The organism is Mesorhizobium sp. WSM4813 (assembly GCF_055811555.1).
Genome location: NZ_JBVVQU010000041.1, coordinates 10,669 through 61,548, shown reverse-complemented (window position 1 = coordinate 61,548; position 50,880 = coordinate 10,669). Strand labels below are relative to the sequence as shown.

Sequence of the window (50,880 nt, the reverse complement as noted above, 5' to 3'; positions counted from 1 at the left end):
ACTATCCTCTTCGTCGGCAGCGTAATATTTTTATAATAGGGGAGTAGGGCAGTAGGGGAGTAGGGGAGTAGGTACGCTAGTCGGCGGCTGAAAGTTTGCGGATTAGAAGTCGAAGAAGCTTTCCCACACTTTCGGTGCTCGCTAATAATGGAGCCGCTGTCGCGTTCGGCGCGATGCCGGTACGCTCAGCGATCAGAAGCTGCGTTTCCAGCTCCTTCAGTGATCCTTGAGCGATACGAAGAAATTGCTGATAGGAACCCCGGACCTCTCTGCCATAGCCTTCCGCTATGTTCGCCGGGACCGAGCTTGCGGCGCGCTGCACTTGGCTGGTCAGTCGTAAAGTTCCTCCTTCAGGATTTCGTCGCGCCGTAAACGCCACCGCAAGGTCCATTGCCTGCTGCCAAACTATTAAATCCTTGTAGGAACCCGTTTTTTCAGCCATTCGCCCTACTCCCCTACTCCCCTACACATTCAACAACAGATACTCCCGCTCCCACGGGCTGATCACTTCCATAAAGGTCTCGAATTCCGCCCGCTTGATCGCTGCATAGGTCGCGGCAAACGACTTGCCGAGCAGCGCGCAGAGTTCCTCGTCGGCTTCGAACAGGTCGACCGCCTCGAGCAGGCTCCGCGGCAGGTCGATCTCTGCCTCGTTGGCGGTGGTGAGGACCGGCGGTTCGGCCTTGATCTTGTTGGTCATGCCGATCAGCCCGCAGGCGAGCGATGCGGCCAGCGCCAGATAGGGATTGGCGTCGGAGGAGGGGATGCGGTTCTCGACGCGCCTGGCTGCCGGATCGGAGCGCGGGACGCGGAAGGCGGTGGTGCGGTTGTCATAGCCCCATTTGTTGTTGACCGGCGCCGAAGCCGACTGCGTCAGCCGGCGATAGGAATTGACGTACGGCGCGAACATCACCAGCGCGTTCGGCACATGTTTCTGCATGCCGCCGAGGAAATGGAAGAAGGCTTCGGTTTCCGAGCCGTCCTCGGCAGAAAAGACGTTCTTGCCGGTCTTCTTGTCGATGATCGACTGGTGGATATGCATGGCCGACCCGGGCTGGCCCTGGATCGGCTTGGCCATGAAGGTGGCGTAGATCTCATGCTTCAGCGCCGCCTCGCGGATGGTGCGCTTGAACATGAACACCTGGTCGGCGAGCTCGATCGGATCGCCATGGCGCAGATTGATCTCGAGCTGGCCGGCGCCTTCCTCGTGGATCAACGTATCGATCTCCAGGCCCTGGCTTTCGGAGAAATGGTAGATGTCGTCGATCAGTTCGTCGAACTCGTTGACGCCGGCGATCGAATAGCCGGCGCCACCGCCGATCGCCCGTCCCGAACGCCCGACCGGCGGCGTCAGCGGGTAGTCCGGATCGGGATTCTTGCGCACGAGGTAGAACTCGATCTCGGGCGCCACCACCGGCTTCAGCCCGCGCTTGTCGTAGGCGGCAAGCACACGCTTCAGCACGTTGCGCGGCGTGAACTCGACCGAGCGGCCGTCCTGGTGGACGAGGTCGCAGATGACCGCCGCCGTCGGGTCCTCTTCCCAGGGCACCACGGTCAGTGTCGACAGGTCCGGCATCAGCTTGAGGTCGCCGTCGTCCTCCGGATAGTGGAAGCCGTTGCCGTCTTCCGGGTAGCCGCCGGAGATCGTCGTCATGAACACCGCCGAAGGCAGCGCCAGGGAGGTGTTGGAAGTGAATTTCTTCGACGGCATCATTTTGCCGCGCGCTACACCCGCCTGGTCGGGCGTGATGCATTCGATATCCTCGATGCCGCGCCACGCCAGCCATGCGCCGACTTCCTTCCAGTTTTTCACACCACGTTGATTTTTCACGAAGGCAGGCGTGCGGATACGTCCTCCGCGGCTCGACGGACGGACTTCCTTTTTTGCAGGCGGCATCATTCACCAGATTGGGTTGCGGATTTGGGAGTATAGCCGGGGCCGGCGATGGAAGGGAAGGGGAGCGCGGTTGCGTTCGCCTGCGCAGTTGAAAACTGCTCCGAGCGGCTTAGGTTCGACGCAAGTTCAATGATCTCGGTTGAAGACCGAATGCAGAACAGTCATGAATTGACCACGATCGGCTTCGATGCCGACGACACGCTCTGGCAGAACGAGCAGTTCTTCCGCATCACCGAAAAGCGCTTTGCCGCGCTGCTCGCCGATCATGCCGAGGAGGAGCACATCTCGGCAAGATTGCTGGAGGCGGAGAAGCGCAATCTCGCCGTCTACGGCTTCGGCATCAAGGGATTTACCCTATCGATGATCGAAACGGCGATCGAGATTACCGAGGGCCGCGCGCCCGCCTCCGTCATCGCCGAGATTCTTGCCGCGGGCCGCGAGATGCTTGGCCATCCGATCGAGGCGCTGCCTCATGCGCGCGAAACCGTGGAAAAGCTGGCAGATGCCTATCGCCTGGTGCTGATCACCAAGGGCGACCTCTTCGATCAGGAACGCAAGCTGGCGCAATCGGGCCTCGGCGACCTGTTCGATGCCGTCGAGATCGTCAGCGACAAGAGCCCCGCCACTTATGTCAGCATCTTCAGCCGCCACGGCGATGGCGCCGAAAGAAGCATGATGGTCGGCAATTCGCTCAAGTCGGACGTGGTGCCGGCCATCGAGGCCGGCAGTTGGGGCATCCACGTGCCGCATGAGTTGACCTGGGTGCTGGAACATGTCGAGCCGCCGGTCACCGCGCCTCGCTTCCGCCAGATAGCCGATCTCTCGGAATTGCCCCGGCTGGTCGAAAGCATCGGGAAAGCCGGCTGATCGCGGGTCTCGGCGTCGAACCGGACGTGCGCCGCAGCGCATCGATGCCGGACATTGCGCATCGCAATCCTTCCTGTCCGCTTCGCCAAGAGCCGCGCTATCGCTGACCTCCATCGCGCGGCCGCATACAATCCACGATGCAAAACCGTTTTCTACTTGCAAATCAGTCGCAATTGCAGAATATGCGAAAAGCGCGCGTCGCAATCGCATAATGGCGGCCACCAGCGAGACATAAGAATCGCGACAGGAGAAATTTGATGATCGAGAGATACGGACGACGGGTTGTCGTCGGGTTGATAGCTGCGGTTTTCGCCGCGGCGGTGGCTTCAAGCCCAGCGAAAGCGCAGGAAAAATTCAAGGCCGTGACGACCTTCACCGTCATCGCCGACATGGCGAAGAACGTGGCGGGCGACGCAGCAATCGTGGAATCGATCACCAAGCCGGGAGCGGAGATCCACAATTACGCGCCGACGCCGGGCGACATTCAGCGGGCGCAGGGCGCAAAGCTCATTCTGTGGAACGGGCTCAACCTTGAACTCTGGTTCGAAAAATTCTTCCAGAACCTCAGCGACGTGCCCGGCGCTATCGTCTCCGAGGGCGTCCAGCCGATGAGCATCGCCGAGGGACCCTATACGGGCAAACCGAACCCGCATGCCTGGATGTCGCCGACAAACGCACTGATCTACGTCGACAACATCCGCGATGCCTTCGTCGAGCACGATCCGGCAAATGCCGAGACCTACAAGGCCAATGCAGAAGCCTACAAGGCAAAGATAGGGGCGGCCGTCGCGCCGATCCGCGATAAGCTCGCCTCGATCCCTCAGGACAGGCGCTGGCTGGTATCGAGCGAAGGCGCTTTCTCCTACCTCGCACGCGATTTCGAGCTAAAGGAGCTTTATTTGTGGCCGATCAACGCTGACCAGCAAGGCACCCCGCAGCAAGTTCGCAAGGTGATCGACGCCGTCAGGGAAAACAAAATCGTCGCCGTCTTCAGCGAAAGCACCGTGTCGGACAAGCCGGCCCGGCAGGTCGCGCGCGAGACAGGGGTGCATTACGGCGGCGTGCTCTACGTCGATTCTCTCAGCGAGGCGGACGGCCCGGTGCCGACCTATATCGACCTGCTGCGGGTGACATCGGATACGGTTCAAAAAGGCCTCGCCGCAGGGCTGTCGCAATGAACGAAGCCGTTCCGCCTCTTGCCCCCGCGTCCGAGGATGCGGGAGGTCTCGCCGTCCGCGGCGCTACCGTCACCTACCGCAACGGCCACACGGCGCTGCGGGGTGCGAGTTTTGAAATTCCGATAGGCACGATCACTGCACTTGTCGGTGTCAACGGCTCGGGCAAGTCGACGCTGTTCAAAGCCATCATGGGCTTCGTCCGGCTGGCAAAGGGAGAGATTTTTGTTCTCGGACAGCCGGCCGCGGCCGCGCTGAGGAAGAACGTCGTCGCCTATGTGCCGCAGGCCGAGGAGGTCGACTGGAACTTTCCAGTACTGGTCGAGGACGTCGTCATGATGGGTCGCTACGGCCATATGGGCATGATGCGCCTTCCGAAGGCGGCTGATCGCGAGGCGGTTACATCAGCGCTTGCGCGTGTCGGCATGAGCGATTTCCGCAAGCGCCAGATCGGCGAGCTTTCGGGCGGGCAGAAGAAGCGCGTCTTTCTCGCTCGGGCGCTGGCGCAGGACGGGCGCGTCATCCTGCTCGACGAGCCCTTCACCGGCGTCGACGTCAGAACCGAGGACGCTATCGTCGAACTGCTGCGCGCGCTCCGGCGCGAAGGCCGGGTGATGCTGGTCTCGACGCATAATCTGGGTAGCGTGCCGGAGTTCTGCGACCGTGCCGTGCTGCTCCGGAACACGGTCCTTGCCTACGGGCCGACAGGCGAGACCTTCACGCAGGCGAACCTGGAAAAGGCTTTCGGCGGCGTCTTGCGTCATTTCGTGCTGGGCGGCGCCGGGCTGCACGAGGACGACGACAAGCGCCGCCTTGCCGTCATCACCGACGACGAACGGCCGCTGGTCTTCTACGGAGAGAACGGAGCCATGCAGCACAAGATGCGGGAACCGGACGAATGAGTGTCCTGCTCGAGCCGTTCGGCTACGAATATATGCTCAATGCCATGTGGGTGTCCGCCTTGGTCGGCGGTGTCTGCGCCTTCCTGTCCTGCTATCTGATGCTGAAAGGCTGGTCGCTGATCGGAGACGCGCTCTCGCATTCGATCGTGCCGGGCGTCGCTGGCGCCTATATGCTGGGCCTTCCCTTCTCGATCGGCGCCTTCTTCTCCGGCGGGCTAGCCGCTGCGGCGATGCTCTTCCTCAACCAGCGCACCAAGCTGAAGGAAGACGCCATCATCGGCCTGATCTTCTCCTCCTTCTTCGGCCTCGGCTTATTCATGGTGTCGCTGTCACCGACCTCCGTGAATATCCAGACGATCGTGCTCGGAAACATCTTGGCCATCACCCCGGAAGACACGCTTCAGCTCGCCATCATAGGCTTTGTCTCGCTCGCCATCCTGCTGGTGAAATGGAAGGATCTGATGGTGGTCTTCTTCGACGAGAGCCATGCCCGCTCGATCGGCCTCAACCCGAGCGCGCTCAAGATCATGTTCTTCATGCTGCTATCGGCCTCCACGGTCGCCGCGCTTCAGACCGTCGGCGCCTTTCTCGTCATCTGCATGGTGGTGACGCCCGGCGCGACCGCCTATCTTCTGACGGACCGCTTTCCGCGCCTGCTCGTCATCGCGGTTGTCATCGGCGCGGCCACGAGTTTCAGCGGCGCCTATGCCAGCTATTTCCTCGACGGCGCCACCGGCGGCATCATCGTCGTCCTGCAGACGCTGATCTTTCTCGCTGCCTTCTTCTTCGCTCCCAAGCATGGAATGCTGGCAGCCCGCCGCCGCGCGGCGAGGGTCTTGGAGGCCAGCCCATGAGCATCCTCGATACGCTGCTTGCCCCCTTCCAGTTCGGCTTCATGGTCAACGCCCTGATTGTTTCGGTTCTGGTCGCTGTGCCGACGGCGCTGCTCTCCTGCTTCCTCGTTCTCAAGGGCTGGTCGCTGATGGGCGACGCCATCAGCCACGCCGTCTTTCCCGGCGTGGTCATTGCCTACATCGTTGGATTTCCTTATTCGGTCGGTGCCTTCGCCGCCGGGATGGTCTGCGCTCTCGCCACCGGCTTCCTCAAGGATAACAGCCGCATCAAGCAGGACACGATAATGGGCATCGTCTTCTCCGGCATGTTTGGCCTAGGCCTGGTGCTCTATGTAAAGATCCAGTCCGACGTGCATCTCGACCACATATTGTTCGGCGACGTGCTGGGCATCGGCTTGCGCGACATCGTCGAAACGGGGCTCATTGCTGCGATCACGGCCGGCATCATCGGGATCAAGTGGCGCGACTTCCTGCTGCACGCCTTCGACCCGGCTCAGGCTCGCGCGGTTGGCCTTCGGGTCAACCTGCTCCACTACGGCCTGCTTTGCCTGATCTCGCTCACCATCGTCGGCGCGCTGAAGGCGGTCGGCATCATCATGGCCATCGCCATGCTGATCGCGCCTGGCGCCATCGCCTTCCTGCTGACAAGGAAGTTCAGCGCCATGCTGATCCTGTCGGTGGCGATCGCGGTCGCTGCGTCGTTTCTCGGCGTCTATCTGTCCTTCTTCATCGATAGCGCACCGGCGCCGACCATCGTTCTCATGCTGTCCGCCGCCTTCATCGCGGCCTTCGCCGTCACCACACTTAAAGTGGGCCGAATGGAGATTGGCGAGGAAGGCTAATGCATGTCGCCCAAAAGCATGCCCTCGGGCCTGACCCGGGGGTGCGCAGCGGTTTTGGGATAACGGCATGCATAAAACAAGAAGTTAAAAGGCGTCGCATGAATCCCTTCAGACGCGACGCGCTTTAGAAACGGGCAGTCATTCTTCGGATTGACGAGAGCGTCGCGTTTTCTGGATCGGTTTCACGTAGATCTCCAGTCTGTGGCTGATGATCGTGAACCCGTGCTGTCGAGCGATTTCCTCTTGGAGCCGCTCGATCTCCGCCGACTGGAATTCGACGACGTCTCCCGTCTCGATGTTGATGAGATGATCGTGATGCTCACGGGGGACGGTTTCGTATCTGGCGCGCCCATCGCCAAAGGTGTGCCGCTCCAGAATGCCCTTTTCGCGCAGAAGGCTGAGGGTGCGATAGACAGTGGCGAGCGCGATCGTCGGCTCGATGGCGACAACACGGCGATGGAGTTCCACCGCATCCGGATGGTCGCTGGATTCGGATAGAACGCGCATGATGACGCGGCGCGGACCGGTGATACGCAGTCCGAGTTTCCTGCAAAGCGCGGCGATGGTCTGTTCTGAGGACATGTCATGATCCGCCAATATCGACAGCCATGTCGCGAAGTCGGAACATGCCTGCGGATTTGTTCGAAGGTGCTATCCCAGATGCGTCGCAATTGCAAAAGGAGACGTAGCGGGGCTCATTGTCAGGCGCTACCGAGCGGTCGCGTACTGACATAGATATCCAGATTCGATCGCAAGAAGCGAGCAACGGCGTGTAAGCCGGATCGGACGCCGGTTAGCTGCGTGCGAGCCCGATCAAATGGTCGATCACTGGCTGCAGCCGTTCGGTCGTGATCGGTTTGACGACAACCGCATCGACAACCCTCGACAGGCCGAGGCTCTCCGGTGTGCCGGTCCTGGTCGAAAGCAGGATCACCGAGGGAAGCGACCTGCCCGAGGTGCGTCGCAGCGCGTCGATACCGGACATCAGCGCGTCGCAGTCCTTGTTGTCCGCTCCGCCATCGAGGACGACAGCTCCGGGAATAAGCGATCGCAACGTCGTTGCTGCCGTCTCGGGCGATTCCGAGATCGGTTTGAGCCCGGATCGTTCGACGATTTTCGAAACCACAACCCTGTTGACCGGCGATTTCCCGACGACGAGCACGCGGGTGAAGTCCGTGAGTATCTCGGGGTCCACATTCCGGCTCCCCAAAGTCAGGTGGCTTACGGTCCTGGGATCGCGGTTCATGGGGCGCATGAGCGTGGGGGCACTCGTCTGGTTTCAATGCAGGGTTGAAACTTTAGAAACAATTGCGGTGAGATCGCTGCCTGTGTCAAGCTGAAATGGCGGATAGCCAGAATATCGCAAGAAACATTAAAATTTGAAGCAAGTTCTGTTCTTGCCTATATGAAACTGGTCCTGCAAACGCAAATCACCTGCGCAGAGACTGCGCAGGTGACGCCGGAACCACCGACAGCCCCGGCCGGATTTCAGTCAGCCGAGGCTCCGCTGGGTGACGATCACGGGGATCAGCAGATCGCCCCAGTTGCCGTCGCCGCCATGGTGCCGTGCCGAGCGCACGAGCTCCACCGACACACCGGCTTCGACCGCCTTCATCACCGACTGGTTGAGCCTGTGCAGGTCATTCGCCAGCATGCGGATGGTCGCCTGCTGGTCGACACTCATGGTGGTGGCCTGTTCTTCGGCCCGTTCCTTGACGCGACTGATCGATGCCATTGGTCTTCTCCCTGAGCCCTTTAGGGGCGTTTCCTCTGTTTGTTGCGTTCCTGCTATTCTGCGGCCGGCTTGAACTGGGCGTGCTCGGTCGATTCATGCATGGCCGTGGTCGAGGACCGGCCACCGGTGATCGCCATCGACACGGCATCGAAATAGCCGGTGCCGACTTCGCGCTGGTGCTTGGTCGCGGTGTAGCCATGGGCTTCCGCCGCGAATTCAGCCTCCTGCAGCTCGGAATAAGCCGCCATCTGCCGCGCCTTGTAGCCGCGGGCGAGTTCGAACATGCCGAAATTGAGCTGGTGAAAACCGGCCAGCGTGATGAACTGGAACTTGTAGCCCATGGCGCCGAGTTCCTTCTGGAACCTGGCGATCGTGGCGTCGTCGAGGTTCTTCTTCCAGTTGAACGACGGCGAGCAATTATAGGCGAGAAGCTTGCCGGGATGCTGCCTGTGCACGCCCTCGGCGAACTTCTTGGCCTGCGCCAGATCGGGCTTGGAGGTTTCGCACCAGATCAGGTCGGCGTAGGGCGCGTAGGCGACAGCCCGCGCGATGCACGGCTCGATGCCGTTCCTGACGTGATAGAAGCCCTCCACCGTGCGGCCGGCGCCGTAGTCGACGAAGGGCTGGTCGCGCTCGTCGATGTCGGAGGTGAGCAGCTTTGCCGCTTCCGCGTCGGTGCGCGCGACGACCAGCGTCGGCGTGCCCATGACGTCGGCGGCAAGCCGCGCCGCGTTGAGGTTACGGATGTGTGCGGCGGTCGGGATCAGCACCTTGCCGCCGAGATGGCCGCATTTCTTCTCCGACGCCAGCTGGTCCTCGTAGTGGACGCCGGCGGCACCCGCCTCGATGAAGGCCTTCATGATCTCGAAGGCATTGAGCGGTCCGCCGAAGCCGGCTTCCGCATCGGCGACAACAGGCGCGAACCAGGTTTCGACGGAAAGCCCCTTGCCTTCTGAGGTCTCGATCTGGTCGGCGCGCTGCAGGGTGCGGTTGATGCGCTTGACCAGTTCGGGCGCCGCATTGGCGGGATAAAGCGACTGGTCCGGATACATGGCGGATGCGGTGTTGGCGTCGGCGGCGACCTGCCATCCAGACAGGTAGATCGCCTTCAGCCCGGCCCGGACCTGCTGCATCGCCTGGTTGCCCGACATGGCGCCGAGCGCGTTGACGAAGTCCTCTTCGTGGATGAGCTTCCAGAGCCGGTTGGCGCCCACTTCGGCGAGGCTCTGCCGGATCTGGACCGAACCGCGCAGCCGCTTCACGTCGTCCGGCGAATAGGGCCGCTCAATGCCGTCGAAGCGGCCTTCCGGCGCCGAGGGGACGAGGTTGTAAAAATCGGTCATTGGTCACTCCGGATAAATCGCTGCTGGGATGGAAACGCGGCCTCATGGAAGATTCCGCGCCGTTTTGGTATGACAGCATTTACATTTCGGCGCGAAACAGGCGAGGAAAACCAGAGGATTGCTGAGGAAATAAGGGAAAACCTGTGTTGCGTTTGACAGCCAAGCGCTGTAAATTTGTCACGATTGTAAAACGACGGCATGGCATCGCCGCGCAGAAGTTATGTAAATTCCTGTCAAGGACAGTCGAGTGGCCGATCAGAAGATCTTCGCCGGGCCGCGCATTCGCCGCATCCGCAGCGCCAAGGGCCTGACCCAGACTGCGATGGCCGAAGGGCTCGGCATCTCGCCGTCCTACCTCAATCTCATCGAGCGCAACCAGCGGCCGCTGACGGTCCAGCTGATCCTGAAGCTGGCCTCCGTCTACAAGGTCGACCCGCATGAATTGCAGGGCGAGGCGAGGGGGTCGGTCGGCGCCTTGAAGGAAGTGTTTTCAGACCCGCTGCTGGTCGGCGAATTGCCTGGGGACCAGGAGCTGATCGAGCTTGCCGAGGCGGCGCCCAACGCTTCCGCCGCGGTGATAAAACTGTTTCGCGCCTATCGCGAGCAGGCCGAGCGCCTTTCCGACCTCAACGAGCTTCTCGCGCGTGAGGGCAAAGCGACGGCACTCTCCGGCGCCCGCTTGCCGATCGACGAGGTGCACGAGATTTTCGAGCGCCGGCCGAACCATTTTGCCGCGCTCGAAGAGGAAGCCGAGGCATTCACGTCGGTGCTCGATCCCGGCGACGATCTGCTCGGTGCGCTGAAGGCCTGGCTGAAGCGCGAATACGGCATCGTCGTCAAGGTGCTGCCGGTCGCCACCATGCCGAACTGGCGCCGCCGCTACGACCGCCACTCGCAACGCCTGTTTCTGTCCGAGCGCCTGTCGCCGTTCGATCAGTTGCGCGAGGTGGCGATGGAGGCCTGCCTGATCCGTATGACCGTCGCGGTGGCAGGCGAGATCCAGGCGCTGAAGCTGACCACGGATGAGGCCCGCCGGCTCGCCCGCTTCGAGCTTGGCCGCTACGCCGCCCATGCGCTGATGATGCCCTATCAGTCCTTTCACGCGGCAGCGATACGCGCACGTTACGATATCGACGTGCTGCGCTCGCGCTTCGGCGTCTCCTTCGAGCAGGCGGCGAACCGCCTGACCATGCTGCAGCGGCCGGGCACGCCGGGCGTGCCGTTCTTCATGCTCGAGGTCGATAATGCCGGCAACCGCTTCCGCAAGGCGGGCAGCCAGGGTTTTCCGCAAAGCCGCTTCGGCGGCGGCTGTCCAAAACTTCCCGTGCATGCCGCCTTTACCCAGCCCGGCCAGATCTTCGTCGAGGCGGTGGAAATGCCCGACGGCGCCGAATTCCTCTGCATCGCCCGCACGCTCGAAGGGCCGCAAGGCTCGTTTTCGGAGCGGCCGCGCCGTACGGCCCTTCTGCTGGGCTGCGACGTCGGCTTTCGTGACGAGATCGTCTACGGCGCGGCACTGCCGGGGGCGGCCGCCGCGAGCGGAAAAGCCGGACAGGGCATCAATCCGGCCACGCCGATAGGCCCCGCCTGCCGGCTGTGCGAGCGCATCGGCTGCCTCGCCCGCGCCGAACCGCCGGTGACGCGTCCGCTCGGCCTCGACGAAATGGTGACTGGATTAAGCGCATTCGATTTCCAGTGAGACCGTGACCTGCCGTCTTTGCCACAACCGTCGCTGTTTCTTGGATCACGCCTTTCCATCGTCTTTGCGCTAGGCGAATAAGGCACGTTTCTGTCGTCCGCTGTGTATCGTGCTGCCCCGAAATCGCCGACAGTCGCACTCATGACCGATACATTATCATCACCGACAGCCTTTTCGCCTGCCGTCTCGCCGCGTGAGGAGCGTGTCGGCCTCCTGTTGATATTCCTGTCGGCGCTGATGTGGAGTTTCGGCGGCGCCATCGCCCGCTTCATCGACGCCGGCGACAGCTGGACGGTGGTGTTCTGGCGCTCGGTCTGGGCCGCCGCCTTCCTGATCTGCTTCATGGTCTGGCGCGACGGCTGGCATGGCACGGTGAGGTTGTTCCGCGGCATGGGCCTGCCCGGCCTTGCCGTGGCGTTCTGCTTCGCCACCGCATCGACCTCATTCGTCGTGGCGCTTGCCTACACCACCGTCGCCAACATCCTTTTGATGCAGGCCGGCGTGCCGCTCCTGGCGGCGCTGTTTGCCTGGGTGCTGTTTCGCGAACGGGTCGCCTTGGCGACCTGGGTGGCGATTGCCGCCGTCATTGCCGGCGTCGCCATCATGGTGTCCGAATCGCTCGATGGCGCCGTGTCGCCCATCGGCGACGGCTTGGCGCTGCTCATCGCCGTGATGTTTTCGATCGCCACCGTCATCACGCGGCGCTTTGCCCATGTGCGCATGACGCCGGCGACCTGCCTCGGCACGATGATTGCCGGCGCGTTCGCGGCGTCGCAGGCATCGCAATTCGGCGTCTCCAGCAGCGACATAGGCTTCCTCTTTGCATTCGGCGTGATCAACCTGGGTCTCGGCCTTGCCTTTTTCGCCACCGGCGCTCGGCTTGTTCCGGCGGCGGTCGCAGCGCTACTCGGCACTTTCGAGCCGATCCTCGGCCCGATCTGGGTCTGGCTCATCCATTCCGAGGTGCCGTCGGGACGCACCATCCTTGGCGGCGCGGTCGTGGTCACGGCGCTGCTCGTCCATATCGGGCTCGAATTCAAGCGTCAGGCGCGGCCCGTGCGGCCGGGTGTCACCGGTATGCCGTCGCCCAATTGATGCAGCGCACGCGCCAAAGCGAGATGAACCATTGACAACGCTGCGGCCGCGCGGGCAGGCTGCCAATACGGCAACAACAAGACAGGCTCATCTTGCCAAGTCTCCCCTCCGGCCCGACCGAGACCGGACAACATCGTCGTATCCCTGCCCGCGCCGTGGCGAGAGCCTTTGACGGCGCCGGAATGCCACCTGGATCACGACATGGGAACGGGAGGCTCGGCCGCTGCACATCGAACCGCGAAGGTGTCGGCGGTTCGCGCTTGTCGCTTGTCGGAAAGCCCAATAATCTGAAGCAAACGCCCAGCCGCGCGACGAGCTGGCGATGGAACACTCATCAAAGGAGACACGCATGACCCGCAAAGCGTTCTGGCTTTCGGCGACCTCGGCATTTCTGACGCTTTTCACCCTCGGCGCTCATGCCCAGGATCGCGTCGTCAACGTCTATAACTGGTCGGATTACATCGACAGCTCGATCATCGAGGATTTCACCAAGGAAACGGGCATCAAGGTCACCTATGATACCTTCGATTCCAACGAACTCCTGGAGACGAAACTGCTTGCCGGCGGCAGCGGCTACGACGTCGTCGTGCCGACTGCCAATTTCCTCGCACGCCAGATCCAGGCAGGTGTGTTCCAGAAGCTCGACAAGTCGAAGCTGCCCAACATTTCCAACATGTGGGACATCGTTTCGGAGCGCACAGCCAAGTACGATCCCGGCAACGAATATTCGATCAACTACATGTGGGGCACGGTCGGCCTCGGCTATAACGTCAAGAAAGTGCAGGAAGCGCTCGGCACCGACAAGATCGATAGCTGGGACGTGTTCTTCAACCCGGAAAAGTTGGCCAAGCTGAAGGATTGCGGCGTCTATGTCCTCGATTCTCCGAGCGACATCCTCCCGAACGCCTTCAAATATCTGGGCATCGATCCCGAGACCACGTCGCCGGACGATTTCGCCAAGGCGGAAGAACTGATGCTGAAGATCAGGCCTTACATCCGCAAGTTCCACTCGTCGGAATATATCAACGCCCTGGCCAATGGCGACATCTGCCTGGCGGTCGGCTGGTCGGGCGACGTGTTCCAGGCGCGCGACCGTGCGTCGGAGGCCAACCGTGGCGTTGAGATCAGCTATTCCGTGCCGAAGGAAGGTGCCGAAATGTGGTTCGACCAGATGGCGATCCCGGCCGACGCGCCGCATGTCGCCGAGGCGCATGAATTCCTGAATTACATGATGAAGCCGGAAGTGATCGCCAAGTCGAGCAACTACGTCTTCTACGCCAACGGCAACAAGGCGTCGCAGCAGTTCATCGACAAGGAGATACTCGAGGATCCGGCGATCTACCCGGACGAGGCAACGCTGGCGAAGCTGTTTACCATCGCCCCCTACGATTCCAAGACCCAACGTGTCGTCACCCGGACCTGGACCAAGATCGTCACCGGGCAGTAAGCGACAGTCGACGACCCCGGCAGGTGCTGCCGGGGTCAGGTCTTCTGGGGATAGAACGCAGGACGGAGTGGGATATGAAATCGCTTGGCAGCATCCGCAGGGATTTCGCACCGTGGAACGATCCTAACGCCAAGCCATACATCCAGTTCGACAAGGTCACCAAGAAGTTCGGTGACTTCACCGCCGTTAACAATTTGTCGCTGACCATATTCGAGCGCGAGTTTTTTGCCCTGCTCGGGGCGTCGGGCTGTGGAAAATCGACGCTTCTGCGGATGCTCGCCGGCTTCGAGGAGCCGACCGCCGGCCGCATCCTGCTCGATGGCCAGGATCTGCACGGCATCCCGCCATACCGGCGGCCGGTCAACATGATGTTCCAGTCCTATGCGCTGTTCCCGCATATGACGGTCGAAAACAACATCGCCTTCGGCCTCAAGCAGGACGGCATGCCGAAGCCCGAGATCGCGGCGCGCGTTGGAGAGATGCTGAAGCTGGTCAAGCTCGAGCAGTTCGCCAAGCGCAAGCCGCACCAATTGTCCGGTGGCCAGCGCCAGCGCGTCGCGCTCGCCCGCTCGGTCGCCAAGCGGCCGAAGGTCCTGCTGCTCGACGAGCCGCTTGGCGCGCTGGACAAGAAGCTGCGCGAGGAAACGCAGTTCGAGCTGATGGATCTGCAGCAGTCACTCGGCCTTACCTTCGTCGTCGTCACCCACGACCAGGAAGAGGCGATGACCATGGCCGACCGTATCGCAATCATCGACAGGGGCGAGGTGATGCAGGTGGCGACGCCGGCGGAAGTCTACGAGGCGCCAGGCTCCCGTTTCGTCGCCGGCTTTGTCGGCAACGTCAACATGTTCGAAGGCAAAATTGCGCATGGCGAGGCCGGCGCTGCAAGCATCGACGCGGGCAACGGCATCACCATCCGGACCGAGAATGCCGGCGATGCGGCCACCGGCGCGGCCGTCGCCTTCGCCATCAGGCCGGAGAAGATCAAAGTATCGTCGACGAGACCGGCCGGTGCCGTCAACGCCATCGAGGGCGAGGTCTACGATATCGCCTATCTGGGCGACATGACCGTCTACCACGTCAGGCTTGATGACGGCCACGTGGTGCGGGCGAGCACGATGAACGCGGCCCGCATCACCGAGGATCCGCTGAGCTGGAACGACCGTGCCTGGGTGTCGTTCAGGCCGGACGCTGGCGTCGTGCTGACGCGATAGGGGCGGTCATGTCGAATGCCGCTGTCACCGCTGCAACAAGCGCTCGGGCCGCCGATGCGGGCAAATCCGCCCTGGCCAGACTGGGAGAGGCCTTCGTTGGCCGCCTTGTCATCATCATCCCCTATCTCTGGCTGGTTTTCTTCTTCCTGGTTCCGTTCGTCATCGTCTTCAAGATTTCGCTGTCGCAGACGGCGATCGCCATACCGCCCTACACGCCGGTGCTTGACTTTGGCGACGGGCTTTCCGGTTCATTCGCTCAGCTGAAACAGCTCAGCATCGATAACTACGTGTGGCTGACGCAGGACGCGCTCTACATCAACGCCTATGTGACGAGCGTCATCGTCGCCGCCATTTCGACGGTGCTGACATTGCTTGTCGGCTACCCCATCGCCTACGGCATGGCCCGCGCGCCGGCGATGCTGCGCCCGACTTTGCTGATGCTGGTGATCCTGCCGTTCTGGACCTCGTTCCTGATCCGCGTCTACGCCTGGATCGGCATCCTCAAGCCCGAGGGGCTGCTCAACCAGCTGCTGCTCGCCACCGGCGTCATCAGCCAGCCGCTGATCATCCTCAACACCTACACGGCGATCTTCATCGGCATCGTCTATTCCTATCTGCCGTTCATGGTGCTGCCGCTTTATTCCGCCCTCGAGAAAATGGATTATTCGCTGATCGAGGCGGCCAAGGACCTCGGCTGCCCGCCGACCAGCGCCTTCTGGAAGATCACCTTTCCGCTATCGCTGCCCGGCGTCATCGCCGGCTGCCTTCTGGTGTTTATTCCCGCCGTCGGCGAGTTCGTCATTCCCGACCTGCTCGGCGGGTCGCAGACCCTGATGATCGGCAAGACGCTGTGGAACGAGTTCTTCGCCAATCGCGACTGGCCGGTGTCGTCGGCCGTCGCCGTCATCCTGCTGTTGCTGCTGATCGTGCCGATCATGCTCTTCCAGCGGGCCCAAGCCCGCGCCCAGGAACAGGATCGGTAACCCATGAGCGCCACCTGGAGCCGCTTCAACATCACTTCGATCGTGCTGGGCTTTGCGTTTCTTTACCTGCCGATCGTCCTGCTCGTCGTCTTTTCCTTCAACGAGTCGAAATTGGTCACCGTCTGGGGCGGCTTCTCGACCAAATGGTACGTCTCGCTGTTCCACAACCAGGGCCTCATGGACGCCACCTGGGTAACGGCCCGCGTCGCCGTCATCTCGGCCACCGTGGCGACCGTGCTCGGCACGTTGGCGGCTCTTACCTTGACGCGCTACACGCGCTTCAAGGGCCGGATGCTGTTTTCCGGCATGGTCTTTGCGCCGCTAGTCATGCCGGAAGTCATCACCGGCCTGTCGCTGCTGCTGCTCTTCGTCGCCGTCGGGCTCGACCGCGGCTTTCTCACCGTCACGCTTGCCCACATCACCCTGACCATGTGCTTCGTCGCCGTCGTCGTGCAGTCGCGCCTGATCACGTTCGACCGCTCGCTGGAAGAGGCCGCGATGGATCTTGGCGCGCCGCCGGTGAAGACCTTCTTCCAGATCACGCTGCCGGTCATCATGCCGGCGATTGTGTCTGGCTGGATGCTGGCGTTCACATTGTCGCTCGACGATCTGGTCATCGCCAGCTTCACCTCAGGGCCCGGCGCCACCACGCTGCCGATGAAGATCTACAGCCAGGTTCGTCTCGGTGTGACGCCGGAGATCAACGCCGCCTGCACCATCCTGATCGCGGTCGTGGCGGTCGGGGTCATCATCGCGTCGCTCGCCAACAAGCGTCGCGAGGTGCAGCGCCAGCGCGACGAGCAGGCCGCGCAGCGGGGGTGACGAAAGGGGGCGGCAATACCCCCGTTGCCTACTCTCCGGAAACCCCGCGGCTTATCGGCGAAATGAACGGCGTGCTCCACGTTCCGCCGACGAAGAACGAAGATTGGTTGGGACCCTGGTTATTTGGCTGCGTGGCTGGCTGGTCCGCCTGAATGATGCCGCCGGACAGCGCCAGCCCGCGCCCGGCATAGGAGGCGATGCCGGAAAGCCAGATCTTGTACTTCGCTGAATTCGCTTCGGCCTTGTCGATCTTCGCCACACCGTTCGAAATGCTCGCCTTGAGTTCGGCCCCGTCGATCGGCAGCGTTCCGTCGGAGACATCGTCGAGCGCGAAGAACCCGCCCTGTTCGTTGTGTTTGAGAAACGCCTCCAGGTTGAACCGGCTCAACGCGCCCTGGCCGAATTTCGCCGAAACCGAGCCGTCGGCGTTCTCGAATATGGAATCCCAGGTTCTGCCCGGCCCCTTGAGGATGACCGAAACGGTTCCCGTGCCGATCGGCACCAGTCGCGTCATTCCGGCTGCGGTGCCAAAAGCCCCGCCATCGATGTCGGAGGCGAGCAGCCTAATTTCGACCTGCGTGCCTCCCGGCTTGCGGTCGAAACGAAGACTGCTCTGGATGTTGCCGCCAAAGGCCGATGCATCGGAAATATCAAAGACGGCAAGACCGTTCTTGACCTGGGCGGCGGCGGCGACGTCGGCAAGCTGGATGGCGCCTGCGGTGGCCTGCGCTGCCGACAGTCTGAGATCGAGATCGATCCGGTCGGCGACGCTTATGTCGATTTCGCCGGGCCCAGCGCCGTCCGTAGGCGCCAGGGGTGTGAAGGCGGAGAGAAACGACCGCAAGTCGAGCGTCTCGAAGGCGAGCGTACCGGCGATCACCGGCCGCGCCTCGCCAAAGGAGAAGTCCAGCGCACCCATTCCCGGATTGTCGTCCAGAGCGATCTCGGTGTTTTCGAATTTAATGCGGCCGGAAGTCGCCGTGACCTTGCTGGAAACGGAAACCGAGCCGATTGCCGCGCCCGGCGCGATGCCGGCCCGCGACCATTCGAGCACGCGCCTGAGTGAGGGTGCGGCAAATTTCGCCTGGCCGTCGAAATAGGCGTTCTCGGACATGCTGGCCACGCCGTCGAAGGAAAAACTGGCAGGGGCCGCCTTGAAGGAAAGCGTCATCGGCGCCGCACCGCCCCCAAACAGCACCAGCGGGTTCGACGATGCGGCATCCACGGCGACGCTTTCGCCACGCCAGATCCCGGTCGCCGACAGCGTCGCATTGCTGTTCATTGCGGCCCAGGTCGCCTGTCCACTCAGGCTGCTCAGTATCTCAGCGTCCTTACCATCGACCGAGGTCACCACGCGGCCGTTCCTGAACTCTACGGTGCCGAACGGATCTGCCGGCAGCTTGCTCAGGTCCGGCTTGGCTGGATTGGCGCTGACCACGGCGCGGGCGATGTCGATGGAACGCGTGATGCGCCCGCCTGAAGGCAGGGCGGGCAGGAAAAGCCCATGTGCTGCGCGTTGAACTCTGATCGTCGGCCGGATCAGCCGTGCCGTCGAGAACACCACGTCGCCACGCAATGCCGCCATGGCCGAGAGATTGACCTCGACCCGTTCGGCCTCGATCACCGGCGGGGCATCGGTTTCTGTCCATTGCGAAAGCGTCACGTCGGTCAAGATGGCTCGGAAATTTGGCCAGACCTCGATCCGCGGAGCGCCGTCGATGGTGACCCTGAAACCGCTCCACGCACTCATTTCCCAAGCGATGCGGTCGCGCACGATGCGGGTCGAGGCGACGAGCGGCAGGGCGGCAACGGCCAGCGCGATAACGAGCACGGCAACGCCGATCGCCCATATTCCGCGCCGGATCAAAGGTGATGACATGTCGCCCGTATGCTTCCGTTCCGACCAAATCGCCCGATGGGTGTAACCCCAGTCGTCACTACGACTTAGGGCTGAGGCATTTCAAGTCTTTATGGCCCAGCGATGGCATTTGCGCACATCCACGTCGCTCAGCCGAACAAAATCTTGCTCTGCTGCGCCGCAATATGCATAAGCGATGCCAATGCATGTCGCCAAAATGCGCAACCTTTTGGGATAACGACATGCATAAAAACAACAGTCTGAAGCGCGTCGTGTGAATTCTTCGAACGTGACGTGCTTCAAGGAGGAACGGTCATGGCCGGCGACGCACCGCTCTGGGCACCGACGAAAGACCAGGTCGACGCCGCGCCGATGACTGCCTTCATGCAGGCCGCCGCGGCCGCAACCGGCAAGGTTTTCTCCTGCTACGCGGATCTACATCGTTGGTCGATCGACGATCGCGAGGCATTTTGGAGCCTGGTCTGGGACTTTTGCGGGATCGTGGGCTACAAGGGGACCAATGGCGGCGAGCGCGTGCTTGTCGATGGCGAAAAAATGCCGGGCGCCACTTTTTTTCCCGACGCGAAGCTGAACTTCGCGGAAAACCTGTTGAAGAAAACCGGCCTCGGTGACGCCATCGTCTTTCGCGGCGAGGACAAGGTCGAGCGCCGGCTCTCCTGGAATGAGCTGCATGCGCTGACCTCGCGGCTGCAGCAGCTTTTCCTGTCGCTCGGGGTGAAAAAGGGCGACCGCATCGCCGCTATGATGCCCAACATGCCGGAGACGGTCGCGGCGATGCTGGCGACAGCCTCGATCGGCGCCGTCTGGTCGTCCTGCTCTCCTGATTTCGGCGAACAGGGCGTGCTGGACCGGTTCGGCCAGATCGAGCCTGTCGTCTTCATCGCGCCCGACGGTTACTGGTACAATGGCAAGGCCATCGAGGTTGCCGACAAGATCGCGGCGGTTGCGGCAAAGCTACCCACCGTCGGCAAAGTGCTGATCGTCGATTATCTTGGCACGTCGACCGATGTGGCGGCGACCATCGAGAAGGCGATTGCGCTGGACGAGGCGCTCTCATCCTTGGTCGCCAAGCCTGTCAACTTCGAACGGTTGCCGTTCGCGCATCCGCTCTACATCCTGTTTTCTTCCGGAACGACCGGCATCCCCAAATGCATCGTTCATTCGGCCGGCGGAACGCTGATCCAGCATGTCAAGGAAGAACGGCTCCACGCCGGCCTGCTCGACGGAGACCGCTTCTTTTATTTCACCACTTGCGGCTGGATGATGTGGAACTGGCTGGTGTCCGGCCTGGCGTCGGGCGCAACCCTTCTGCTCTATGACGGGTCGCCCTTTTATCCCGACGGCAACGTGCTGTTCGACTTCGCCGACGCCGAGAAAATGACCTATTTCGGGACCTCGGCCAAATTCATCGATTCCGTGCGCAAGGCCGGCCTCAGACCGATCAAAACGCATGATCTTTCCAGCGTGCGCACGATCTCCTCCACCGGCTCGCCACTGTCGCCCGAGGACTTCCGCTTCGTCTATGACGGCATCAAGAAGGACGTGCATCTCGCCTCGATCTCCGGCGGCACCGACATCGTCTCCTGTTTCGTGCTCGGCGTGCCGACCGAACCGGTATGGACCGGAGAGATACAGGGGCCTGGCCTCGGCCTCGCCGTCGATGTCTGGGACGACGACGGCCACCCGTTCAGGCAGGAGAAGGGTGAACTCGTCTGCACCAAGGCGTTTCCGGCAATGCCGATCGGCTTCTGGAACGATCCCGAAGGCAAGAAATACCACGCCGCCTATTTCGAGCGCTTCGACAATGTCTGGTGCCACGGCGACTTCGCCGAATGGACCGCCCATGGCGGCCTGATCATCCATGGCCGCTCCGACGCGACGCTCAACCCGGGCGGAGTGCGGATCGGCACTGCGGAGATCTACAATCAGGTCGAGCAGATGCCGGAAATCCTGGAAGCACTGTGCATCGGCCAGGATTTCGACAACGACGTGCGGGTTGTGCTGTTCGTGCGGCTGGCAGCGGGGGTGCAACTCGACGCGGAGCTGGAAAAACGCATCCGCGCGAAAATCCGCAGCGGCGCGAGCCCCCGCCACGTGCCGGCTAAAATCGTCGCCGTCGCCGATATTCCGCGCACCAAATCGGGCAAGATCACCGAACTTGCGGTGCGCGACATGGTGCATGGCCGCGCTGTCAAGAACAAGGAGGCGCTGGCCAATCCCGAAGCGCTCGAGCTGTTCCGCGACCTGCCGGAACTGGCCGACTGAGCCAACAGGCCGGCAACGCTATTCGACTGGATAGGCCCGGCCGAGCATGGTTAACGAAATATCTCGCTCGAATTTACCTAGATTTCATGAGTGGTACACATTGGTAAATTTTTCGCGGCGCCGGTAAGGTTTTGTTAAGGGCCGGCATCGATAGTCGTGCGTAACTTGAGGGAGAAATCCCGTTCCTCGAAATCCCCAGAGGATCTGAATTCGCTCAAGCCCCGTTGTAACAGCAATCCAATCATTCAAGGCGTCCTGTTGGACGCCTTTTCTTTTGGAGCATCGGACCCAAAAGTGGGCACCGGTTTTGGGAAAATCCGATGCTCAAACGAAAAGATAGAGCATCGGACCCAAAAGTGGGCACCGGTTTTGGGAAAATCCGATGCTCAAACGAAAAGATAGAGCGGCGACACGGGCGACTGAAAGTCCGCCGCTCTAATCGGCGAGCACGCGGGTCGACGGGAAAGCGACTTCGACCAGAGTGCCCTCGCCGGGCGTCGAGTTGATGGTGAACCGGGCCCGGTTCGCCTCGACCATGGCCTTGGTCAGCGGCAGCCCGAGGCCGGTGCCGTCGCCGCGCCCGCGCTTCAGCGCGTTGATCTGCTTGAACGGCTTGAGCGCCTGCTCGATCTCGGACTGGCTCATGCCGATGCCGGTGTCGCGCACGCGCATCACGACGTCGCCGGAGATCTCGTAAGCTGTCGATACGATCACCTGGCCGCCGGCCTGCGTGTAGCGGATGGCATTCGACAGGATGTTCAGCGCGATCTGGCGCACGCTGCGCAGATCGGCCACCACTTCCGGCAGCCGTGAGGCGAAGCTGGAGCGGATGATGACGCGTTCGCGGTTGGCTTGCGGCTGCATCATCGCCACCGTCTCGGCCAGCGTGTCGTTGAGCGACACCGCCTCATAAGCCATCTCCTGCTGGCCGGCCTCGATCTTCGAAATGTCGAGCAGGTCGTTGACCAGGTCGAGCACATGGTTGCCCGACCGGTTGATGTCGCGCAGATAGTCGCGGTAGCGGTCATTGGCGACCGGCCCGAATTTCTCGTCGACCATCAGCTCGGAAAACCCGATGATGGCGTTGAGCGGGGTGCGGATCTCGTGGCTGATGCGGGCGAGGAAGTCGGTCTTCTGCGAGGAGGCGCGCTCGGCCACGGCGCGCGCCTGGGTCAGGTCCTCTTCGGCCCGCTTCCACTGGGTGATGTCGCGCACAACCGCGCAGAAGCCGCTGTCGTTGGGCAAGCTGCCGATGGTCATGAACAGCGGAATGAAACGCCCCTGCGCCTCGCGTCCGATCACCTCGCGGCCGTCGTTGAGCACGCTCGCCACGCCGGGCTCGGACAATCCGTCGAGATAGTCTCGCGCGGCGCGCTGGCTTTCGATCGCGAACAGCGAGACGAAGGGCTTGCCGGTCACCTCGTCGCTGTCGAAACCGAACAGCGCTTCCGCTGGGCGGCTGATCGAGCGGATCGTTCCGTCTCGGCCGATCAGCACGACGCCATCGGTCGCGGTGTCGATGATGGTGCGCATCTCGGCGATGCGTGCCTTGAGCTCGGAAGTGTCCGGGTGCGTCTGGTCGTCGGCGCCATGCAGAATAGCTGCTGCCTCGTCGTCGCCGGAACGGCGCACGACCAGCATCAGCGCCTTGCCGCCACGCCACGGCACCGAGCGGAGAATGGCCTCGATCGGGAACTCCTGACCGTCACGAGTCTTCAGCCGCAATGCGTGATCGGTTCCGTCGGAGGCGCTGTCGTCGTAAGGATCGGCAAACAGCGCGCCGAGGCCACCGGCATCCTCCAGATCGTCGAGCGTGTCATAGCCGGTCAGGCTGAGGAATTCCTCATTCGCATAGTGAAGGTCGTCGCCGGAATGGATGAGCAGGGGCACCGGCAGCTTGCCGAGGATCGAGGTGTCTGGAGCCTTGCTGCCATCTGCGGTCGAAAAAGCCGATGGCACGAAGCCTTCGAGCTTGAGCGGCGGCGCCTGCAGGCGCCGCCGCTCGACCGGCGCCGGCTCCACGTTGCCGGCATCGCCGATGTGATCGGCTGACGAACGGGCTTCGTCGTCATCGGACGGCGCCCAATCCTCGTTGTCTTCTGCGTCACGGAAATCGGCAGCCGTCATGCTGTCGTCGTCTTCGGCGGCGGTCGATCGATCGCCCGTGTCGGTGGGTTCGACTACCTCTTGCGCCGCCTTGTCCGGCTCCGAAGCCGGCGCACCGTCGCTATTGTCGGCGACATAGTCCCGGTCGGCGTAGTCGAGCAGCGAGCCTGAGATGCCGGACACGGTTGTTTCCGGCTGCTCGCCGTCGAGCCTAGCGACATCCTTCTCGTCTTCGACATCGGTTTCGGACGATTCCGCCATAGCCGGTTCCGCCGACATTGCAGCATCGGGCTGTTCGCTCGGGGGATTGTCCTTCTTGAGCCGCTCGCCGATCTCACGGAATGCACTGCGTTCCAGCGTCGACAGGCCTTTGTCGTTGGCCGGCTGCCTGTGCTCGGCCAACCGGATCACCTTGTCGGCAAAGCGCCGCTCCGGCTTCGGCACGATGGTCAGTGCCGGCACCTCGCCCTGGAACGGGTCGGTTTCGTCAGGCGCTTCGGCGACTTCCGGCTCGACGGCTGCGGTGGCCTCGGCATTGGGGACAAGCGCCATGCCGATCGCTTCGGGATCGACCACTGCATCGCTGGTGCGTGCAACGCCGAAGCCGCGAAAACCCTCGAAGGCACGGCTGCGGCCGTAGACAGGCAGCGCCGCCAGGTCGACGGGTATCTTGAAATCGGTGCCGGCAACCGGCCACAGCACCGAGCGGCCGGACCAGGTGTCGCGTCGATCGAGCAGGCCGGCGATCTCGCCGGACGCATCGAGGTCGAAGGTCGCCGCGACGTCCCTGAAGCGCCGGCCGATCACATCGGCGGCAGGCTTGCCGACGAGTTCCGCGAATTCCGGCGACAGCGCACTGAACCTGCCTTCGGCGTCGGTGCGCCAGACGAAACGCAGGGGCGCCGCCGCGCGGTCGATCGAGGGGATGGCACGCGCAGTCGGGGCCCTGATGGCATCCTGTGCGGGACTTTCCGCCGAAGCATCCGCCTCGACACGTCCGGACGCATCCGGTTCCCGCTTTTGCGCCTCATCCTCGCTGGCGCTGAAATACCAATGGTCATGCTGTGGAGGCATTCCGCCGCCCGCTTCCGGACCCTGCTCGGTTGAATCAGGCGCGCTTGAATCAGGTCCGGTCGAATCGGGCCCGATGGAATCGGCAATCTCATGCTCCGCCGACCCCGAAGCATCTTCGCCGGCTGCCGGGACTGTCTGCGCTGCCGCATCCGTCTTCGAGACTGTTGCCGGCGCGCTGTCCTGTCCTGCTTTTGGCCGGACTGCGGCATCAGCCGCCGCCATACCGGTAGCGGTTTCCATCCCAGCGCTGCGCTCGCCAGCAGAGGCCTCTTCGGAGTCAAGCTGGTCCTCGTCGATCACCACCAGCAGGTGCCGCTCGTCCGTCAGCCGGGCGAGGCCGGCCGGATAGGAAGTGGTGCCGCCTGGAACGAGGCGTTTGACGATGCGGTCGCTCTCGTTCGCCACATCGGTCACAAGCGCTGCCAGCGTTTCGGGCAGGATGCCGAGCGCCGAAAAACCGTCGGAAGCGGCCTCGATGGTGCCCTTGGCGTCGACGAAGGCGATGTAATGACCGTCTTCGGTAAAGCCGCTGATGGCCCGTGCGGCGATCTCGGCAGCGCTGCGCGAGCCGGTCTGTGCCGCCGGCACCGCCAGCATGATCGCGTTTTCGCCGTCAGGCATTGTCACCACGCTGGCCAGAAAGCCGACCGCGCGGCTGGTCAGGCCGGTTGCCAGCCGCACCGTGATGGCGCGGTCGCGGCCGATCTGTGGAAAACCGCTTGTCGCCATGATCTGGCGCCTGGCGATCAGGGGCAAGCCTGTCGAGGCGCCGATAATGGCCTCGATGTCGGGGTAGCCGAATACCGCTGCCCCTGATCCGTTGGCCCAGATCACCTGTTCGAGGTCTGCCGACAGAAGGGCGATCGCGTCGCCGGCGGCAAAGCGCTGGCGGACCGCGTCGAGCACGGCGACGTCGAGGAAGGAGTAGTTTTCGGACGGCATGCGCTTTGGGAACCCTCACAGAGCGGCAGTTTTCGGTTAACGCTTTGTTAATAAAAGCCGACGGCGCGAAGGTCCACAAGCCATAGCGTGCAACCGCCGGAATCTCTGGGCTCGTGGTTAATGCTGAGAGAGAAATTGTATGGTGCGCTGCAACAAAGATATTGCAATGCACAAAATTTGCCTTTATATTGCCATCATACATGAACGAGACGGCTTTCTGTCGAAGCCGCTGCCGCTGCAAAGGATGGAATATGTCCAGGACCAAGACCGCTGAAAATGTCGAATTCCCGAGCTTCGACGCTTCCAAAGCCACCGACCAGATCCGCGCTTTCGCCGAAAAGGGCGTCGAGCAGTCGAAAGAGGCCTATGCCAAGCTGAAGACCGGCGCCGAAGAGACCCAGAAGGCTCTGGAGTCGACCTTTGAGACCGCCAAGACCGTTTCCAACGACCTGTCGCTCAAGACCATCGCCGCTCTGCGCGCTAATACCGAAGCCGGCTTTTCGCATTTCGAAGCGCTGATCGGCGCCAAGTCGCTGTCGGAGGTCGTTGAACTGCAGACCGCATTCCTGCGTAAGCGCGTCGAGATGACCGTCGAGCAGGCAAAGGATTTCCAGACCGTCGCCTCCAAGGCGGCCGAGGACGTCTCCAAGCCGATCAAGACCGCCTTCGAGAAGGCGATGAGCGAAATCAAGGCCGCCTAATATTTGCGCATATTTCGAAGATGCAAAAAGGTCGCATTTCTTCGAACAGGATTATGTGAGATATAGTGGTCAAGCGAATACCCGGCGGGTGGAACCTCCTCCCTCTGCTCTCCGGGGTGACCAGCCAGCACCTCCTCCCGCTGGCTCGTAACAGGAAAAGGCCGGCACCTCCTCCCGCCGGCCTTTTTCTTTGCCCGGCGAAATAGGATGTCGATGCCGGAGCGCTCTTTGCCTACAGCGCCGCGCGTCCTCTTGGACGCGCAAAGGACGCTGTAGAACTTTGGATTTTGCGCATGGTCCTTTCCGAAAATCGATTCTGATTTTCGGGGTCATGCGCGGCCAAAAGCCTTGAATTAAACTCCGATAGCCCGTATGGACGCATCGCCGAACGACAGAGCGGGCCCGGAGAATGGGCAGACGTGCCGTTGTAGCTCAGATGGTTAGAGCGCCGGATTGTGGATCCGGAGGTCGCTGGTTCGATCCCAGCCAACGGTACCACTACTTTCCTCAATAAATTAAACCTGCTGGCGGATGGGGTAGGATCGGCGATCCGCCAATTGGCCGCTAATCCGTCGGAAAGCGCGCTAGACTGCCAAAACGCGCGGTTAGCGCGTCGGCGCTGGCCTTCGTTCCAAACAACAAGCCCGCCGCGCACTTCGGCACGGCGGGCGTCAGTCCGAAGAGTTCGTGTCAGTCGTAGACCTTCACAATCTTGCGCGTACCTGGATCGACCAGGACGGTTCGGCCATCGACGACGACGTAGCGGTACTGAACGTCCGGCACCTCGTAAAGCTCGACTGTATCGGGCAGAGCTGTGCCGATGTTGAGCTCCACGCCGAGAAGGCTGACGGATGCCATCGGTTTCTTTTTCACGTATTCGCGGATCACAACGTCCTGCTCGGGTTGAATGATGACGTCCTGAGCGGCGGCGGCGCTGACGCCAACGAGCAGAAGGATGCCTGCCGCGGCCGAAGAAAGTTGCTTTCTCATATTACCTCCAAGCGAACTCCGCTGTGGCGCTTCATTGCTGCCGCGACGGATTGCTCAGCTTGAACGGTGTGGAGCAAATCTTGTTCCACCGGCAGTGCGCGAATCCGCTTACACGAACGCGCGCCCGCTCAAGGCGACAAGCCATCCTGACAGTTATTTCTGGAACGATTGTCGAGACAGAGCGGGCAGGCTCCGTGGTAACATGATAGCAAAAAAGCCAATCAACGGCTGCACTCGGATTGTGGATCCGGAGGTAGGCGGCCGCGCTGCCTATGTGTCAGCCGCAATCGTCGCCTGCAACCATTGTGTGATGGCATCGAAAGCGATCGGTTTGGTCGTGTCGACGTCAAACAGGGGTCCGCGCCGCAGCGGCTCGGCGCGCTTGGCCAGTTCGATCAGTTCGGGGATGTAGCCCGCGCCGGGATGGCCGGCGGGACGCTGGTCGAGCCGTGCGCGATAGCGCTCGGCAAGAACCTCGTCGGGAGCATGACACCAAATTTCGGCGGTCTGCTCGACGCCGGCCCTTCGCAGGTGATCCTCGAGCACCTGGCGCGGCTGGAAGCCGAACCAGGCGTCGACGACAAATATGGTGCCCGCCGGAGCCTCGCCGACGACCGACCAGATGGCTTCGTAACTGGCGCGGCCGAGCGTGCGGTTGAATTCGCGATCGCCGCCGCCAAGCACTTCGAGGAACGGGTTCTTGATCGTATCGAGCGCGAGCAATGGCCAACCCATTCGCTCGGCGATACCGCGCGAGACCGTGCTTTTGCCGCTGGCGGGGATGCCGTTGACGAGCACGGCACGCCGGCCGGGCACGGCACGCTCGCCGGGGTTGAGTCGGGCAGATGGTAAGGACACGGGCGCGACTGCAGCCTTCCTCGCGAGCGCTTGCAGACCGGCGCCGATGACGCCTGCGTCGTCGCCCAGTTGCGCCGGTTCCACCGGGCATTGGTACCACGGAGCCAAGGCGGGAGCCCTGGCAAGCGCCCGGTGGGCCGCTAGGCCGAGTCCGCCGCCGAGCAGGACCAGGTCAGGGTCGAACATGGCCACGGTCGTATCGATTGCCGCACGCAGCGGCCCGGCCCAGGCTTCCAGTATGCCGCGCGCCAAGGGATCGCCGCCCGCACCCCGGGCAAAAAGCTGATCGACCGAAACATCCGGACCGAGGCCTGCCCGCGCGATGTGACGGCCAAGCGCTGTACCTGAGCTGGTGGTTTCAACGCAGCCGCGCCGGCCGCAGACGCACGCTTCGCCTGATATGTCGACGGTGATGTGGCCGAGCTGCCCCGCCGTCCCCTTGCCGCGGACGATCCGCCGGTTCTGGACCACGGCACCGCCAATGCCGGTCCCGATCGTGAACATAACGATGCTTTCACGGCCTCTGGCGGCGCCGAGAGCCATCTCTGCGATCAGTGCCATGTTGCAGTCATTGTCGATCACGACGGGCTTGCCCGCCAGGCTTTCCAGTCGTTGCGCCAGGGAGATCGAAGCGAGGTTGACATAGCCTCCGGACAAGACCGCGCCAAGCCGCGCATCGACGCGTCCGGGGACGCCGATGCCGATGGCCTCAACTTCGGGAGAATCGAGCCGGCGAACCATCTCGGCGATCCGGGAGAGCACAAGCTCCGGGTCCGGCGCGCTTTTCTCGGAAATGCGGTCGAGGATTTCGCCCGTGTCGGAAATACGGGCGGCGCGCAGATTGGTGCCGCCGATATCGATTCCTATGGCGATCGAACTAAGAGGCATGACGTCCCATACGTGTCCGGTTTGAACGCCGAATGGCTAAGCGGCTTTCTGCCTGTTGTTTCCGATCACCGCCTGAAGCTCGCGCAATCTCGACACCGCGATGGTCTTAAGCCTTTCCCGCTGAATGTCACGGTCAAGCGAGATGCAGTCCTTCCACAGCGACCGGCCGGCGATAACGCCTGACGCGCCGTTCCTCATCGCGATCTCGACCTGGCCCAGGAAGGTTGCGTGGTTGACGCCGGCGGAGAGGACCGCCCATGGCACCTCGCCAGCCATGCCGCTGATCCTAGCGCAGGCTTCCGGCGTTCCGGGATAAGGAAGCTTGAGCACCTTTGCCCCGCATTCCAGCGAAATCCGGGTGCCTTCCTCGACAAGCCAGGGGATCTTGGCTGTATAGTCTTCAAGGCTTTCCCCTTCGACCTGGTAGGTCAGGAACTCGACGACCAGCAGGAGGTCCTCCTGCGCGAAGTCGGCGATGCATTGGCGCAGAATGGCGACATTTTGCTCATTCGCCTCAGGCCTATCAGCCCTGAGATAGACCATGATCTTGCCGCCGGTGCCGCCGAGTTCGTGGACGCGGCGCGCGCCGATGCCGGGAACGAGGCGCGACAGGCGGTAGCCGGCGGGCGAGACGTCGAAGCCCGAGGCATCGAGGCCGATGAGCAGAGCTGTATCGCGGCTCAGCACCCCTTCATCGACAACCCGCGGCACTGCGCAGAGCGGGTCGAGCAGCACGCAGGATGCTTGGCTGGCGAGGTATCGCGTGATGTCGGACTTGGTGTCGCCGAGCATGTCGTTGGTGATATTGGCCTGTTCTGCAGGGTCCGCCGCAAGCAAGGTCCGCATGCCGCCGCGCTGGTCACAGGCGATGGCCATGATGGCCCCGTCTGTGCCGCATATCTGCTGATAGCCGCGCAACTCTGCGGTCGTCATCTTTGTCATGGTCTTCTGTCCGATGTTGGCGCCCATTCAACAGGGCGCGGTTCCGTGGAACAAGAAAGGTTTAGTTTTTACCGGCCTGTCGGCAGGAGGTTTTGCCGCTTTGGATGCGCTATCGAACCGAGAAATTCGGCCTGGCCCGCAATTCGTCGAGGAAACGAGCCCACGTTGCGAGTCAGCCGAATTTGCGCGATAACTCCCATCGGTCGCTAGGTCTGTAACACATTGCTGAAAGGAATTGCAACTGCCTGTCCCTCCCGCACAAGATGCAGCCGCATCGCGGACGATGCTGCATACGGTCGCCAAACTGCACTATGAGGCTGACATGTCGCAGGTCGATATCGCGCGGCGGCTTGGTGTCTCCACCGCGACCATATCGCGTCTCCTGCAGCGCGCGAGAGCAGAGGGCATCGTGCGGATTGAGGTTCTCGATCTTGCAACCCCCGAAGGCATCATCACGCAGTTGGTCGAGGGACTCGGACTTCGCGAAGCGGCGGTCATCGAAACGCCGGCAGCCGGTGCGCTGACGGCCCTCGCTGCGCCGCTCGGCGCCTTGCTCAGGCAAGCGGAACTGACGGCCGGCTCGGTGGTCGCCATTGGCTGGGGACGAGCCGTTCGCGAGGTGATCCAGGCAGGCCTGCCGCGCATTCCCGGCATTCTTACCGTCGCTGCCACCGGCGGCATGCAGCAGCAGGCGCCGCATTTTCAGATCAACGAGTTTGTGCGGCTCGCCGCCGAAGAGTTCGGCGGGACGCCGCATTTCATCCATGCGCCCTATCTGCCGTCCACCGAGTTGCGTGAGGTCTTCCTCGGCGATGCAGCCATCCGCGACAGCGTCGCGCTTTGGAACCGGACCGACGTTGCGATCGTCGGCATCGGTCTGCCCCATGCCATCAATCCGCCCGAGGCGAGCGCGGCCACGCTGAGCGAGCAGGCCCTGTTTCATGCGGCGGGGGACGTTATCAGGCATTATTTCGACGCCGAAGGTAACCTTATCCCGTGGGAGGGGGAGGGCCGGATGATCGCAATGTCGCCGGCCCAGCTTCGAGCCGTCCCCTTGGTGGTCGGTGTTGCCGCCTCGCCGGAGAAGGCGACGGCCATCATCGGTGCCGTCCGCGCCAAGCTTATCAACGCCCTGGTAACGGACACGAAGACGGCTCAGGCCATCCTCGAGGCTCTCTTACCCCGATAGTGGTGGGCGCGCGACGATGCGTGACATCGGCACGCCTGATCCAAACCCGGCTCGCGAGCCTGCCGCCGCGAAATCATCAGTTGTGTCGTCAAAGAGTTGGGGCAATAGTCTGCGCGTGAGGGGTTCCGCGGAGCTGACAAATGTTGTCCGGTTTGAAAGCGTTTCGATCCCGGAAATACCAAGTTGCAATTTCTTTCAGCAAAGTGTTACAACCTTGCGGCTAGGCCGCATGCGCGCCGAGCGGCGCTGTTCCCCGCACCTTGCGGAGGCTAGAACGGGACTGCGCATCAGGCTGGTCGTTTCGACTGGCTGATCTAACGACTGGGGGGCGCTCGGGAGGAAAGCTGCCCATAACAGCAAGCAGGCGAATCCGTCTCTCGCCGCCAGCACTTCACATAGCCGGATCAAATTGACAGCCATTTCAAATGTCGATCGCAACGGCAAATCTGCCAACATTATGAGGAGGATGTTATGAAGAAGATTGTTGCCGCCTTGGCGGCTCTCGCCATCTGCGCAACGGCGCTGGTCACGCCCGCTTTGGCGCAGGACAAGAAGTTCACCATTGCGCTCATTCCGGGTCTTACCACCGACGGTTTCTACATCACCATGCGCAAGGGCGCCCAGGCGGCAGCTGATGCCCTTGGCGTGACCCTGGTTTTCCAAGGCGCCCCGGATTTCAATCCGGTAACGCAAGTCCCCGTGCTTGACGCGGTCATCGCCAAGAAGCCGGACGCTATCCTGATCGCGCCGACCGACAAGGTTCAATTGGTCGAGCCGCTGCGCAAGGCCAACGATGCCGGCATTCCGGTGATCACCGTCGACACTTTCATCGGCAGCGGCGTCTACCAGACCGGCGCCGGCGAGGCGGATTTCCCACTGTCCTATATTGCCTCGGACAATATTCTGGGCGGCGAGATCGCCGCGCGGGCATTGGCCAAGGCCATAGGCGACAAGGGCAAGGTTTACGTTTCGAACGTCAAGCCTGGCATTTCGACCACCGACCAGCGTGAAGAGGGCTTCAAGAAAGAGATGGCGGCCAACCATCCCGAGATCACCGTTCTCGAGACCCAGTTCAACGACAACGACGCCAACAAGGCCGCCTCGCAGCTGCAGGCTGTGTTCGCGCGCAATCCCGATCTCGTCGGCGTGTTTGGCGCAAACCTGTTCTCGGCGCTTGGCGCGGCCAATGGCGTCCAGCAGGCCGGGCAGACCGGCACCGTCAAGGTCGTGGCGTTCGACGCGCCGACCAGCATTGTCGACAACATCAACACTGGCCTTGTCGACGTAGCGATTGCCCAGCATCCCGCGGAAATCGGCTATTTCGGTGTCATGTCGGCCTATGCTCATCTGACCGGCCAGTCGATCCCGGTTGCGATCGGCACCGGCTTTACGATCATGGACAAGTCCAACATCGCCGACCCCATCATTTCGAAGTACCTCTATTCCGAATAAGTCCAGTCGGTCTCCTTCCGGCCTGTCGGAAGGAGACCTGCGCCGGGTCCATTTGGCCCTGTTTGACGGAGGCCGCGCTGCGGATCGGAACCATTCATGACTTCAACGTCACCAACCGAAACGCATGTCGCTCCTCAGGCGGATCACGGTGACCCGGCCAGGAGCTGGCTCGCACGCATCGCCGAAGGACGCGCCTGGCTGTTCCTCGCCGGCCTGATCATCTGTTTCGAGGTCTGGTCGAGGCTCTCCTTCGGCGCGACCTTCGTGCTCAACCCGTTCAACGTGCAGTCCATTGCGATATTTGCCGTGGCGCCGTTGCTGCTGGCGACCGGGCAGACTTTCGTTATCATTTCGGGAGGCATCGACCTCTCGCTGGGCTTCATCATGGGGCTCGCGGCCGTCGTCGCGGCTCACGCCACGAATATGGCGGGAGCCGCTATCCCACTGCCACTGGCCATGCTGGCGGGTATTTTAGCCGCCGTGATTGTCGCAGGGGTGCCTGGCGTCATCAACGGCTTGCTGATCTCGCGCCTGAGAGTTCCGCCTTTTATCGGCACGCTTGGCATGTTCGGCGTTGCGCGCGGCGTTGCTTTCCTGCTGGCCGGCGGCACGACCGTGCCGGTCCAGAATTCCTGGTTCGCGCTGCTCGGCAACGGCAGGCTCTACGGTGTGCCCTATCTCGTCATCATCGCCGCCGTCTTCGTTGTCGTGATGCACTACATCCTGAGCCAGACCCGGTTCGGCCAGCACAACTACGCTATTGGCGCCAACGTGCAGGCGGCGCGTCGCGCCGGCATCGACATCAGGGGCCATATCCTGCGCCTCTACGTGCTTTCGGCGATGTGCGCCGGCCTCGGTGGCGCGCTCTATGCAGCGCGCTTCACCGCGGGCGCCGCCCAGGCCGGCGAACCCTTGCTGCTCGACAGCGTCGCAGCCGTGGTGATCGGCGGCGCCAGCCTGTTCGGTGGCTCCGGCACCATCTTCGGGACCGTCGCCGGCGCCTTGGTGATCGCGGTCATTCAATACGGGCTCGTTTTCGTCAATGTCGAGCCGTTCTGGCAGTTCATCGCCGTCGGCCTCGTCATCATTATCTCCGTCCTTATCGACCAGGCGCAGCGCCGGTTCAGTGGAGCTCGCCAGGATGAATAGTTCCGAACAAACCACCCCCCTTCTCGAAGTCCGACACCTTTCCAAGCATTTCGGTGCGGTGCAGGCGCTGAATGATTTCTCCATGGCCGTGCGGCCGGGCGAAGTGGTGGCGCTGGCGGGCGACAACGGCGCCGGCAAGACGACGCTGATCAAGGCGATATCGGGCGTCTTTCAGCCGACCGGCGGTGAAATTCTGTTGAGGGGTCAGCCGGTGACATTTGCGACGCCGCAGGAGGCACGCGAAAAAGGCATCGAGACCATTTACCAAGATCTCGCTCTCGCCGACAATTTGTCCATCGGGGCCAATATCTTCCTCGGCCGTGAACCCATGCGCAAGGCCTTAGGCTTTTTGCCGGTGCTCGATCGCAAGGCCATGGCCGTCGCCGCCAAGCAGACCATGGGACGGCTAGACTTCCATGTCAGCCGGCTCGACGCCCCGGTCAGCAATTTCTCCGGCGGTCAACGGCAGGCTGTCGCCATCGGCCGGGCCGTCTATTGGGACGCGCAGATCCTGATCATGGACGAACCGACCGCGGCCCTCGGCGTACCGGAGCAGCGCAAGGTCATTTCGCTCATCCACCAGCTCAAGGCACAAGGGCGCGGCGTGATCTTCATCTCGCACAATCTGCAGGATATTTTCGCCGTTTCCGACCGCATCGTCGTGCTGCGCCGAGGCGTTCAGGCCGGCGAGCGCAAGATCTCAGAGACCAACCACGACGAAGTCGTCAAGCTCATGGTTGGCGGATAGGCCGAACTTTTCGATTATTGAAACAACGCACTTGCCGAGGAAATCAGCCTCCCGAGTGGCAAGCCGGCAAAGTGGGCCGCCACGGCAATTCTCCGGCGAGAAGCGACCGCGACAGGATCGCTGGCACAGCTACAGTTGCTGCTCAGCACCTCAATGCGCTCGGTCGATTCCCGGCGAAGTATGCTCGGCCCGAGGATGATAGTACGCCATCCAGATGCGCTCGGCGCAGCGGAAAGAAGCAGGATGGCGAGCAGAGTCGACATTGCCTGAGGATGTCACTATATAGCGGCGGCTTTGGCCGCGTGCCCTAGGGGTGCGCAGCGAAGGCGCCGCAAACGTGCCACGTATTATGACACCTATTGTCATACAAATTGACTGGAATTCCGGAAAAAAGCAAGTAGAAACAATGGTGCGATCCGGGACATGATCCCAGCCACGGTGCCAGTCTCCTCAAGAAAATAGAATCTCCTCAAGAATTAGAATGTGCTCCTTGAACCTTCGATTCACGTCAGCTCTGTGGAGCTTGGGCAAGGTCGACTTGCCGGATGACGACGACTCGGTTGGAATGGGGGCGTGCATCTTTTCGGGGATGCCGGCGTTTATGATTACCAACCGGCGCAGCCGCCAGGGAACAGCAGCATGAGCGAACACGCGATCGAGTTCTTGCAAGGGTGGATCGGCGAAAAGGTCCACTGCCAGTCCTCGCTGGACAGGATCGAGGAGCAGGCCGAGACCCTCGCCAGGGAATGCGCCGCCAAGGCGGCTGAAGCCGGCATACCGCTGGAGGATATCCAGGAAGAGGTCGGCGATATTCAGGAGCTTATCGCGTCGAGGCTGGAAGAGGCGGCTGAGGCCGACCAGGACGAAAAGAATTCGGACAAGTCTGCCGAGTGACATGCCGACCCGGCGAAAGGCCGGGAAAAGAAATCTATTTACCAGGCTAAGCCATTTCCACGACCTGTGCGACGCGTGTGGCGCGCGCCACAGTCCTACTTCCGCTGACTCGCCCCGAATTTGACCTTGAGCCATGCCTTCGGCAGCGCCGGCACGAAATTGCCGTCGCGCCCGGTCATGTCGTCATTGGCGACCAGCGCATTGAGGATCGCTTCCTCCACACTTTCGATCACGGCGTCGAAGAACGGGTCGATGTCGGTATCCGGGATAAAATCGGCGCTGGCGATGCGGCCTGACGGCGCGAGTGCCGCCTCGCGGTTGGCGGTCGAAAAGGCCAGGAAAATATCGCCCGAACTGTGATAGCCGAAGCCGCCGGTCATGGCGACGCCGAGCGGCGCCCGGCGAGCCAAGCGCTTCATCTGGTGCGGCATGAACGGCGCATCGGTGGCGACGACCCCGATGATAGAGCCCTTTTCGGCGCGCAGCGTGCTTTCGCGGATCGCCGGTTTCACGAGACCGGGCCCGGCGCGCAGGCCGCGAATAGTGAAATTGCTCCGCTTGCCGAAATTCGCCTGCACGAACGCGCCGACCGTGTAGCGCCGGCCGTGCCAATCGACGATCCGCGATGCCGTGCCGGCGCCTGCCTTGAAACCGAAGGCGATCATGCCGGTGCCGCCGCCGACGCTGCCTTCCTCGATCGATCCTCTGGTCGCGCCATCGAGCGCCGCGTAAACATGCTCTGATCTAAGATGGTGGCCGTTGATGTCGTTCAGGAAGCCGTCATAGGTTTCCGCCGCCACCGGCAGGCCCCAGCCGCTGTCGAGCGCGGCCGGCAGCACGCGCTGCATCCAGCGCAGCGTTGCGTCGCGTGAAACGCCGCAGGAGTGCGTGTTGGTGATGGTGATCGGCAAATTGAAGGCGCCGGTTTCCTCGATGATGTGCGAGCCGGTCAATTCGCCATTGCCGTTCTGGCTGAAGATGCCGGCGAAGACCGGCGTGGCGAGTTCGGCGCGAGGTCTCGGCAGGATGGCGGTCACGCCGGTGCGCACCGGTCCCTTGCCGACCACCAGCGCACCATCGCCCGAAACCAGCGTCGAATAACCGACCGCAACGCCAGCCACATCGGTGATGGCGTTGAACGGTCCGGGCGTGCCGTCAAAACTTATGCCGAAGGCTCGCGCGCGCTGCTTGCCGGAAGGCGTTGTCAGGTGATGATTGTCGGTCATGCGTGCTTAGAAATCATAGGCACTCAGAAATCATTGCCACTCAGAACAGGGAGCCTTGATTGCCAGGCTCCTTGGCTTTGGCGGCCGGCTTCGCAGTTGTTTTCGGCCGTGCGGCACCGCTGGTCGCAACCGCATCGGCGGTCCCGTCGGCAAACTCCAGCGAAAGTGCCATACCCGGCATCACTTCCGCCGCTTGCTTGACCACCGCGCCGCCGGCGTCTTTCACCAAGGCAAAGCCCCGCGCCAGCACCGCCTTGTGCGACAGCGTCGCCAACAGCCGGTCGGCCTGGGTCAGTTTCCCGCGCAAGCGCTCGAGCCGTACGGAAATCACCCGGTCCTGTCGCCGCGACAGCGCCGCCAAGATATCTGCCTGCAATTTCTGCCGCCTCGTGATCGGCGCGGGCGACAGCCGCGCCGCTGTGCGCGAAAACCGCGTTCGCCGCTCGCGCACAATGGCGAAGAACGCGGCTTGCGCGCGGGCGAGGTCGCGGCCGGCCAGCGTGCGGGCCTCGTTCATGCGTCGCGACAGGGTGGCCGGCGTAAGCCGCTGTGCCTGGAGCCGTGCTCGCTTGCGTTGGACGCTGACGGACAGCGCCCGGCCAAGCCGGCTGGTCGCCTCGTCGAAACGCCGGCGCGGCAGCGCCAGCAACTGGTCGGGCGAGGGCAGCGCACGCGCGGCGGCACGGACCGCCTGGCGCTTGCGCTCGAAATTGCGCGATGCCGCGGTCTTGAGCCGCGCGCCAAGGCCGGCAAGCGTCACTTCGAGGTCGGCGCGCACGGGCACGGCGATTTCGGCGGCGCCCGTCGGTGTCGGCGCCCGCACATCCGCTGCCAGGTCGATCAGCGTCCAGTCCGTTTCATGGCCGACGGCGGAGATCACTGGAATGCGCGAGGCGGCGACGGCGCGGGCCAGCCCCTCGTCATTGAACCCCCAAAGGTCCTCCAGGCTGCCGCCGCCGCGCGCCACGATCAACAGGTCCGGGTGCGGAATAATGCCATCCTGCGCCAGCGCGTTGAAGCCGTTGACGGCGGCTGTCACTTCGGCGCCTGCCGTCTCGCCCTGCACCCGCACCGGCCAGACAAGCACATGCAGCGGAAACCGGTCCTTGATCCGGTGGATGATGTCGCGAATGACGGAGCCTGTCGGCGAAGTGACGACGCCGATGACGCGCGGCATGAATGGCAGCAAGCGCTTGCGGCCGGCATCGAACACGCCTTCGGCCTGCAGCCGGCGCTTGCGCTCGTCCAGCAGCGCCATCAGCGCGCCGGCGCCGGCCGGCTCCAGATTGTCGATGACGATCTGGTAGTTGGACTTTCCAGGATAGGTGGTGAGCCGGCCGGTGGCGATCACCTCCATGCCCTCTTCGGGGCGGAACTTCAGCCGGCTCATTGTGGTCTTCCAGACCACGGCGTCGAGCCGTGCGCGGTCGTCCTTCAGGCAGAAATAGGCATGGCCGGAGGAATGCGGCCCGCGATAGCCCGATATTTCGCCACGCACCCGCACATTGCCGAAGACGTCCTCGACCGTGCGCTTCAGCGCGCCGGAAATCTCGCTCACCGTGTATTCGGTGGCGTTGGTGCGTGATTCGGATACTGCGTCGCTCATTGGCCGATTGGGGGGCGGTTGTCCGTCCGCGTCAAGACGGGTGTGTCCGGTGCCGGCCAATTGCGGGGGTTTTTCACCAGCCCGGCGAGATCTGGTTCGGCTTGGTCCGCTTCGTCTTAGAGAAGGCAAATGCCGGGAAGTCGAAGCTTCCCGTATCTTCGCCGAGCGGCACGGAAATATTGTCGAGGCTTTCCGAAATGTGACGGGCCAGCGCGTCGACGATCTCCGGACGCGACGTCTGGCCGCGCATGATGCCGATGCGGCAATCGGGCAGGGCGCCGAACCCGTCGGCGTCGCCCAGAACCCGCATGCCGGGCCGCAGCGCGCATTCCGGCAGCACCGAGATGGCCAGGCCGGAAAGCACCGCGGCGGTGATGACGGTTGCCGAGAAGCTGGTGAACAGGATGCGGTAGTCGCGGTTCTGCCGGTCGAGCACGTCGACCGCAGCCCGCCGCCAGATGCAGTTCGGCCGGCCGAAAGCCATTGGCAACGTGTCCTGCTCATGTGTCGCGTGGTTGGCCGAAGTGACCCACAACAGCGGTTCGCGCCGCACCACTTCCGACTGGCCGTGTGCGTCATTGTGCGTCACCAGCGCCAGATCGAGATTGCCGCGTTTGATGTGATCGACCAGCCCCGGCGTCGGCTCGCAGATCACGGTCAGTTCGACACGTGGATTGGAACGGGCGAAGCGGGCCATGATCTCGGGCAAAAAACGATCGGCATAGTCGTCCGGAGTGCCGATGCGGATCGTGCCTTCGAGCCGCTGGTCGTCGAAGGCGGCCAGCGTTTCCCGATTGAGGAACAGCAGCCGTCTTGCGTAGGAGAGCAGCCTGTCGCCGTCCTCGGTCAGCCTGTTGGTACGCCCGTCCTTTTCGAACAGCGGCTTGCCGATCCGCTCCTCCAGCCGGCGCATCTGCATGGATACCGCCGACTGGGTCCGATGCACCGCTTCCGCCGCGCGGGTGAAGCTGCCGGTGTCGACAATCGTGACGAAGGTCTGCAACTGATCGAGATCGAGTGGCGCTTTCATCGGTCCAATCCATCACTGATGTTGATGCTAAAGATTAGAAACATTCGTTGGATTAATCAATCGAACGATGGCAAATTTACGACTGTCCACATGACGGCATGTGAATCGGGACCGGAACGGCTGCTGTTGCCAGCGCCGATCGCCCGTCTTCGTCCGTTCGAATGAAGGAGACTGACATGGCTACGTTTGATTTCGCCACCGAGACTTCGCGCATCACGTCGCGTCCGGCTATTGCGACGCGCGTGGTCAACACCATCTCCAACGTCTATCGCGCCTGGAAAAACCGCCGCGCCTTCTATCGCCTTGGCGAGATGTCGGACGCCGAACTTGCCGACATCGGCTTGACGCGCGCCGATCTCCACGTCGCCATCGAGGTGCCGTTCGGCCGCGATCCAACCGAGAGGCTTCGCATTATCGCGGCCGATCGCACAGACACGATCGAGGATATTGCCCGCGAGGTGGCCTGATCGCGTTGTTGCGTGCCCCTTCACATGCTTTGCGCGTCTGAAGGGCGTACGGCGCTAGGATTTCGCAGGCTCCCACTCCCTGCCGGTTTCCCCGCCGGCCCGCCTGCACACTGCCCGGTTCTCACAAGGACCGGGCATTTTCTTTGGTCAGCGCTGAAGATCAGATGTCGGCAGCCTCGTCAGGCTACCGCCGATCCATACCTCGCTTGAACTGGTCGAAGATCGATTCGACGCCCTTCTGGTAGTCGTCGCGTTGCTGCGCGCCGGTCTCGAACATCTTGCCGAACAAATCGTCGAACGGATTTCGTGGCCTGCCGCTCGGATTGGCCTGCGGCGGTGGCGCCGGGCGCTGCTGGGGCGCCTGACGCGGCTGAGACTGCTGCGCCTGCTGCGCGCCACCGCCGAACATATCCTGCAGCATCTTGCCGAGAGGATTGTCGCCATAGGGATTGGGCGCCTGCTGCGGTTGGCTTTGCGGCTCCTGGGCGCCGCCACCGAACATGTCCTGCAGCACCTTGCCGAGTGGATTGTCCATCGGACCGGGCTGCGGCGCCGGGCGCTGCTGTGGTGCGGGCGCTTGCGCGCCGCCACCGGCCTGCCGCATCATCTGCTCGATAATCTCGCCGAGCGGATTGCTGCCGCCGCCGAATCCGCCTGCTGCCTGCATCTGATTTGTGGTCTGCTTGAACAGTCCGCCCATCATCATCGAAGCCACGACCGGCAGCATCTGCTGCAGGACCTGCTGGCTGACGCCGCTCGCCTGCGCAGCCTGGCTGGCAACGGCGCGGGACAGCTCCTTCGAGCCGAACAGATGGCCAAGAATGCCGTTGCCTTCATCGACGCCCTGCGACGAGAAAGCCCGGCTTGCGTCCTCGAAATATTTGGCGTGCTGGCCGCTGGCCATTGCCGTCATGAACGCGCCGAGCCCGTAGGGATCGGAGGTGCTGCGCTTCAGCCCCTGTGAAAAGGCCGGCAGCAGCGCCTCGACCGCCGATTGCGCTTGCTGCTGCGAAAGCCCGAACTGTTGGGCCAGGGCCTGCATGCCGTTGCCGTTCTGAGCCTGAGCCAGAATGTCGAACAAGGAAGGCATTGGTTTTCTCCTCCGGGAAGATCCTCCAGGAGAGAGCCTACCGCATCGGCCCGAAAATCGGAATCGATTTTCGGAAAGCACGATGCGGTAGCTTAAAGGGAGTTATGAGGTGTCCTTTGCGCGTCCAATAGGACGCGCAAAGGCTCTAATTCGTTTCAATCACTGATTGAAGCGCCGTTTCCGGAGCTGTCGGCCAAGCGGATAGCAAACGGTTAATACGCATATTCCATGAACACCGGCTCGATCGAGCCGCCCCAGCGCGTATGATAGGCGGAGAGCAGCTCTTCGGCGCTTGTGGTGCCGCGCGCAACCACTTCGTCCAGCGTGCTGAGGAACGAAGTTTCGTCGTAGCCGTCGCGGTTCTTGCGGCCGCGGTTCTTCAGCCCCATGCGCGAGATGACGAGCACGTCGCGGGCAATCTCGCGCAGTGTCGTGTTGCGGAACGGCGCCGAAATGCCCTGTTCCGGCACGGCGTTGCGCATCGCCAGCACCTCTTCATAGTTCCAGCTCGAGGTCAGCGCCTCAGCCGCGTCGAGCGCCGCCGCGTCATAGAGCAGCCCGACCCAGAAGGCCGGCAGCGCGCAGATGCGCCGCCACGGTCCGCCATCGGCGCCGCGCATTTCAAGGAAGCGCTTCAATCGCACGTCGGGGAACAGTGTCGACAGATGGTTCGCCCAATCGCCCATCGTCGGCAGCCCGTCAGGTATCTCGTTGCGAGCCGCACCTGCCATGAACTGGCGGAAGGTGACGTGTGTCATGTCGTGGTAGTGGCCATCGCGGATGACGAAGTACATCGGCACGTCGAGCGCCCATTCGACATAGTCGGCGAAGCCGAAACCGGGCGAGAGGCAGAAGTCGAGCAGGCCCGAGCGCTGGTTGTCGGTGTCGCGCCAGATGTCGCCGCGCCAGCTCTGAAATCCGTTGGGCCGGCCCTCTGTGAACGGCGAGTTGGCGAACAGCGCCGTCGACAGCGGCTGCAGCTTCAGCGACACCTGCATCTTGCGGCGCATGTCGGCCTCGCTCTCGAAATCGAGATTCACCTGGATGGTGCAGGTGCGGTACATCATGTCGAGGCCCTTGGTGCCGACCTTGGGCATGTAGCGCGTCATGATCTCGTAGCGCGACTTCGGCATTTTCGGCGTCTCGGCCAGCGACCATTTCGGACTGCCGCCGAGGCCGAGGAAGCGGATGCCCATCGGCTCGGCGATCTCGCGCACCTGCGCCAGATGCGCATTGCCTTCGCGGCAGGTCTGGTGGATCGTCTCCAGCGGCGCGCCGGACAGTTCGAACTGGCCGCCGGGCTCCAGCGAGATCGCGCCCTGGCCGGTCGGCTCGACCAGGCCGATGATGCGACCGGCATCCATGATCGGATCCCAACCGAGTTTTTCCTGCATGCCTTCGAGAATGGCGCGGATGCCGTGCTCGCCGCCATAGGTCACCGGCGCGTTGCCGTCGACATAGAACGGGAACTTCTCGTGTTCGGTGCCGATGCGCCATTTGTCGCGCGGCTTGTTGCCTTCAGCCAGATGCTCGACAAGCTCGTCGACGCCTTCGATCGGCCGGAAATCGGTTGTGTCGCGCGCCATTACAAGTCCTCTGCAGGCGGTCGGGCGACCGCCGGCGCTAAATGGACGAAATGTCAGTAGGCGATCAAGCGAAAAATCCTGAGCCACAGGTCAACCGGATTGATCACCAATCCCCGATTGTCGCCTGTATCACCGCCAGTGCCGCCACCGCAGCCGTGTCGGCGCGCAGGATGCGCGGACCGAGCGGAATGGCGGTGACGAAAGGCAGCCCCCTCAGCATTCTTCGTTCCTCGTCGGAAAACCCGCCCTCGGGCCCAACCAGCAGCCCGAACTTCTTCTCCCGCACCGCTTGCAGCGCGGGCAGGGGATTGTTGGTGGAGGCATCCTCGTCGCAGAAGATCAGCCGCCGCTCCTTGTCCCAACCGGCCAGCAGGCGTTCGAATTTTTCCGCCTCGCGCAGATCCGGCACCGCCAGGATGCCGCATTGTTCGGCGGCCTCGACGACATTGGCGCGCAGGCGTTCGATGCCGGGCTTTGCCACTTGCGTGTGCTGGGTGATGACCGGCTGCAGGACGCCGGCGCCCATCTCGACCGCCTTCTGCACGAGATAATCGAGCCGCCCCTGCTTTATCGGCGCAAAGCAATAGACGAGATCGGGCAGCGGCGGCTGCGGCCGCTGCAAGGCCAGCACCTTCAGCCGCACCGCCTTTTTGGCTTTGGCGGCGATTGCCGCCGACCATTCGCCGTCGCGGCCGTTGAACAACAGGATTTCGGCACCTTCGCCAAGCCGCAGCACATGCATCAGGTAGTGGCCCTGCTGCGGATTCGCATCGAACTCGATATCCGGTCCGAGGTCGTCCGGCACGAACAGCCGCTGCATTTTGTAATTGGCGCGCATCGCCGAGGAATGGGCGAGCCGGCTCTTGGCGTCAAGTCTCGGCCGAGGGATGCCAGACCGGTTTGTAGCCTTGCCTCAGCACGGAAACGGTGGTTGGCGGCGTGAGTAGGCGGATTGGGCGGCCGGCAAAGCCGCCGAACCTCATCGGATCGCCATAGCCTGCGAACGACCAGCGCAACGCCTTGCCGCCGCGCATCGCATAGGCGTTGCCCCCTTCCGCAATCATGGCGCCGTCCGGCAACCCGGCAAGCTCTTCTGCGGATACGACCGGTGCCTGCCCACCTGCCGCCAGCCGCTCCTTATGCAGCCGCTTATCGACCTGCGGTGCGTGCGGCTCGGCAATGCCGTAGGCCACGCCGAAGCGCTGGACGAAGTCGCTCGCCCGCTCGCGCCGGCAGAAGAAGCAAGGCCGATGCCCGGCCGAGAGCGCGGTCACCTCGTCCAGGAAAAACAATTCGGTCCAGCCAGCCTTGCCACCCAACTGGTCGTCGCTTTGCCTGTTTCGGCCCATCGGCTCGCGCCGCACATCGCGAAATTCGCAGACGCAGATGATCCAGGCATGCAGCGCCCAGCGCTTTTTCAGCAGCGACTTCGTTTCGGGGTCATGGATGATACCGCGATTGCCCATGAACAGGCCGCGCTCCGGCACGGCGTGGATGACGCCGAACGGGTCGACCCGATTCTGCAGTGGCATAGGTTTCTCCCAGAATGCGCATCTTGGCTAAAACGATGACGGCATGATATCGCTCCTCGCATCATTTTTATGTCAGCAGGTTTTCGATGCGGGTGCTGGTCGTCCAGAATTTCGACAGTGAGGGCCTTGGCCAGATCGGCGCAGCGCTTGTTGAGGCGGGCGCCGACATCGACCTGCGCCGGCCCTATCGTGGCGAGACGCTGCCGCAGGACAGCGATACGCACGACGCCATGGTCGTGCTCGGCGGCGCCCAGAATGCGCTAGACGACGAGATTTGCCCGTATTTCCCTGAACTGCTCGACCTGACGCGCGATTTTGCGAACAAGGATCGCGCCGTGCTCGGTATCTGCCTTGGCAGCCAGCTGGTCGCGCGCGCCTTCGGCGGCGAGAACCGGATCGGCGGCGCCTCGGAATTCGGCTGGCACAAGGTCTCGCTCACTGAGGCGGCGAAGGCCGATCCGGTGCTCGCAGCGCTTCCTGAAAATTTCCCCATCTTCGAATGGCACGACGACACCTTTGTCTTGCCAGAAGATGCCGTGCGGCTCGCCGGCAACGAAATCGCCGAGAACCAGGGGTTTCGCATCGGCCGCGCCGTGTATGGCTTTCAGTTCCATTTCGAGGCGGACCGGCCGATGGTCCGCGACTGGAGCACATCCTTCGCATCGCTCATTGCCGAACGGCATCCAGACTGGAGCGACCGGCTCGATGACGAAATGGCCCGCAGCGGACCGGATGCCGATGCCGCTGGGCTGGCCATCGCCCGCGCCTGGGTGGCGACGATCTGACGGCTGTCGGTCCCGGCGTTGCATATTTGGCACGCTGGCAAGAATCCGCTGTGGACAGCTTGTTTCGTCCTTGGCTTGTGGCCGCCCGCCACCCTAGAAGGCACGCGCTCTGCATCTTCCGTGCAACGCGATGAACCCTTTGTCTCACTCGCGCGACACATCGCCGATACAGAAACTGGCTAGAAGCGCGAAATCGTCGAAACTTTAAGACGTATTTCCGTTTCAACCCATTGGTAACCCGCCTCGTGCACAGATGCAGAAAGCTCAACTAGAGATGACGTCCGTGAAAGCAGCGCTTCTGTCCTTTGTCATGTTGTCGGCCATAGTGTTGTGCGGCTTCGGCACCTATGCCGGCGACGCAGCCAACAACCACAACGCCGTCGACGGCTACGGCGTCACCGCCGCGCTTCGCTAAAACAAAGCCTTGAGGCGCGACGCGCTTTAAGCCCTCTCGCCTGACACCACCAGGATACGCTTGTCGGCGCCGTCGACGACCAGCGCGCTGAGGTTTCCCGTCTGGTAGGCGAGCGTGTCGATATTGACGCGGTTAACCATCACTTCGGCCTCCGGCACCGGCGTGTGGCCATGCACCACGATCTTCGGATGCAGGCCGGAATGGTTGTGGAAGACATCGCGGATCCAGATCAGGTCCTGCGTGCTCTGACTTTCCAGCGCAATGCCTGGCCGGATGCCGGCATGGCAGAAGAAGAAGTCGCCGAACGTCAGTGAAAACGGCAGCGACTGCAGGAAGTCGACATGGCTTTTCGGCACGGCCTCGACCAGTGCTGCATGGCCTTGCCGCAGTGCCGCCTCGGACCTGCCAAACCACGCGCCGCCGCCTTCATTGATCGCCACGCCATAGGATTGCGCGGTTTGGATGCCGCCATAGCGCATGAAAAGCCCGTCCGCATTGGGGGCATCGAGAAAGTCGAGAAAGCCGATGTCGTGGTTGCCGGCGAGCATCAGGTGGCGCGGGTCGCGCTTCCGCACTTCGATCAGGAAATCAATGACGCCCTTGGAGTCCGGGCCGCGGTCGACATAGTCGCCGAGATGGATGACACGCCAGTCGGCCGGCCGCGCCTGGCGGATCTCGGCCGTAATCCGTCGGTACATGGCGACCAGCAGGTCGAGCCGGCCATGCACGTCGCCGACCGCATAAATGCGCATGCCTTCCGGTCCGCGCGCGTCGAGAAAGTGGATACCGGGGGTGGTCAATGCGTCCATCTCCGTGATCATGCCGTCACGGGCGTCTAACGCCGAAGCTGATCCTTGCCCATGTCGGTTACCAGACGCTTTCCGCACAGTGCCAGCGTTATGTCCATCTCTTTGCGAATGATTTCCAAGGTTTTGGTAACCCCATCCTTGCCGAGTGCGCCGAGGCCGTAGAGGAAAGGCCGGCCGATATAGGTGCCCTTGGCGCCGAGACACAGCGCCTTCAGCACGTCCTGGCCCGAGCGGATGCCGCCATCCATATGCACCTCGATCGTGTCGCCGACCGCGTCGGCGATCTCTTCCAACACCTCGATCGACGACGGCGCACCGTCGAGCTGGCGTCCGCCATGATTGGAGACGATGATCGCGTCGGCGCCGGTCTTGGCCGCCATCAGCGCGTCTTCCTTGTCGAGGATGCCCTTCAGGATCAGCTTGCCGCCCCAGCGTTCCTTGATCCAGGCAACGTCCTTCCACGACAGATGCGGATCGAATTGCTCCGTCGTCCATGAGGACAGCGAGGTGAGGTCGCCGACGCCCTTGGCGTGGCCGACGATGTTGCGGAAGGTCCGGCGCTGGGTACCGGCCATGCCGACGCACCAGCCCGGCCTGGTCGCCATCTGCCAGATGTGTTTCGGCGTGAAGCGCGGCGGCGCCGACAGCCCGTTGCGGATATCCTTATGGCGCTGGCCGAGGATCTGCAGATCGAGCGTCAGCACCAGCGCCGAGCATTTCGCCGCCTTCGCCCTGTCGATGAGATCGAAGACGAAATCCTTATCGCGGAGCACATAGAGCTGGAACCAGAACGGCTTCTTGGTCACCGATGCGACATCCTCGATCGAGCAGATGCTCATCGTCGACAGCGTGAACGGAACGCCGAATTCCTCCGCCGCCTGCGCCGCCAGCATCTCGCCGTCGGCGTGCTGCATGCCGGTCATGCCGGTCGGCGCTAGCGCCACCGGCATCGCCACCTTCTCGCCGATCATGGTCGATTCCAGCGAGCGGTTACTCATGTCGACCAGCACGCGCTGGCGGAATTTGATCTTTTGGAAATCCTCCTCATTGGCCCGGTAGGTGCTTTCGGTCCATCCACCGGAATCGGCGTAGTCGAAGAACATCTTCGGCACGCGACGGCGCGCCAAGTCCTTGAGATCGGCGATGGTGAGGATCATGCTCATGGGCTTCCCGCTGGTTGTTCGTTAATTCGTCGTTGTTGATTTTTCTTAGCCGGCGCTCACGAGCGTTTTCTTGACGGCTCGCTGTCGCCGGCCTCTGAGCGCTGCATCAGTCTCAGCCGAGACACACGCTGCCAGTCGCCGCTCCGCTCGGCCTCGGCCATGGTGCGTTCGACATGGGTGATGTGGTCCATCGCCGCCTGCCGTGCGGCCGCCGGATCGCCGGCCTTGACCGCCGCGTAGATCGCCCGGTGCTGCGAAAGCAGCGCTTCGCGCGCGCCCGGCACGTTGAACACCAAGAGCCGGTTCTGGAAGACCCCCTCCGACAGCAGCCGGTAGCACGAGCGCAGCGTGTGCAGGAGGATGATGTTGTGCGCGCATTCGCAGATCGCGTGGTGGAACTCGACGTCGATTTCCGCCTCGTCGTCGAAATTGCCGGTCCGGTGCGCCTCGTCCATGCGCGCCATGATGCGGTCGAGCAACGCCAGATCGTCGGATGTTGCGCGCCGCGCCGCGTATTCGGCCGCCACCGCTTCGATCTCGCGGCGGTATTCCAGATAGTCGGTCGCCGCCTTGCGGTGCATGGAGATCAGGTCCGTCACCGGCTTGGTGAACAGCTGGCCGATGACGTCGGCGACATGGGTGCCGCCGCCAGGCCGCGTCGTCAAAAGCCCGCGCCCGTCCAGCGCTTTCAGTGCATCGCGCAGGATCGGCCGCGACACCTCGAACCGGCGTGCCAGCTCGCGCTCGCCCGGCAGCCTGTCGCCGGTGCGCAGAACGCCTTCGAGGATCAGGCTCTCGATCTGCTGCACCACCTCGTCGGCGGTGCGGGAATGCTCGATCCTGGAGAAAATGTCGCTCAACGGGGATGCCTGGGGATTGAACCGCTGTCGTGCAGGATAAAGCCAGTGTCAGCAACTGGTCAAATTATTTATCCAATTCGTCGGTTTGGCCGGGTCCAACGCCGTCGCGGCACATCGCTTGCGGCTAACTTTGTCGTTTGCGTCCCCCGGCAATTGGCTCTAGAGGGACGCGATTGCACCAGGCCCGGGGGACCAGCCGTGGCAGATGACCCGTCCAATCTCGAATTTCAGCCGCGCGTGGAGGGCAGCGTCATGGGCTTTCCGGCACATGAGGGACGGCCTGGCGCGCTCGGCGAGGTTCACGCCCGTCCGCATCCGCTGGTCGAGAAACCACGCGTGCTGGTGCAGCTTTCGTTCATGACTGAAGCTGGGTCCGGCGTCGACCAGGCCGTGCTTTCCGAATTGTCGCGGCGCCTCGGCATTGCCGCGCCTGACCCTCATGCCCGCCACCACGCGATGAAGTGGGGCAAGGGCTCGCTGCGCTGGGAACGGCATACGGAATTCTCCACCTATCTGTGGGAAGGACCGCTGTCCGAGAGCGGCCAGCGCCAGGAAGATTCGCCCTTCGGCCACGGGTTTTCGCCGCCGGGTACGGTGATTTCCGGCATCAGGCTCGAAATCCGCAAATGGACGCAGGCGAGCGAAAAGCTGATCGCCAGCTTCGACCCAACCAGCATGTGCTATTCGCTGGTCGAGCGTGGCAACGCCGCTATCGTCACCGATTTCCGCCAGGACGGCGACGGCATGACCCGCATGCTGGTGCTCGACCGCGGCCTGACGCCGGCACGCACCGGCGCGCTGGCGCAGCGGCTGATCGATATCGAAACCTACCGCACGCTGGCCATGCTTGGCCTGCCGCTGGCGCTGATGCTGTCCGGTCGCGCGCGCCGCATTGAGGACAGGCTAGCGCAGACCACACTGGAAATGAAAGTCGCCGAAACCCGCGACAACCAGACGCTGCTTGCCGACCTGACCGAGCTTGCCGCCGAGCTGGAGGCTGATGCAGCCTCCAGCCTCTATCGCTTCGGCGCCAGCCGCGCCTATGACGGCATCGTCCGCGAACGGCTGGAGGCGCTGGAGGAGGAGGCGGTGCCCGGCTACGACACCTGGGGCGGTTTCCTGCAGCGCCGCGTCGCCCCCGCCATGCGCACCTGCCGTTCGGTCGAGGAGCGTCAGGCCAATCTGTCGACGAAGCTCACCCGCGCCACCACGCTGCTGCGCACCTGGGTCGACGTCGAGGTCGAGAAGCAGAACCGCGATCTGCTGGCGTCGATGAACAACCGCGCCCGCCTGCAACTGCGGCTGCAGCAGACGGTGGAAGGGCTCTCGGTCGCCGCCGTCTCCTACTACGTCGTCGGCCTCATCAGCTACGTCGCCAAGGGCGCCTCGATCTTCGGCCACGCCTTCGCGCCCGAGGTCGTCACCGCCGCCTCGGTGCCGCTCGCCATCCTGCTGGTCTGGTGGGGCGTGCGCCGTGTGCGCCGCCTGCACTCCGAACCCGCCAAGCAGGCGGGCGAGTAGGACCGGGTCACCCTCCCGGTCCAAACACCCATAAGGGGGAGGATGAAATCTCAGCGGCAGATTGCCGATGCGGAAGACGGTCCCGGTGTCGGCGCTCGATTTCGGCCCAAGCAGGAATTGCAACAGGCGCCTCCTGCTGGTAAAAGATTTTTACCAGTCGATCGAAGGAGACTGTCGATGTCCGGCCTGCTGATGCCGAAGCCAGACGACGCCACGATGCGCCGGCGCGACGAGATTGTCGCCGATATGCGCATCATCGTGCCGGGCGAAGGCGTCGTCGACGCTGCCAATTCGATGCGTGCCTTCGAGAGCGACGGCCTCACCGCCTACCGGCAATTGCCGCTGGTCGTGGTGCTGCCCGAAACGGTGGCGCAAGTTTCGCGCGTGCTGAAATATTGCAACGACCGCAACATCCGCGTCGTGCCGCGCGGTTCCGGCACATCTTTGTCCGGCGGCGCGCTGCCGCTCGAAGACGCCGTGCTTTTGGTCATGAGCCGGTTCAACCGCATCCTCGAGATCGATTTTCCCAACCGCATCGTCGTCGCCCAGCCGGGCGTCACCAATCTCGGCATCACCACCGCCGTCGAGCAGGAGGGCTTTTACTACGCCCCCGATCCATCCTCCCAGATCGCCTGCTCGATCGGCGGCAATGTCGCGGAGAATTCCGGCGGCGTGCATTGCCTCAAATACGGCCTCACCGCCAACAACGTGCTCGGTATCGAGATGGTGCTGATGGACGGCGAGGTGGTGCGGCTCGGCGGCAAGCATCTCGACGCGGAAGGCTACGACCTGCTCGGGGTCATGACCGGTTCCGAGGGCCTTCTCGGCGTCGTCACCGAGGTCACCGTGCGCATCCTGAAGAAGCCGGAGACGGCGCGCGCGCTTTTGATCGGCTTCCCGACCAGCGAGCAGGGCGGCCAATGCGTCGCCGACATCATTGGCGCCGGCATCATCCCGGGTGGCATGGAGATGATGGACCGCCCGGCGATTCATGCGGCCGAAGATTTCGTCCATGCCGGCTATCCCCTGGATGTCGAGGCGCTGCTGATCGTCGAGCTCGACGGGCCGGGCGTCGAGGTCGATCACCTGATCGGCCTTGTCGAAGCCATCGCCTATAGGAACGGCTCGACCACATGCCGCATCTCGCAATCGGAGCAGGAGCGGCTGAGCTTCTGGGCCGGCCGCAAGGCTGCCTTTCCGGCGGTCGGCCGCATTTCGCCCGACTATTACTGCATGGACGGCACCATCCCGCGCAAGGAACTGCCGCGCGTGCTGCGCGGCATGCGCGAACTGTCGGAGAAATACGGGCTCGGCGTCGCCAATGTCTTCCATGCCGGCGACGGCAATCTGCATCCGCTCATCCTCTATGACGCCAATATGCCGGGCGAGCTCGACAAGGCGGAAAGTTTCGGCGCCGACATCCTGCGGCTCTGCGTCAAGGTCGGCGGCGTGCTGACCGGCGAGCACGGGGTGGGGGTGGAGAAGCGCGACCTGATGCCGGAAATGTTCAACCAGATCGACCTCGACCAGCAGATGCGGGTCAAATGCGCGTTCGACCCCAATCATCTGCTCAACCCGGGCAAGGTGTTTCCGCAGTTGCGCCGTTGCGCCGAGCTCGGACGCATGCACGTGCATCGCGGGCAGGCGGCGTTTCCGGACATTCCGAGGTTTTGATGGTAGCGTCGCGGAATGGCGGTTCCTCGCCCCCGCAAAGCCGGGGAGAGGTGGGGGGGGGGGGGGGGGGGGGGGGGGGGGGGGGGGGGGGGGGGGGGCGCCGCGCGCCGCCCCCCCCCCCGACGAGGGGGGGGGGGGGGGGGGGGGGGGGGGGGGCGGGGGAA

44 protein-coding genes and 1 tRNA gene are annotated in these 50,880 nt (G+C 62.9%); 24 read left to right on the top strand and 21 right to left on the bottom strand.

The features are described from left to right. Window positions 1-76 precede the first annotated feature (76 nt). Together AC0L25_RS22380 and AC0L25_RS22375 are read right to left on the bottom strand one after the other, a co-directional pair. Entirely contained in the window at window positions 77-442 is a 366-nt protein-coding gene (locus AC0L25_RS22380; RefSeq protein ID WP_473597510.1) for a four helix bundle protein, read from the bottom strand. A 21-nt stretch (window positions 443-463) separates the two neighbouring features. Further along, window positions 464-1,900 carry a glutamine synthetase family protein gene (locus AC0L25_RS22375; protein WP_165848439.1) on the bottom strand — a complete coding sequence of 479 codons (1,437 nt, stop codon included), beginning with the start codon at window positions 1,898-1,900 and terminating at the stop codon, window positions 464-466. A 147-nt stretch (window positions 1,901-2,047) separates the two neighbouring features. On the opposite strand from AC0L25_RS22375, the gene AC0L25_RS22370 reads away from it, so the two are divergent. The 5 genes from AC0L25_RS22370 to AC0L25_RS22350 all read left to right on the top strand — a co-directional run bounded on the left by AC0L25_RS22370 (window position 2,048) and on the right by AC0L25_RS22350 (window position 6,537). Beyond that, a complete protein-coding gene (locus tag AC0L25_RS22370; protein WP_473597509.1) occupies window positions 2,048-2,764 on the top strand; it encodes an HAD family hydrolase in 717 nt (238 codons plus the stop codon). 257 nt (window positions 2,765-3,021) lie between these two features. Beyond that, entirely contained in the window at window positions 3,022-3,942 is a 921-nt protein-coding gene (locus AC0L25_RS22365) for a metal ABC transporter substrate-binding protein (protein ID WP_473597508.1), read from the top strand. Beyond that, window positions 3,939-4,841 (top strand): manganese/iron ABC transporter ATP-binding protein, encoded by a 903-nt coding sequence (locus AC0L25_RS22360; protein WP_473597507.1) that lies wholly within the window; start codon window positions 3,939-3,941, stop codon window positions 4,839-4,841. The genes AC0L25_RS22365 and AC0L25_RS22360 overlap by 4 nt, the downstream gene beginning before the upstream one ends. Beyond that, window positions 4,838-5,695 carry an iron/manganese ABC transporter permease subunit SitC gene (gene sitC / locus AC0L25_RS22355; RefSeq protein ID WP_473597506.1) on the top strand — a complete coding sequence of 286 codons (858 nt, stop codon included), beginning with the start codon at window positions 4,838-4,840 and terminating at the stop codon, window positions 5,693-5,695. The genes AC0L25_RS22360 and sitC overlap by 4 nt, the downstream gene beginning before the upstream one ends. Further along, window positions 5,692-6,537 carry a metal ABC transporter permease gene (locus tag AC0L25_RS22350; protein WP_473597505.1) on the top strand — a complete coding sequence of 282 codons (846 nt, stop codon included), beginning with the start codon at window positions 5,692-5,694 and terminating at the stop codon, window positions 6,535-6,537. Before sitC ends, AC0L25_RS22350 begins: the two co-directional genes overlap by 4 nt. Window positions 6,538-6,675: 138 nt before the next feature. Here AC0L25_RS22350 and AC0L25_RS22345 read toward each other — a convergent pair whose 3' ends face one another. From AC0L25_RS22345 to aceA, 4 genes are all read right to left on the bottom strand, one after another. Then, window positions 6,676-7,119 carry a Fur family transcriptional regulator gene (locus AC0L25_RS22345; protein ID WP_473597504.1) on the bottom strand — a complete coding sequence of 148 codons (444 nt, stop codon included), beginning with the start codon at window positions 7,117-7,119 and terminating at the stop codon, window positions 6,676-6,678. Between the two features lie 211 nt (window positions 7,120-7,330). After that, window positions 7,331-7,792, bottom strand: coding sequence for a response regulator (locus tag AC0L25_RS22340; protein ID WP_473597503.1), 462 nt, complete (start codon window positions 7,790-7,792; stop codon window positions 7,331-7,333). 237 nt (window positions 7,793-8,029) lie between these two features. Beyond that, window positions 8,030-8,272, bottom strand: a complete 243-nt coding sequence (locus AC0L25_RS22335; protein WP_473597502.1) for an SMc00767 family acetate metabolism repressor — start codon at window positions 8,270-8,272, stop codon at window positions 8,030-8,032. A 53-nt stretch (window positions 8,273-8,325) separates the two neighbouring features. After that, entirely contained in the window at window positions 8,326-9,615 is a 1,290-nt protein-coding gene (gene aceA / locus AC0L25_RS22330) for an isocitrate lyase (protein ID WP_473597501.1), read from the bottom strand. Window positions 9,616-9,862: 247 nt separating this feature from the next. On the opposite strand from aceA, the gene AC0L25_RS22325 reads away from it, so the two are divergent. From AC0L25_RS22325 to AC0L25_RS22300, 6 genes are all read left to right on the top strand, one after another. After that, window positions 9,863-11,314: a helix-turn-helix domain-containing protein gene (locus tag AC0L25_RS22325; protein ID WP_473597500.1), complete on the top strand. Its 1,452-nt coding sequence runs from the start codon at window positions 9,863-9,865 to the stop codon at window positions 11,312-11,314. A 141-nt stretch (window positions 11,315-11,455) separates the two neighbouring features. After that, window positions 11,456-12,409, top strand: a complete 954-nt coding sequence (locus AC0L25_RS22320; RefSeq protein ID WP_473597499.1) for a DMT family transporter — start codon at window positions 11,456-11,458, stop codon at window positions 12,407-12,409. Between the two features lie 349 nt (window positions 12,410-12,758). Further along, on the top strand, window positions 12,759-13,856 hold the full coding sequence (locus AC0L25_RS22315; RefSeq protein WP_473597498.1) for a polyamine ABC transporter substrate-binding protein: 1,098 nt from the start codon (window positions 12,759-12,761) through the stop codon (window positions 13,854-13,856). A gap of 74 nt (window positions 13,857-13,930) precedes the next feature. Further along, on the top strand, window positions 13,931-15,070 hold the full coding sequence (locus AC0L25_RS22310; protein WP_473597497.1) for an ABC transporter ATP-binding protein: 1,140 nt from the start codon (window positions 13,931-13,933) through the stop codon (window positions 15,068-15,070). A gap of 8 nt (window positions 15,071-15,078) precedes the next feature. After that, window positions 15,079-16,053 (top strand): ABC transporter permease subunit, encoded by a 975-nt coding sequence (locus AC0L25_RS22305; RefSeq protein WP_473597496.1) that lies wholly within the window; start codon window positions 15,079-15,081, stop codon window positions 16,051-16,053. A gap of 3 nt (window positions 16,054-16,056) precedes the next feature. Next, the gene (locus AC0L25_RS22300) at window positions 16,057-16,875 is read left to right on the top strand and encodes an ABC transporter permease (RefSeq protein ID WP_473597495.1); all 819 of its coding nucleotides are present in this window, start codon (window positions 16,057-16,059) and stop codon (window positions 16,873-16,875) included. A gap of 28 nt (window positions 16,876-16,903) precedes the next feature. Here AC0L25_RS22300 and AC0L25_RS22295 read toward each other — a convergent pair whose 3' ends face one another. Further along, window positions 16,904-18,754, bottom strand: a complete 1,851-nt coding sequence (locus AC0L25_RS22295; protein ID WP_473597494.1) for an AsmA family protein — start codon at window positions 18,752-18,754, stop codon at window positions 16,904-16,906. A 294-nt stretch (window positions 18,755-19,048) separates the two neighbouring features. On the opposite strand from AC0L25_RS22295, the gene AC0L25_RS22290 reads away from it, so the two are divergent. Then, a complete protein-coding gene (locus AC0L25_RS22290) occupies window positions 19,049-21,019 on the top strand; it encodes an acetoacetate--CoA ligase (RefSeq protein WP_473597493.1) in 1,971 nt (656 codons plus the stop codon). A gap of 435 nt (window positions 21,020-21,454) precedes the next feature. On the opposite strand, the gene AC0L25_RS22285 is transcribed toward AC0L25_RS22290, so the two are convergent. Continuing rightward, window positions 21,455-25,141, bottom strand: a complete 3,687-nt coding sequence (locus tag AC0L25_RS22285; protein WP_473597492.1) for a PAS domain S-box protein — start codon at window positions 25,139-25,141, stop codon at window positions 21,455-21,457. Window positions 25,142-25,392: 251 nt separating this feature from the next. On the opposite strand from AC0L25_RS22285, the gene AC0L25_RS22280 reads away from it, so the two are divergent. Together AC0L25_RS22280 and AC0L25_RS22275 are read left to right on the top strand one after the other, a co-directional pair. Next, window positions 25,393-25,842, top strand: coding sequence for a phasin (locus AC0L25_RS22280; RefSeq protein WP_352952711.1), 450 nt, complete (start codon window positions 25,393-25,395; stop codon window positions 25,840-25,842). Between the two features lie 421 nt (window positions 25,843-26,263). Beyond that, window positions 26,264-26,340, top strand: a tRNA-His gene (locus AC0L25_RS22275). A 192-nt stretch (window positions 26,341-26,532) separates the two neighbouring features. On the opposite strand, the gene AC0L25_RS22270 is transcribed toward AC0L25_RS22275, so the two are convergent. From AC0L25_RS22270 to AC0L25_RS22260, 3 genes are all read right to left on the bottom strand, one after another. Continuing rightward, window positions 26,533-26,832 carry a DUF1236 domain-containing protein gene (locus tag AC0L25_RS22270; protein ID WP_473597491.1) on the bottom strand — a complete coding sequence of 100 codons (300 nt, stop codon included), beginning with the start codon at window positions 26,830-26,832 and terminating at the stop codon, window positions 26,533-26,535. Between the two features lie 270 nt (window positions 26,833-27,102). Beyond that, the gene (locus tag AC0L25_RS22265; protein WP_473597490.1) at window positions 27,103-28,578 is read right to left on the bottom strand and encodes an ROK family protein; all 1,476 of its coding nucleotides are present in this window, start codon (window positions 28,576-28,578) and stop codon (window positions 27,103-27,105) included. Between the two features lie 36 nt (window positions 28,579-28,614). Next, window positions 28,615-29,520, bottom strand: a complete 906-nt coding sequence (locus AC0L25_RS22260; protein WP_473597489.1) for a tagatose-bisphosphate aldolase — start codon at window positions 29,518-29,520, stop codon at window positions 28,615-28,617. A 283-nt stretch (window positions 29,521-29,803) separates the two neighbouring features. Between AC0L25_RS22260 and AC0L25_RS22255 the strand changes: the two genes are divergently transcribed. From AC0L25_RS22255 to AC0L25_RS22235, 5 genes are all read left to right on the top strand, one after another. Next, window positions 29,804-30,709 carry a sugar-binding transcriptional regulator gene (locus AC0L25_RS22255; protein ID WP_473597488.1) on the top strand — a complete coding sequence of 302 codons (906 nt, stop codon included), beginning with the start codon at window positions 29,804-29,806 and terminating at the stop codon, window positions 30,707-30,709. Between the two features lie 471 nt (window positions 30,710-31,180). After that, window positions 31,181-32,161, top strand: coding sequence for an ABC transporter substrate-binding protein (locus tag AC0L25_RS22250; protein WP_473597487.1), 981 nt, complete (start codon window positions 31,181-31,183; stop codon window positions 32,159-32,161). 96 nt (window positions 32,162-32,257) lie between these two features. After that, a complete protein-coding gene (locus AC0L25_RS22245; protein ID WP_473597486.1) occupies window positions 32,258-33,310 on the top strand; it encodes an ABC transporter permease subunit in 1,053 nt (350 codons plus the stop codon). Next, a complete protein-coding gene (locus AC0L25_RS22240) occupies window positions 33,303-34,058 on the top strand; it encodes an ATP-binding cassette domain-containing protein (RefSeq protein WP_473597485.1) in 756 nt (251 codons plus the stop codon). The genes AC0L25_RS22245 and AC0L25_RS22240 overlap by 8 nt, the downstream gene beginning before the upstream one ends. 639 nt (window positions 34,059-34,697) lie before the next feature. Beyond that, on the top strand, window positions 34,698-34,952 hold the full coding sequence (locus AC0L25_RS22235) for a hypothetical protein (protein ID WP_473597484.1): 255 nt from the start codon (window positions 34,698-34,700) through the stop codon (window positions 34,950-34,952). Window positions 34,953-35,047: 95 nt separating this feature from the next. On the opposite strand, the gene AC0L25_RS22230 is transcribed toward AC0L25_RS22235, so the two are convergent. The 3 genes from AC0L25_RS22230 to AC0L25_RS22220 form a co-directional block, all read right to left on the bottom strand. Next, window positions 35,048-36,178: a DmpA family aminopeptidase gene (locus tag AC0L25_RS22230; protein ID WP_473597483.1), complete on the bottom strand. Its 1,131-nt coding sequence runs from the start codon at window positions 36,176-36,178 to the stop codon at window positions 35,048-35,050. 40 nt (window positions 36,179-36,218) lie between these two features. Continuing rightward, window positions 36,219-37,784 carry an exodeoxyribonuclease VII large subunit gene (gene xseA / locus AC0L25_RS22225; protein WP_473597482.1) on the bottom strand — a complete coding sequence of 522 codons (1,566 nt, stop codon included), beginning with the start codon at window positions 37,782-37,784 and terminating at the stop codon, window positions 36,219-36,221. Window positions 37,785-37,857: 73 nt separating this feature from the next. Then, window positions 37,858-38,814, bottom strand: a complete 957-nt coding sequence (locus tag AC0L25_RS22220) for a LysR substrate-binding domain-containing protein (protein WP_473597481.1) — start codon at window positions 38,812-38,814, stop codon at window positions 37,858-37,860. A 176-nt stretch (window positions 38,815-38,990) separates the two neighbouring features. On the opposite strand from AC0L25_RS22220, the gene AC0L25_RS22215 reads away from it, so the two are divergent. Next, a complete protein-coding gene (locus tag AC0L25_RS22215; RefSeq protein WP_473597480.1) occupies window positions 38,991-39,281 on the top strand; it encodes a DUF1127 domain-containing protein in 291 nt (96 codons plus the stop codon). Window positions 39,282-39,465: 184 nt separating this feature from the next. On the opposite strand, the gene AC0L25_RS22210 is transcribed toward AC0L25_RS22215, so the two are convergent. The 4 genes from AC0L25_RS22210 to AC0L25_RS22195 all read right to left on the bottom strand — a co-directional run bounded on the left by AC0L25_RS22210 (window position 39,466) and on the right by AC0L25_RS22195 (window position 43,489). Continuing rightward, window positions 39,466-40,371, bottom strand: coding sequence for a DUF937 domain-containing protein (locus tag AC0L25_RS22210; protein ID WP_473597479.1), 906 nt, complete (start codon window positions 40,369-40,371; stop codon window positions 39,466-39,468). A gap of 212 nt (window positions 40,372-40,583) precedes the next feature. Beyond that, the gene (locus tag AC0L25_RS22205) at window positions 40,584-41,957 is read right to left on the bottom strand and encodes a glutamate--cysteine ligase (protein WP_473597478.1); all 1,374 of its coding nucleotides are present in this window, start codon (window positions 41,955-41,957) and stop codon (window positions 40,584-40,586) included. Between the two features lie 103 nt (window positions 41,958-42,060). Further along, entirely contained in the window at window positions 42,061-42,795 is a 735-nt protein-coding gene (locus AC0L25_RS22200; RefSeq protein ID WP_473597477.1) for a 16S rRNA (uracil(1498)-N(3))-methyltransferase, read from the bottom strand. A 31-nt stretch (window positions 42,796-42,826) separates the two neighbouring features. Next, window positions 42,827-43,489: a hypothetical protein gene (locus AC0L25_RS22195; protein ID WP_473597476.1), complete on the bottom strand. Its 663-nt coding sequence runs from the start codon at window positions 43,487-43,489 to the stop codon at window positions 42,827-42,829. 86 nt (window positions 43,490-43,575) lie between these two features. Between AC0L25_RS22195 and AC0L25_RS22190 the strand changes: the two genes are divergently transcribed. Together AC0L25_RS22190 and AC0L25_RS22185 are read left to right on the top strand one after the other, a co-directional pair. Next, window positions 43,576-44,274 (top strand): type 1 glutamine amidotransferase, encoded by a 699-nt coding sequence (locus tag AC0L25_RS22190; RefSeq protein ID WP_473597475.1) that lies wholly within the window; start codon window positions 43,576-43,578, stop codon window positions 44,272-44,274. 274 nt (window positions 44,275-44,548) lie between these two features. Then, the gene (locus AC0L25_RS22185; RefSeq protein ID WP_091595274.1) at window positions 44,549-44,689 is read left to right on the top strand and encodes a hypothetical protein; all 141 of its coding nucleotides are present in this window, start codon (window positions 44,549-44,551) and stop codon (window positions 44,687-44,689) included. Between the two features lie 26 nt (window positions 44,690-44,715). On the opposite strand, the gene AC0L25_RS22180 is transcribed toward AC0L25_RS22185, so the two are convergent. The 3 genes from AC0L25_RS22180 to AC0L25_RS22170 are packed head-to-tail and all read right to left on the bottom strand — an operon-like array spanning window position 44,716 to window position 47,521. Next, complete coding sequence (locus AC0L25_RS22180; protein WP_473597511.1) at window positions 44,716-45,489, bottom strand: metallophosphoesterase; 774 nt, start codon at window positions 45,487-45,489, stop codon at window positions 44,716-44,718. A gap of 35 nt (window positions 45,490-45,524) precedes the next feature. Beyond that, on the bottom strand, window positions 45,525-46,661 hold the full coding sequence (locus tag AC0L25_RS22175; RefSeq protein ID WP_473597474.1) for an alpha-hydroxy acid oxidase: 1,137 nt from the start codon (window positions 46,659-46,661) through the stop codon (window positions 45,525-45,527). 56 nt (window positions 46,662-46,717) lie between these two features. Beyond that, a complete protein-coding gene (locus AC0L25_RS22170) occupies window positions 46,718-47,521 on the bottom strand; it encodes a FadR/GntR family transcriptional regulator (protein ID WP_473597473.1) in 804 nt (267 codons plus the stop codon). Window positions 47,522-47,719: 198 nt separating this feature from the next. Here AC0L25_RS22170 and AC0L25_RS22165 point away from each other — a divergent pair, with 198 nt between their 5' ends. Together AC0L25_RS22165 and AC0L25_RS22160 are read left to right on the top strand one after the other, a co-directional pair. Then, window positions 47,720-49,042: a DUF3422 family protein gene (locus AC0L25_RS22165; RefSeq protein ID WP_473597472.1), complete on the top strand. Its 1,323-nt coding sequence runs from the start codon at window positions 47,720-47,722 to the stop codon at window positions 49,040-49,042. A gap of 177 nt (window positions 49,043-49,219) precedes the next feature. Next, a complete protein-coding gene (locus AC0L25_RS22160; protein ID WP_473597471.1) occupies window positions 49,220-50,716 on the top strand; it encodes an FAD-linked oxidase C-terminal domain-containing protein in 1,497 nt (498 codons plus the stop codon). Window positions 50,717-50,880: the final 164 nt, after the last annotated feature.

What these genes read in the sequence shown, in the direction of transcription:
- AC0L25_RS22380 (WP_473597510.1), bottom strand. Translation starts at nt 442, where the DNA reads ATGGCTGAAAAAACGGGTTCCTACAAGGATTTAATAGTTTGGCAGCAG.
- AC0L25_RS22375 (WP_165848439.1), bottom strand. Translation starts at nt 1,900, where the DNA reads ATGATGCCGCCTGCAAAAAAGGAAGTCCGTCCGTCGAGCCGCGGAGGA.
- AC0L25_RS22370 (WP_473597509.1), top strand. Translation starts at nt 2,048, where the DNA reads ATGCAGAACAGTCATGAATTGACCACGATCGGCTTCGATGCCGACGAC.
- AC0L25_RS22365 (WP_473597508.1), top strand. Translation starts at nt 3,022, where the DNA reads ATGATCGAGAGATACGGACGACGGGTTGTCGTCGGGTTGATAGCTGCG.
- AC0L25_RS22360 (WP_473597507.1), top strand. Translation starts at nt 3,939, where the DNA reads ATGAACGAAGCCGTTCCGCCTCTTGCCCCCGCGTCCGAGGATGCGGGA.
- sitC (WP_473597506.1), top strand. Translation starts at nt 4,838, where the DNA reads ATGAGTGTCCTGCTCGAGCCGTTCGGCTACGAATATATGCTCAATGCC.
- AC0L25_RS22350 (WP_473597505.1), top strand. Translation starts at nt 5,692, where the DNA reads ATGAGCATCCTCGATACGCTGCTTGCCCCCTTCCAGTTCGGCTTCATG.
- AC0L25_RS22345 (WP_473597504.1), bottom strand. Translation starts at nt 7,119, where the DNA reads ATGTCCTCAGAACAGACCATCGCCGCGCTTTGCAGGAAACTCGGACTG.
- AC0L25_RS22340 (WP_473597503.1), bottom strand. Translation starts at nt 7,792, where the DNA reads ATGCGCCCCATGAACCGCGATCCCAGGACCGTAAGCCACCTGACTTTG.
- AC0L25_RS22335 (WP_473597502.1), bottom strand. Translation starts at nt 8,272, where the DNA reads ATGGCATCGATCAGTCGCGTCAAGGAACGGGCCGAAGAACAGGCCACC.
- aceA (WP_473597501.1), bottom strand. Translation starts at nt 9,615, where the DNA reads ATGACCGATTTTTACAACCTCGTCCCCTCGGCGCCGGAAGGCCGCTTC.
- AC0L25_RS22320 (WP_473597499.1), top strand. Translation starts at nt 11,456, where the DNA reads ATGACCGATACATTATCATCACCGACAGCCTTTTCGCCTGCCGTCTCG.
- AC0L25_RS22315 (WP_473597498.1), top strand. Translation starts at nt 12,759, where the DNA reads ATGACCCGCAAAGCGTTCTGGCTTTCGGCGACCTCGGCATTTCTGACG.
- AC0L25_RS22310 (WP_473597497.1), top strand. Translation starts at nt 13,931, where the DNA reads ATGAAATCGCTTGGCAGCATCCGCAGGGATTTCGCACCGTGGAACGAT.
- AC0L25_RS22305 (WP_473597496.1), top strand. Translation starts at nt 15,079, where the DNA reads ATGTCGAATGCCGCTGTCACCGCTGCAACAAGCGCTCGGGCCGCCGAT.
- AC0L25_RS22300 (WP_473597495.1), top strand. Translation starts at nt 16,057, where the DNA reads ATGAGCGCCACCTGGAGCCGCTTCAACATCACTTCGATCGTGCTGGGC.
- AC0L25_RS22295 (WP_473597494.1), bottom strand. Translation starts at nt 18,754, where the DNA reads ATGTCATCACCTTTGATCCGGCGCGGAATATGGGCGATCGGCGTTGCC.
- AC0L25_RS22290 (WP_473597493.1), top strand. Translation starts at nt 19,049, where the DNA reads ATGGCCGGCGACGCACCGCTCTGGGCACCGACGAAAGACCAGGTCGAC.
- AC0L25_RS22285 (WP_473597492.1), bottom strand. Translation starts at nt 25,141, where the DNA reads ATGCCGTCCGAAAACTACTCCTTCCTCGACGTCGCCGTGCTCGACGCG.
- AC0L25_RS22280 (WP_352952711.1), top strand. Translation starts at nt 25,393, where the DNA reads ATGTCCAGGACCAAGACCGCTGAAAATGTCGAATTCCCGAGCTTCGAC.
- AC0L25_RS22270 (WP_473597491.1), bottom strand. Translation starts at nt 26,832, where the DNA reads ATGAGAAAGCAACTTTCTTCGGCCGCGGCAGGCATCCTTCTGCTCGTT.
- AC0L25_RS22265 (WP_473597490.1), bottom strand. Translation starts at nt 28,578, where the DNA reads ATGCCTCTTAGTTCGATCGCCATAGGAATCGATATCGGCGGCACCAAT.
- AC0L25_RS22260 (WP_473597489.1), bottom strand. Translation starts at nt 29,520, where the DNA reads ATGACAAAGATGACGACCGCAGAGTTGCGCGGCTATCAGCAGATATGC.
- AC0L25_RS22255 (WP_473597488.1), top strand. Translation starts at nt 29,804, where the DNA reads ATGCTGCATACGGTCGCCAAACTGCACTATGAGGCTGACATGTCGCAG.
- AC0L25_RS22250 (WP_473597487.1), top strand. Translation starts at nt 31,181, where the DNA reads ATGAAGAAGATTGTTGCCGCCTTGGCGGCTCTCGCCATCTGCGCAACG.
- AC0L25_RS22245 (WP_473597486.1), top strand. Translation starts at nt 32,258, where the DNA reads ATGACTTCAACGTCACCAACCGAAACGCATGTCGCTCCTCAGGCGGAT.
- AC0L25_RS22240 (WP_473597485.1), top strand. Translation starts at nt 33,303, where the DNA reads ATGAATAGTTCCGAACAAACCACCCCCCTTCTCGAAGTCCGACACCTT.
- AC0L25_RS22235 (WP_473597484.1), top strand. Translation starts at nt 34,698, where the DNA reads ATGAGCGAACACGCGATCGAGTTCTTGCAAGGGTGGATCGGCGAAAAG.
- AC0L25_RS22230 (WP_473597483.1), bottom strand. Translation starts at nt 36,178, where the DNA reads ATGACCGACAATCATCACCTGACAACGCCTTCCGGCAAGCAGCGCGCG.
- xseA (WP_473597482.1), bottom strand. Translation starts at nt 37,784, where the DNA reads ATGAGCGACGCAGTATCCGAATCACGCACCAACGCCACCGAATACACG.
- AC0L25_RS22220 (WP_473597481.1), bottom strand. Translation starts at nt 38,814, where the DNA reads ATGAAAGCGCCACTCGATCTCGATCAGTTGCAGACCTTCGTCACGATT.
- AC0L25_RS22215 (WP_473597480.1), top strand. Translation starts at nt 38,991, where the DNA reads ATGGCTACGTTTGATTTCGCCACCGAGACTTCGCGCATCACGTCGCGT.
- AC0L25_RS22210 (WP_473597479.1), bottom strand. Translation starts at nt 40,371, where the DNA reads ATGCCTTCCTTGTTCGACATTCTGGCTCAGGCTCAGAACGGCAACGGC.
- AC0L25_RS22205 (WP_473597478.1), bottom strand. Translation starts at nt 41,957, where the DNA reads ATGGCGCGCGACACAACCGATTTCCGGCCGATCGAAGGCGTCGACGAG.
- AC0L25_RS22200 (WP_473597477.1), bottom strand. Translation starts at nt 42,795, where the DNA reads ATGCGCGCCAATTACAAAATGCAGCGGCTGTTCGTGCCGGACGACCTC.
- AC0L25_RS22195 (WP_473597476.1), bottom strand. Translation starts at nt 43,489, where the DNA reads ATGCCACTGCAGAATCGGGTCGACCCGTTCGGCGTCATCCACGCCGTG.
- AC0L25_RS22190 (WP_473597475.1), top strand. Translation starts at nt 43,576, where the DNA reads ATGCGGGTGCTGGTCGTCCAGAATTTCGACAGTGAGGGCCTTGGCCAG.
- AC0L25_RS22185 (WP_091595274.1), top strand. Translation starts at nt 44,549, where the DNA reads ATGACGTCCGTGAAAGCAGCGCTTCTGTCCTTTGTCATGTTGTCGGCC.
- AC0L25_RS22175 (WP_473597474.1), bottom strand. Translation starts at nt 46,661, where the DNA reads ATGAGCATGATCCTCACCATCGCCGATCTCAAGGACTTGGCGCGCCGT.
- AC0L25_RS22160 (WP_473597471.1), top strand. Translation starts at nt 49,220, where the DNA reads ATGTCCGGCCTGCTGATGCCGAAGCCAGACGACGCCACGATGCGCCGG.